This window comes from Halomonas sp. BC1 (genome assembly GCF_002078135.1).
Classification (GTDB): domain Bacteria; phylum Pseudomonadota; class Gammaproteobacteria; order Pseudomonadales; family Halomonadaceae; genus Vreelandella; species Vreelandella stevensii.
Genome location: NZ_LFGS01000012.1, coordinates 34,461 through 75,568 on the forward strand (window position 1 = coordinate 34,461; position 41,108 = coordinate 75,568).

37 protein-coding genes and 1 pseudogene are annotated in these 41,108 nt (G+C 61.3%); 16 read left to right on the plus strand and 22 right to left on the minus strand.

Features of this window, described 5'->3' with window-relative positions:
* Window positions 1–212: zinc ribbon domain-containing protein (locus B7L72_RS09695; protein WP_139788496.1), on the plus strand; the 212-nt coding region annotated here is incomplete at its 5' end.
* 36 nt (window positions 213–248) lie between these two features.
* Here the strand turns inward: B7L72_RS09695 and B7L72_RS09700 are convergent.
* On the minus strand, window positions 249–767 hold the full coding sequence (locus tag B7L72_RS09700; RefSeq protein WP_081137208.1) for an FKBP-type peptidyl-prolyl cis-trans isomerase: 519 nt from the start codon (window positions 765–767) through the stop codon (window positions 249–251).
* A 113-nt stretch (window positions 768–880) separates the two neighbouring features.
* Between B7L72_RS09700 and B7L72_RS09705 the strand changes: the two genes are divergently transcribed.
* Complete coding sequence (locus B7L72_RS09705) at window positions 881–2,248, plus strand: AmpG family muropeptide MFS transporter (RefSeq protein WP_016913646.1); 1,368 nt, start codon at window positions 881–883, stop codon at window positions 2,246–2,248.
* Here B7L72_RS09705 and B7L72_RS09710 read toward each other — a convergent pair.
* Complete coding sequence (locus B7L72_RS09710; RefSeq protein ID WP_081194039.1) at window positions 2,245–4,065, minus strand: SEC-C metal-binding domain-containing protein; 1,821 nt, start codon at window positions 4,063–4,065, stop codon at window positions 2,245–2,247. The two genes, B7L72_RS09705 and B7L72_RS09710, sit on opposite strands and share 4 nt — an antisense overlap.
* Before the next feature lie 99 nt (window positions 4,066–4,164).
* Window positions 4,165–5,412, minus strand: a complete 1,248-nt coding sequence (locus tag B7L72_RS09715; RefSeq protein WP_081194040.1) for an ABC1 kinase family protein — start codon at window positions 5,410–5,412, stop codon at window positions 4,165–4,167.
* A gap of 134 nt (window positions 5,413–5,546) precedes the next feature.
* Between B7L72_RS09715 and B7L72_RS09720 the strand changes: the two genes are divergently transcribed.
* Complete coding sequence (locus B7L72_RS09720; RefSeq protein WP_081194041.1) at window positions 5,547–7,520, plus strand: DNA topoisomerase III; 1,974 nt, start codon at window positions 5,547–5,549, stop codon at window positions 7,518–7,520.
* A gap of 40 nt (window positions 7,521–7,560) precedes the next feature.
* Here the strand turns inward: B7L72_RS09720 and B7L72_RS09725 are convergent, their stop codons facing one another.
* From B7L72_RS09725 to B7L72_RS09760, 8 genes and pseudogenes are all read right to left on the minus strand, one after another.
* Window positions 7,561–7,800 (minus strand): hypothetical protein, encoded by a 240-nt coding sequence (locus B7L72_RS09725; protein WP_081194042.1) that lies wholly within the window; start codon window positions 7,798–7,800, stop codon window positions 7,561–7,563.
* 86 nt (window positions 7,801–7,886) lie between these two features.
* Window positions 7,887–9,134: pseudogene (locus B7L72_RS19110) on the minus strand (S8 family serine peptidase).
* A 173-nt stretch (window positions 9,135–9,307) separates the two neighbouring features.
* Entirely contained in the window at window positions 9,308–9,712 is a 405-nt protein-coding gene (locus B7L72_RS09735) for a DUF2784 domain-containing protein (RefSeq protein WP_016913639.1), read from the minus strand.
* A 6-nt stretch (window positions 9,713–9,718) separates the two neighbouring features.
* Entirely contained in the window at window positions 9,719–11,695 is a 1,977-nt protein-coding gene (locus tag B7L72_RS09740; protein ID WP_081194043.1) for a M48 family metallopeptidase, read from the minus strand.
* A 42-nt stretch (window positions 11,696–11,737) separates the two neighbouring features.
* Window positions 11,738–12,334 (minus strand): LemA family protein, encoded by a 597-nt coding sequence (locus B7L72_RS09745; protein WP_016913637.1) that lies wholly within the window; start codon window positions 12,332–12,334, stop codon window positions 11,738–11,740.
* A 48-nt stretch (window positions 12,335–12,382) separates the two neighbouring features.
* Window positions 12,383–13,690: a DUF945 family protein gene (locus B7L72_RS09750; RefSeq protein WP_081194044.1), complete on the minus strand. Its 1,308-nt coding sequence runs from the start codon at window positions 13,688–13,690 to the stop codon at window positions 12,383–12,385.
* Window positions 13,691–14,028: 338 nt separating this feature from the next.
* Window positions 14,029–14,616 (minus strand): D-sedoheptulose-7-phosphate isomerase, encoded by a 588-nt coding sequence (locus B7L72_RS09755; RefSeq protein ID WP_081194045.1) that lies wholly within the window; start codon window positions 14,614–14,616, stop codon window positions 14,029–14,031.
* A gap of 164 nt (window positions 14,617–14,780) precedes the next feature.
* Window positions 14,781–15,971, minus strand: coding sequence for a GGDEF domain-containing protein (locus tag B7L72_RS09760; protein ID WP_081194262.1), 1,191 nt, complete (start codon window positions 15,969–15,971; stop codon window positions 14,781–14,783).
* A 251-nt stretch (window positions 15,972–16,222) separates the two neighbouring features.
* Here B7L72_RS09760 and B7L72_RS09765 point away from each other — a divergent pair, with 251 nt between their 5' ends.
* Window positions 16,223–17,143 carry a ketopantoate reductase family protein gene (locus tag B7L72_RS09765; RefSeq protein WP_081194046.1) on the plus strand — a complete coding sequence of 307 codons (921 nt, stop codon included), beginning with the start codon at window positions 16,223–16,225 and terminating at the stop codon, window positions 17,141–17,143.
* Between the two features lie 134 nt (window positions 17,144–17,277).
* Here B7L72_RS09765 and B7L72_RS09770 read toward each other — a convergent pair whose 3' ends face one another.
* The 9 genes from B7L72_RS09770 to B7L72_RS09810 form a co-directional block, all read right to left on the minus strand.
* Window positions 17,278–17,904, minus strand: a complete 627-nt coding sequence (locus B7L72_RS09770) for a glutathione S-transferase family protein (protein ID WP_081194047.1) — start codon at window positions 17,902–17,904, stop codon at window positions 17,278–17,280.
* 230 nt (window positions 17,905–18,134) lie between these two features.
* Window positions 18,135–19,031, minus strand: a complete 897-nt coding sequence (gene mmsB, locus B7L72_RS09775) for a 3-hydroxyisobutyrate dehydrogenase (RefSeq protein WP_081194048.1) — start codon at window positions 19,029–19,031, stop codon at window positions 18,135–18,137.
* Window positions 19,032–19,097: 66 nt separating this feature from the next.
* Window positions 19,098–20,213 carry an enoyl-CoA hydratase/isomerase family protein gene (locus tag B7L72_RS09780; RefSeq protein WP_081194049.1) on the minus strand — a complete coding sequence of 372 codons (1,116 nt, stop codon included), beginning with the start codon at window positions 20,211–20,213 and terminating at the stop codon, window positions 19,098–19,100.
* A 31-nt stretch (window positions 20,214–20,244) separates the two neighbouring features.
* Window positions 20,245–21,399 (minus strand): acyl-CoA dehydrogenase family protein, encoded by a 1,155-nt coding sequence (locus tag B7L72_RS09785; protein ID WP_081194050.1) that lies wholly within the window; start codon window positions 21,397–21,399, stop codon window positions 20,245–20,247.
* Window positions 21,400–21,665: 266 nt separating this feature from the next.
* Window positions 21,666–22,667, minus strand: a complete 1,002-nt coding sequence (locus B7L72_RS09790) for a branched-chain amino acid ABC transporter permease (protein WP_081194051.1) — start codon at window positions 22,665–22,667, stop codon at window positions 21,666–21,668.
* A 2-nt stretch (window positions 22,668–22,669) separates the two neighbouring features.
* Window positions 22,670–23,557, minus strand: coding sequence for a branched-chain amino acid ABC transporter permease (locus B7L72_RS09795; protein WP_081194052.1), 888 nt, complete (start codon window positions 23,555–23,557; stop codon window positions 22,670–22,672).
* A gap of 65 nt (window positions 23,558–23,622) precedes the next feature.
* The gene (locus B7L72_RS09800; RefSeq protein ID WP_081194053.1) at window positions 23,623–24,846 is read right to left on the minus strand and encodes an ABC transporter substrate-binding protein; all 1,224 of its coding nucleotides are present in this window, start codon (window positions 24,844–24,846) and stop codon (window positions 23,623–23,625) included.
* A gap of 125 nt (window positions 24,847–24,971) precedes the next feature.
* Window positions 24,972–25,718 carry an ABC transporter ATP-binding protein gene (locus B7L72_RS09805; RefSeq protein WP_016913615.1) on the minus strand — a complete coding sequence of 249 codons (747 nt, stop codon included), beginning with the start codon at window positions 25,716–25,718 and terminating at the stop codon, window positions 24,972–24,974.
* Window positions 25,715–26,503 (minus strand): ABC transporter ATP-binding protein, encoded by a 789-nt coding sequence (locus tag B7L72_RS09810; protein ID WP_081194054.1) that lies wholly within the window; start codon window positions 26,501–26,503, stop codon window positions 25,715–25,717. The genes B7L72_RS09805 and B7L72_RS09810 overlap by 4 nt, the downstream gene beginning before the upstream one ends.
* A 311-nt stretch (window positions 26,504–26,814) precedes the next feature.
* On the opposite strand from B7L72_RS09810, the gene B7L72_RS09815 reads away from it, so the two are divergent.
* The 12 genes from B7L72_RS09815 to B7L72_RS09870 all read left to right on the plus strand — a co-directional run bounded on the left by B7L72_RS09815 (window position 26,815) and on the right by B7L72_RS09870 (window position 39,616).
* The gene (locus B7L72_RS09815; protein WP_081194055.1) at window positions 26,815–27,219 is read left to right on the plus strand and encodes a MerR family transcriptional regulator; all 405 of its coding nucleotides are present in this window, start codon (window positions 26,815–26,817) and stop codon (window positions 27,217–27,219) included.
* Window positions 27,220–27,296: 77 nt separating this feature from the next.
* The gene (locus B7L72_RS09820) at window positions 27,297–28,466 is read left to right on the plus strand and encodes an isovaleryl-CoA dehydrogenase (RefSeq protein WP_081194056.1); all 1,170 of its coding nucleotides are present in this window, start codon (window positions 27,297–27,299) and stop codon (window positions 28,464–28,466) included.
* Window positions 28,467–28,488: 22 nt separating this feature from the next.
* Entirely contained in the window at window positions 28,489–30,096 is a 1,608-nt protein-coding gene (locus B7L72_RS09825; RefSeq protein ID WP_081194057.1) for a carboxyl transferase domain-containing protein, read from the plus strand.
* A 10-nt stretch (window positions 30,097–30,106) separates the two neighbouring features.
* Window positions 30,107–30,931: an enoyl-CoA hydratase/isomerase family protein gene (locus B7L72_RS09830; RefSeq protein WP_081194058.1), complete on the plus strand. Its 825-nt coding sequence runs from the start codon at window positions 30,107–30,109 to the stop codon at window positions 30,929–30,931.
* Window positions 30,928–32,964: an acetyl-CoA carboxylase biotin carboxylase subunit gene (locus B7L72_RS09835; RefSeq protein ID WP_081194059.1), complete on the plus strand. Its 2,037-nt coding sequence runs from the start codon at window positions 30,928–30,930 to the stop codon at window positions 32,962–32,964. Before B7L72_RS09830 ends, B7L72_RS09835 begins: the two co-directional genes overlap by 4 nt.
* Before the next feature lie 10 nt (window positions 32,965–32,974).
* On the plus strand, window positions 32,975–33,892 hold the full coding sequence (locus B7L72_RS09840; RefSeq protein ID WP_081194060.1) for a hydroxymethylglutaryl-CoA lyase: 918 nt from the start codon (window positions 32,975–32,977) through the stop codon (window positions 33,890–33,892).
* A gap of 75 nt (window positions 33,893–33,967) precedes the next feature.
* The gene (locus B7L72_RS09845) at window positions 33,968–35,680 is read left to right on the plus strand and encodes an AMP-binding protein (protein WP_081194061.1); all 1,713 of its coding nucleotides are present in this window, start codon (window positions 33,968–33,970) and stop codon (window positions 35,678–35,680) included.
* A 5-nt stretch (window positions 35,681–35,685) separates the two neighbouring features.
* A complete protein-coding gene (locus B7L72_RS09850; RefSeq protein ID WP_016913606.1) occupies window positions 35,686–36,498 on the plus strand; it encodes a class I SAM-dependent methyltransferase in 813 nt (270 codons plus the stop codon).
* Window positions 36,499–36,575: 77 nt separating this feature from the next.
* Complete coding sequence (locus tag B7L72_RS09855; protein WP_016913605.1) at window positions 36,576–37,142, plus strand: hypothetical protein; 567 nt, start codon at window positions 36,576–36,578, stop codon at window positions 37,140–37,142.
* 115 nt (window positions 37,143–37,257) lie between these two features.
* Window positions 37,258–37,527, plus strand: a complete 270-nt coding sequence (locus tag B7L72_RS09860; RefSeq protein ID WP_016913604.1) for a Trp family transcriptional regulator — start codon at window positions 37,258–37,260, stop codon at window positions 37,525–37,527.
* Window positions 37,524–38,945, plus strand: a complete 1,422-nt coding sequence (locus B7L72_RS09865; protein WP_081194062.1) for an anthranilate synthase component I family protein — start codon at window positions 37,524–37,526, stop codon at window positions 38,943–38,945. Before B7L72_RS09860 ends, B7L72_RS09865 begins: the two co-directional genes overlap by 4 nt.
* Window positions 38,942–39,616, plus strand: a complete 675-nt coding sequence (locus B7L72_RS09870) for an anthranilate synthase component II (protein ID WP_081194063.1) — start codon at window positions 38,942–38,944, stop codon at window positions 39,614–39,616. Before B7L72_RS09865 ends, B7L72_RS09870 begins: the two co-directional genes overlap by 4 nt.
* Here B7L72_RS09870 and B7L72_RS09875 read toward each other — a convergent pair.
* On the minus strand, window positions 39,594–39,887 hold the full coding sequence (locus B7L72_RS09875; protein WP_254893793.1) for a DUF1294 domain-containing protein: 294 nt from the start codon (window positions 39,885–39,887) through the stop codon (window positions 39,594–39,596). The two genes, B7L72_RS09870 and B7L72_RS09875, sit on opposite strands and share 23 nt — an antisense overlap.
* 16 nt (window positions 39,888–39,903) lie before the next feature.
* The gene (rluF, locus tag B7L72_RS09880; RefSeq protein ID WP_081194065.1) at window positions 39,904–40,947 is read right to left on the minus strand and encodes a 23S rRNA pseudouridine(2604) synthase RluF; all 1,044 of its coding nucleotides are present in this window, start codon (window positions 40,945–40,947) and stop codon (window positions 39,904–39,906) included.
* Window positions 40,948–41,108: the final 161 nt, after the last annotated feature.

Genomic DNA, 41,108 nt, shown 5'->3' on the forward strand with positions numbered 1-41,108 from the left:
CCTGTGCAGGCTGCGGCCACAAGGTCGAACAAATGCCGCTAACGGTTCGCACTTGGGATTGCCCCGGCTGCGGCACGCAAGGCATCGACCGCGACATAAACGCCGCGATCAACATTCGCCAGCAAGGCATTTTAACGTTAAAGGCCGAAGGACTGTCGGTCTCTGCCCATCGAGGCCTGTGTAAGCCCGGTCACGCACCGGCAGCGGCCTAAGACGTGGGAAGCCTCGCCCGTCAGGGCGGGGAGCAGTCACAGCACTTTGCGGTCTTCGACTTTGCTGTGCTCGGTACCCGGCGGCAGCGGATGGCCTTTGGCCAATTCGGCGCGGGTCGCCTCGCGCACGTCCAGCAGCGTCACGTGGTAACGCAGTGTGTGCCCGGCCAGCGGGTGATTGGTATCCACCGTGACGGTATCGCCTTCGATGCTCAGCACGGTGACAATCTGCGGACCGGCCTCGCCTTCGGTTTGAAAACGGCTGCCCGGTGCAAGCTCCGCGCTGCCAAACGATGCTCGGCTCACCTCTTGCACCAGCGCTTCATTGCGAACGCCATAAGCGTCTGCCGGGGTCAAGGTGACCCGCAGCTCATCGCCAGCAGAGCGCCCTTCCAGGTCACGCTCCAAGCCAGGCAGAATATTATCGTGGCCATGCAGGTACTCCAGGGGCTGTTCACGCGCGCGGGAGTCGTCCAGCACACGGGTACTGCCATCGCTGAGCACGTCGCTGAGGACATAATGCAAAGTGACGACCTGATGGGCGGTAATCGACATGGAAAACTCCTCTCCGGTAAGCTGTCGGCTTGATAGGATGTCGGGCCCAGTTTACCACCGACCGGTTTTTAGCGGGCCTTGCGGCCTGGTTTTCTTTTGGAGCGAAACACCCCATGCCCACCCCTACCCCCCAGCGTAGCTGGCTGGCGGCACTTGCCATTTATCTCAAGGCGCCGGTCATCACCATGCTGTTTCTTGGTTTTTCCGCTGGCCTGCCCTTTTTGCTGGTATTTTCGACCCTCTCGGCGTGGCTACGCAGCGATGGCGTGGAAGTCGCCGCCATTGGCTTCTTCGCCTGGATCGGCATGCTCTACTCCATCAAGTTCTTCTGGGCGCCGGTGGTCGACCGGCTGGCCCTGCCGCTATTGACCCGCACCTTCGGGCAGCGTAGAGGCTGGATGCTGCTGGCACAGGGGATGATTGCCGCAGGGCTGGTGGGGCTGGCCGGGCTCGACCCAGTAAACAATCTGGGTTGGGTCGCGGCCTTTGCGCTGCTGGTAGCGTTTGGCTCGGCCACCCAGGACATCGCCATCGATGCCTACCGGATCGAATCGGCCAACGACGACCTTCAGGCGGCCATGGCGTCGACCTATATCATTGGCTATCGCGGGGGACTCATCGCGGCGGGGGCTGGCGCGCTTTACGTGGCGTCGGCCTTTTCCTGGAGCGCCGCCTACCTGAGCATGGCGGCGCTGGTGGGTATCGGGGTGCTGACGGTATTGATTCGCCCCGAGCCCCAGCGCGCGTCGCTGAGCGTGCAGTTGATCCATGAGCCCAGGGTGCGCGCCTTCCTCCGCGCCAGCCGCGGTCAACCCAAGGTATTCCGGCGCATCACCGCCTGGGCGATTGGGGCCATTGTCTGCCCATTCACCGATTTCTTTCGCCGCTACGGGGTGAAGGCACTCGGTATTCTGGTATTTATCGGCGTGTTTCGCATCAGTGATTTAGCCATGGGCTCCATGGCCAACCCGCTGTACATCGACCTTGGGTTCTCACTGGGCACCATCGCCAGCGTCACCAACATTTTCGGCATCGCCATGAGCATTACCGGTGGTTTGCTGGGAGGGTTACTGGTGGCCCGCTACGGCATTGGCCCAGTGCTGATTCTCGGCGCGGCGGCCGCCACGCTGACCAACCTGCTGTTTGCCGTGCTGGCGTTGATCGGTAACCAGGTGCCGATGCTGGTCATCACCATTATTGGTGACAACCTGGCCAATGGCCTGGCCAGCGCAGTGTTCATTGCGTTTCTTTCCAGCCTCACCTCACGGGCCTATACCGCCACCCAGTATGCGCTGTTCTCATCCTTGATGACGCTGCCAGGCAAATTCCTGAGCGGCTTTGGCGGCCTGGTGGTCACGGCGCAGGGCTACGCCACCTTCTTCGTGGTCGCCACCCTGCTGGGCCTGCCCGCCATCCTGCTGGCCATCTGGATCAGCCGCGACAAGCAGCTGGTGCCCACGCCCAATATCGCTTCCCGCTAGCGGTGGCGCTCCAGCCAGGCCAGTGCGCCTGGCGTGGTGCGCCACTGGTCACGCATCAGGGTGCGGTACTGCCAGGCTTCCGCACGGGAGCCTGGGTCTACCTGGCCATCCGGATGGGGCATGGAGGGGCGCGGGTTTTCCGCGCAGATCAATTCCAGCGCATAGCGGCTGTGGGCCATCACATCGGCCAGCGCCGCTTCTGCGGCTTCCTGTTGGCCCAGGCGATAAAGCGCCAGTGTGCGTCCCATCAACAGTCCCAGCACCAGCGAGCCGTCGTCCTTTTGCGGCTCGTTGGTCAACGCCAGGGCCTCCTCGTTGCGGTCATCGCGCAGCAACTGGTCCAGCACCAATTCACGTAGCCCCAGGCTATCTTCCTGGTCGATGGCCAGCAGCTCTTCGGCCAGCTCCCGAGAGTGCTGGCGCGCGCCCCGTTCCATGCCCACTACCAGCGCCAAGCCGGTGCGCAGCAGCATGGCATTGTCGGCATCGTCCCAGCACAGGCTGCCTTCACCAGCGGCCCGAGCCTGCTCCAGCCAGCGCGAGAGGCGCAGCGCCAGAGGCTCCAGCAGGCTGGGTGCCATCCACGGCAGGCTGCCAAAGCGGCTGGTCAGCGCCAGCGTCAAATCCTGCACGACCTGAGGGGCATCCAGCCATTCGGGGTGGGCACACAGCTCGGACATCCAGTCGATGGCGTTGACCCAAGGGTCGTCCCGAAAACCCAGCGCCACCTCTTCGTCCACCAGCACCTGGAACTGCTCGTGCCAAGCGGCAAACAGCGTCTCTTCACGGGCGGTGGTGGTATACAGCAAGCGGCCCCGCTCGTCGTCGCGGGTAAGGGTCAACAGCGGCGCAGTGGGCAGCGCAGCCAGCAGCGCCTGCAGGGCCACCAGCGGCGTCGCCATATCCTCTTCGGCGCTCAGCAGCTGGTCGGCCAGCGTGGCCCCAGGGTTATCGGCCAGGGCGGCGAGAAAATCGAGCTGCTCGTCATCGAGCCCGCCCTGGCGTGCCAGGCGACGATACCAGAAATCGGCTCGCTCCTTGGCCTCCTGCTCATGGCCTTCGTGGAGCAGCAGCATGGCTTCGATATAGGCCAGCGTCGGCGAGTCAGGCAGCGCCTGCTGGGCTTTGACAAAGGCCCCGCGAGCGCTGTCGAGATCGTCGTTATCCAGGTGCATCAGGCACAGCCGCTCGAGGGCCACGCCGCGCAAGAACAGCGGCCCCCGCTCCATCACCTCGTCCAGCAGGTCGGCGCGTTTGCGGGTGAACCCGCGCTCCTGGTAGATATCGAGCAGAATTTCGAAGGCGGGCTCGGCCTGTTCGGGCAGCCGCGACCAGTCGCTGCCATCGAACAGCGACTCCAGTATCTGCATGGCGCGGCCGGTCTGGCCACTTTCTGCCGCGATCAGCCCGGCTTCCAGCAGCGCTTGGGGCGGTGCCTGCTGGCTCTCCAGGGCAGCCTTGAGGGTGGCGCCTTTCCACTCGCGCAGCGAGAGCATCCACATCATCTGCTCGGGAATGTCGGTGGGGAAGTTGACGCGGTAGCAGCACTGCTTGTATTTGCGGCCCGAATCGCACCAGCAGGGTTCGTTGCGCCCAGGCGTGGCCAGCGGCTCGCTAGCGAAATTCAGCCGCTCCAGCGGTGTCTGCGACCATAAAATGGGCGCCAGCGCCTGCGCGGTGGCCACGTTATCGTTAAAGGATGCAGCACCTTCGGCACGCACCCAGGTCATGAAATCCGGGTAGTGCTCCTGCCGCCTGATTGCCGAGAGTGCCCCAGAGGCAAACCCCAGCAGTTGATCGACCCATACCGCCAGCATTGCCGTCTCCACTGTCTTCAATACGCGTTTTCAAAGCGCCGTAGTCTAGCATGGCTAACCACGCTGCCGCAGCGACAATCGCTCAGGGAGAAGGCCCCATCAGGGGGTGCGCGCCCAGGCCAACAGCGGCTGCGTGCGCTCGTGCATGTCGAGGCGCGCCCTCAGCCTTACCAGATTCCAGTAATGGCCGTTCAGGGCTCGGGAAAGCAGCAGCGTATCCGCTGGCGGCTGCAGCCGGTCCATGGCTGCCCATACCTTGGGCGTCAGCTCACGCAGTCGGCGGTGTACACGCACATCGCTGAAGTCCTGCTCGCCGGGCGCAAACAGCGGCGTGATGCACTCTGCCGACTCTTTATAGAGCGCCAGCGGAGCGCCCTGACCCTGGCGTCCGCCCATCTTCATCAGCGCATCGTCCATGGCCATGGGGTCCTGTGCCAGGGTGGCATCCAGAAGCTGCATCATGGCTTTCAGGTGCGCTTCCGGCACCGGGATCACGGCGCCCAGATCATAAATCACCAGCCTGCCCTGCTCGTCGCAGGCAAAGTTGCCTGCGTGGGGGTCGGCATGCAGCTCGCGGTAGGTGAACAGCTCTTCGGTGATCCAGTCGGCCAGCGCAACGGCCACCTGCTGGCGAGTGGCATCGTCGGCGCTCTCCAGCTCACGCAGCGGCGTTCCGCCCACATAGCGCATGGCCAGCACATGCTGCCCGGAAAGCTCGAACAGCGGCTCGGGAATCACCAGCGCCGGGTTGCTCAGGTAGCGCTCGCGATAGCGCGCCAGCGCTTGGGCCTCGGCATGGTAATCCAGTTCGTCGCGCAGCCCCGCCGCCAACTCCTCGAACAGCGCATCCAGCCGTGCCTGGGGCACCTTGAACCAGCGGCCCAGCCCCATGATCCGCTTGACCTGCTTCAGGTCGCTTTCCAGCACCTCGGCAAGCCCGGGGTACTGCACTTTGAGGACCACGGTTTCACCGTCATGGGTCACGGCCTTGTGCACCTGGCCCATGGAGGCGCTGGCGAACGGGCGCTCTTCGATGCTGTGAAAGTGCTTGTCGATATCGCCGTACTGCAACACCAACGCCTCGCGAATTTTGGGCCACGGCATCGGCTCTGCCTGACGCTGCAGGCGCGCCAGCTCGTTGGCCAGCTCTGGCGACAACAAATCGTCCCACTGCGACATGATCTGCGCCAGCTTCATGGCCGGGCCTTTCAACTCGGAAAGCCCCTCGAACAGCGCTTCGCCCAGTGCCTGCCAATCTGCCTGGCCGCCCAGCCGAGTCTTCAGCAGTGCACCGCCGGTGCGGGCACCCAGCCCCAGTAAACGTCGTGTTCTGCCGCGTTCGCGCATGGAGATCGCCTTTTCGGATGCTTTACCGCATGTCCACGACACCTGTATACATTTTCATGTATCAGAACTCTAACCCGTTGGCCACTTCTGCTACCATGCCCTTTCGTTCTTCACTGCCTCCAGGATCACACCCCATGCGCTTGATTATCGCCGAGAAACCCAGCCTGGCGCGGGCCATTGCCGATGCCCTGCCCGGCGGCCAACGCCAGGATGGCGCGATTGTATGCGGCGATACCATCGTGACCTGGTGCCTGGGCCACCTGCTGGAGCAAGCCCCACCGGAAGCCTACGACCCGGCCGACAAACAGTGGCGGTTGGACAGGCTGCCCATCGTGCCCCGGCAGTGGCAGCTGGTCCCGCGCCCCAAGGCACGTGGCCAGCTGGCGGTGATTCGCAAACTGATCAAGCAAGCCACCAGCGTGGTGCACGCGGGCGACCCGGACCGCGAAGGCCAACTGCTGGTACAGGAAGTGATCGAGCACCTGAAATACCGTGGCCCGGTACAGCGACTGCTGGTCAGTGACCTCAACCGACCCGCCGTCAGCCGCGCCCTGGCCAGCCTGCGGCCGAACAGCGAGTTCCAGCCGCTGTTCGAAGCGGCCCAGGCACGCGCTCGCGCCGACTGGCTGTACGGCATCAACCTGACCCGTGCCTGGACCCTTACCGGCCGCCAGGCAGGCCACGACGGCGTGCTTTCCGTGGGCCGTGTGCAAACCCCGGTACTTGGGCTCATCGTGCGGCGCGACAACGCCATTCGTGATTTTGTGCCCCACTCATTTTACCCGCTGTGGGTGGACCTTCAGGTGGCCCAGGGCCAGCTGCGCGCCTGGTGGGCACCCAAAGAGCACCAGCCGCTGGATGAACAAGGGCGCTTGATTGACCGCACCCCCGCCGATGCCCTGGCCGCTCAACTGCCCGGCGCCCGCGGCACGCTCACCACATTAGACCAGCAGGAGAAGCGCCAGGCCCCGCCGCTGCCCTACTCGCTCTCTGCACTGCAGGTAGATGCCGCCCGTCGTCATGGCCTCTCTGCACAGATGGTGCTGGATATTTGCCAGCGGTTGTATGAGCAGCACAAGCTGATTACCTACCCCCGCTCCGACTGCCGCTACCTGCCCGAGGAGCATTTGCCGCTGGCCCGACAAACCCTGGCCAGCGCCTGCCAGCACGACGACACCCTGCGCGGGTGGCTCCACGGGGCTGACTTTACCCTGCGTTCAAAAGCATGGAACGACAAACAGGTAGGCGCGCACCACGCCCTGGCCCCCACCGGCAAACCCGCCGATTTCAGCCAGCTTTCCGCCACCGAAGGGCATGTGTTTCGACTGATCGTGCGCAACGTCATGGCACAGTTCTATCGCCCGCTGCGCACTTTCGAAGTCAAAGCCGAGTTCACCCTGTTGGATGAAGCCTTCCGCACGCGGGGCCAGAGCATTCTCGACCCCGGCTGGAAGCCGCTGTTCACCACCCGAGAAGAGGCCCCGCCGCTGCCGCCACTGACCCAGGGCGAAGCCTGCCAGGCCCTCGGTGCAGGCGTGGAAGAGAAAGAGACCCGACCGCCAGAACCCTTCACCGACGCCAGCCTGATCAAGGCGATGATGAACATTGGCCGCTATGTGGACGACCCGCAAGTGCGCCGCACCCTGCGCGACACCGACGGCTTGGGCACCGAAGCCACCCGAGCAGGCATCATCGAAACCCTGGTGCAGCGCGGCTACCTGGTACGCCAGCAAAAAGCCCTGCGCGCCACTCAGCTTGGCGTCGCCCTCATCGCCGCGCTGCCCAGCGCCGTCAGCACTCCCGAACGCACCGCTCTCTGGGAGCAGCGCCTGCGCGCGATCTCCGAACGCCAGGACGACCCCAACGCCTTCCAACACGCCCTGCTGGAAGACTTGCACACCCTGCTGCGCCAAAGCGATGCCAGCAAACTGCGCCACAGCCTGCAAACCGCTCAGGGCGAAGCCGCAGGCCCCGCCAAACGCAGCGGAACCAGCAAAAAGAGCTACGCACGGCGCAAGAGTACCGGCAGCAAGACGGGCAGCAAGAAAAGTACGGGAAGCCGCAGTAGCACGGCGGGGAAGCGAGTGCGCTCAAGGCGAACTGACTAAATCGGCCACATTCGATTGATGAGCCCGCAAAAAGCCATGATCACCACGTCTCATCCGTACCTGGTGGCCCCACATCCATCGGCGTATCCGGGGCGATGTCTAGCACTCCTTGCACGCGCTTGAGCCGCTGGACGGTAGCGTCATCGGCGGCGCCGGTAATGCAGCCGATCTCCTCCAGCACCTCGCGGACGGTGAGCCCTTCGGCGCTGAGACGCGTGGCGATGTCATGGATGGGCTGATCGCTGGAGATCGTGATCAGCCAGAGCGTTACCGTTGCCATTGCAGGTATCTCCCGAAAATCAATGCCACACGTGTTGATGGGCATGCGCTGGACGGCCGGAGAAGACCGCCAGCGCACCACGCAACCTAAGGGGCTTGTACCAGCCCCGCGCCTACCTGCTCTTGCGATAGCGGCAAAGGCCGAGCAGAGGCTATTAACTGATCCCACAGTTTTCGGCCTCGCAATGAAGCATCCGACTGGGCCCAAAGGGCCGCACAGCCCGCCACGTGCGGAGTCGCCATGCTGGTACCGCTGATGGCCTTGTGACAGGTCGGCCGAGGCCAGGCAGACAACACGTCGCGCCCTGGAGCGGCCAGCTCGATCTTGCCATGATTGGAGAAGCTGGACACCGACAGGTTGGGGTCCAGGGAAGCCACCGACATCACCGTGGGCGAGTTCGCCGGGGCGCCGGTTGGCAGGGTTGAATTGCCCGCCGCTGCTATCACCAGGCAGTCGTTGCGTAGCGCTGCCGCACCGGCATGGGTGTAGGCGGCCTGTACCGGGCTCTGGCTGCCCAGTGACATGGAGATCACTTCACAGCGATTGGCAATCGCCCAGTTCAACCCCGCCAACACGCCTGCGCCCGAGTTGGTCAACACTTTGCCCACCAGCACCTGGGCATCGAAGGCAACCCCGTAACGGGGGGTATCACCGCGGGGAGACTTCGGGCCGCAGGCGGTTCCAATACAGTGTGTACCATGCCCATTGAGGTCCTGCACCGGCTCGCCGACGAAGCTGCGCGAGACAAATTCACGGCCCGCAAACTCCGGGTGGCCCAGGTCCATCCCGGTATCCAGCACGGCGACCTTGATACCTGCCCCACCCCCAGGTGGTGGTGCGGCCCTCTTGTTCTGGCTTTTCGACGGCGTTTTCCATCTCCAGCTCCACCCCCATGTCACGGGCAATGGTGGTCGCGGCACGCAGAAAACCGCGCAAGTACTCCGAGTTTTCCGAAAAGGCAAAATATTCGGGCTCGATGATCTCGATGGGGCTATTCACCGCGAGCTTATCCAGTACGTCCATACCATGGTGCTGCAAGGCATCGCCCCCCACCAAGGCTACGCCCAGCTCTGGAAATACCAGCGCCTCGGCGTCACCGGTTTCGTCCAGGCTGACCGCTTGCTCGCTGAAATCGCGCGCGTCGGCAATACGGAAGTTAAGGGCTGCAGTGCCTTGATGCCCTCTTCCACCTGGCCGTCTCGATAGCTGATCAAGTAACGCCCTGTTTCCAGGCAGCTGCCACCCCGCTCCAACGCTGCCAGCAGCAGCTGCTCGGTCTTGCACGAAACGGTCGCTATCGAAGCGTCACCCTGTCCATTTGGTCGTTTGGTCATCCTGCACCTCTTTACGCTTGGCACTCTGCATGATCGCCCTTTCTCCAGCAGACACCTGCCCTGGCAGGCCCTTTGGCGAAACGGCGTACGTACCCCTCAGCCTAACGCACCTCGCGTTCCCTGCCAGCACGACTCTGCAACGCATTACGGACTACGGCAGGCCCCTGCAAACCTCACCCCCGCTGGCGGGCAACGGGCCGCACCACCCACCAGCTGGCCAGCACCAAGCTACCGAACAGGGTATATACCGCCACGAACACCCACTCCGGTGCCGTGTAGTAGAGCAGCCGCTGGAGCCAGTGTTGAATGAAGGAACCAGCGTAAGTGGCTGAACCGGCTTCGGCACGCAGCGCCATTTCCAGGGTGGTGAGCGGGCAGACGGCTCCTAGCCACGCTTGCACGACCACATAACCAATGGCGCCTAGATGAACAAGCCGAAACCGGCGGTGGCGCACCCAGTACCAGCCCAGAATACCGCCCAGGTAGATAGCCATTAGCCCCAGCACCACGAAGGCTACGAACAGCACATGCAACAGCAACACGGCATCGGCCAGTAACAGTAGGAGCGATGAAGGCATGGGCGTTCACCCCATGGAGTGAGTATCGCTGTCGTGCTCTTCCAACAGCGGCGGCACTGGGCAGCCGAGCATATCGGCCACCGCGCGGAACAGCTCTGCCTCGGCGGCGCGAATCACGCCACTGTGTTCTACACAGCGGGTCATGGCGTTCAGCAAGCGGGCTTTATGCAGCGGTTTCAAGCGGCGCAAGCGCTCTACGGCCAGGCTGAGCGCCTGCATGTCATCGGCGTCTTGCAGGGAAGACAACGTGAAAGGCAGCGAGGCCTGGGCAGCCCGCAGCGCGGCAGCCACGGCCTCGTCACCCGCCTGCCCTGGTGCCACTCCCGCCTCAGCCAACACGCCCAACAACCGCTGACATTCGGCCTGGGTCTGTTCCAACGTCAGGGTTTCAGCACCGCCGTGACGCTCGCTCAGATGGCTCAGCAGCAGCTGGTAGAGCGTCCACTCGAACAGGCTGACCTTGCCGTCGCTATGGATCAAACGCTCCATACAGAGCCTGAAGTGCTGGGCCTGCTGTGTGGAAAGCGAGGTGAGCGCAGGCAGGGCAAGTTCGATCAGCGGCAGGCGCAGCTGTACGTCGAGCCGGGCCACCTGCTCCTTGAGGGTATGCAATGCTGCGAACACATCCGGCAGCGCCACGGCCTCCAGCGCCGCCAACTGCTGTGTGCGTTCGGCATCATCGTCGCTCAGCAGCATGGCGTAGATCAGCGCCCTGGCACTGTAGGGTTCATGGGCGGCCTCTACCAGGGTGGCGGGCAAGGCATCGATCACGTCGCGGGCCTTTTGCAAATGGCGTGGATCGGGCTGCCCCATGGCCCCCAGCGCCACCTGCATGGCCGCCATACTGAACAGCGCCTCGGGAGACGTGGACACACCTCCCATCCGGCGGCCATGGGAGCGTTGGTCTGCCTCGGCACCAGGGGTGTCGGGCTCTTGCTGCGAAGGCGCTGGCTGCAAGGCTTCGAAACGACCGTGCCAGTCGGGCAGAACGCGCTGAATGCGCGACTTGAGCGGCGGATGCGTCGCCATGAGCTGGCTTAGCCCCGACGACACTCCTTGACTGAAAAACAGGTGGCTGAATTCGGCCGCCTGAGGTGCCGAGAGGTGCGAGCCCTTGGCATGGGCACCCACTTTCACCAGCGCACCGCCTATCCCCTGTGGGTTGCGGGTGTACTGCACGGCTGCCGCGTCGGCCAGATACTCCCGTTGACGGCTCACCGCCGATTTGATCAGCCCGCCAAAGAAAGTGCCCGCGTAGCCGATCAAGGTGAGCGCCAGCCCAAGGCCCAGCACTACCGCCGCCGAGTTGTCGCGCTTGTTGTTGCTGACTCTTCGAAAGCGCAAGCTGCGCAACATCATGCCGCCTGCCAGACCAATCAGCAGCACGCCATGCAGCAGGCTCACCAGCCGGATGTTCAGGCGCATGTCGCCGTGCAGAATATGACTGAACTCATGGGCGACCACCCCCTGCAGCTCATCGCGGGTGAGCTGCCGAATGGCGCCTCGGGTAATGCCCACCACTGCATCGGCAGGCTGATAACCGGCCGCAAAGGCATTGATCCCCTCCTCTTCCAGCACGTATACCGCAGGCACCGGCGTTCCGGAGGCAATGGCCATCTCCTCGACTACATTCAGGATCCGCCGCTCGTCGTGATCGCGCGTGTCGAGGTTGATCAGACGGCCACCCAGCGCTTCCGCCACCACACGGCCACCTCGACGCAGCTGGCGCTGCTTGTACAGCCCCCCGAACCCCACCAGCGCCAGCACGCCGACGGCCACCGCCGCCAGCAGCTGCCAGGAGAGCATGGTCAACACCCCCTGCTCGACCGGCTGAGCCTGACTGCCGCTGGCGCCCATCATGTACAGCGCAATGGCCACCACCAGCGTGGTCACGCCGATCAACGAGACGATGGCGAGGAGCAACAGCACCACCCAGCGGCCCGTGCTGCGCCTGGCGTTGTCTTGTGCGGTAAAGAAATCCATGGCATTGGCCTCCCTGTGGTCACCCGGGCCTGGGCATCACGTCTAGAACGAGACGCTCGGCGCCGTTTGCAGTTGGGCGCTGTCTTCGAAGGTCAGCAGCGTGGCATCCTGCCCATGTCCCAGCATGCCCGCCACGGCAATCGGTGGGAAACTCTGGCGATAGGTGTTGTAGTGCATCACCGCGTCGTTGAACGCCTGACGGGCAAACGCCACCTTGTTTTCGGTGCTGGTCAGCTCTTCCGATAGCTGCTGCATGTTCTGCGAGGCTTTCAGGTCCGGGTAGGCTTCCATGACCACGTTCAGCCGCCCCATGGCCTGAGTCAACGCGCCCTCTGCGCCTCCTAGCTGCGCAATGGCCTCGGCACTGCCAGGATTGGCCGCGGCGGCTTTCAGGCCAGCGGCGGCGGTGTTACGCGCTTCGATCACCGCCTGCAGCGTTTCCCGCTCATGACTGAGGTAGCCCTTGGCGGTTTCCACCAGGTTGGGAATCAAGTCGTGACGCCGCTTCAGCTGCACCTCGATTTGCGCAAAGCTGTTTTGAAAGCGGTTGCGCAGCGACACCAGTCGGTTGTACACCGACACCATATAGACGGCGATCAGAGCTATCACCACCAGCACGATAACCACAGTGAGCATCATGATATTTCCTTCCGTAGACCCAGATTCATGGAGAGCGGGTGTGCCCCATTACATGATCGGCTGACCATTGATCATCAGGCTTCCTTCTTGCCAAAGCACTTCCTGCTCTTCCGCCTCGCTGTCCAGCATGGCGGCAAATGGCATCGGAATAAAGCCCAATACCAGATCGGGAGGTGTGGTTACGGTCAACGCCAGGCTCAGGCGACGGCTGAGATACTCCTGAGCCTCGAAGGGGCTCATCATCTGCTCTTCGCTCATCAGGCCCTGGGGTAACGGCTGCCCAACCGGCCAGAAGGCACCGTAGAGCGCGCCTTTGGCGAGGTCCTGACCGTCGAAGGCCATGTGCGTAGTGAGCCGAGGCTTGAAGTCGATGCCCAGGTCGGGCAGTACGATATGGGCCTGCAGGGGGTCGATGGCCATGGTGGGGCTGGCAACCAGCATGGCGTAGCTGCTTTCCAGAGCCTCGGCCATCAGCACACGCTCTTGCTCGGCATCCACCGGCACGCCGCGCTCTTCGGCATCCAGGTGCATGGCCATGAGGGGGGCATAGGCTTCCTGAAAGGCTTGCAGCGCCTCCAGGTCCCAGTTGTCGGCACTCACCTCGAAGGCCAGGCTACCAAAGGACGTATCATCCACGCCCATCTCGGCAATCCGGAAATGGCCGCTCTGGTGGACAATGGTCTCCCCTCGTGACTCGCTCTCCGACTCCATGCCCTCCAGGTAGACCCGCACGCCTTCCACGAATATTTCCGTGCGCGGTATGTCGAGACTCTGCAGCAGCACGGGTTCGCCTTCGTGATGACGAGTGTTCAGGATCAGCCGTGGCGTCACCATGCGCACGGTTTCATTGTCGCCATGGTAGGTGATTTCCTGAGCCCGGGTATCCAGGTGCCAATGCCCGTCGGCACCGCGATCGAGCCCCACCACCAGCTGGTCGACCAGCACATCCAGCGCCACGCCATCCAGCTCGGTGGCGCTCAGTTGCCCTGCGATGGCGGAACGTGTTGCCTTGAGGTCGATATCGATGATGCCCTGCACCAGTGCCTGATTGGGCACGAGTTCGCCGGTAATATCGGCGCTCAGCGCCCCGTGCTTGACGAACAGATTGACGTCCGCCGTAGCGTCTTCGAACCCGCGCATGGCGATCGTGGCCGTGGCTCGAGTATCGAAGAGGCCCTTGTCGATCTGCACATCATGCACCTCGTAGGAGACCGACTGATCCAGCTCGGCGAAGCTATCGACCAGCGCCTGCTCCACCTGATTGCCCACCATCGCCTGAGCTGCGACATACCCACCAGCGCCAACCACCACCACGCCTGCTGCCGCCACGCCCCATCCCTTTGTGCTTAACGCCATGCCTAGCCCTCTCGATAGAATATGTTGCCAACATCAACATAAGAATAATTATCAATGATGCCAGATTCGTTTCAAAAAGAAACGCCGATTCAGCGCCTTTCAGGGGTTCGCGTCGTTACAGACCCTGCAAGACATCTCCCGTATTAATTCGATGCCGCAACGCACAGCATATGCATACCTGAAGTAACATCCAGTTGCAGACGGTGAGCGCTTGGAACACCTTCCATTTTCTACAAACACGCTAGCGCACGTTAGGCCATTCGCCTGTATTCTAAACGAATCTTCGAATTCAGCATTGCTGGCTTGTTCATAACAACTTATGTAACTGAAATACGGCTTTACAGATAATTCTCTGGAAAAAGCTCTCGCTCCACCTGCTCTATCAATATATGAATAACTTTAATGTGCAGTTCTTGCACTCTATCCGCATATGAACCTGCAGGTGTACAAATAGTCACATCCGAAACACGTTCCAAAGGGGAGCCTTCTTTACCGCACAACGCAATCACATTTACGCCATTTTCTTTCGCATAACGGGCGGCCTTTATGACATTTTGACTGGTCCCACTGGTGCTTATTGCCAACAGACAATCCCCTGCTTTGGCATGGCCTTCCAGGTAACGTGAAAAAATATACTCATAGCCATAATCATTTCCAACGCAGCTAATATGGGCAACATCGCTAATACTGCTAGCAGCAAGAGCACGGCGGTCAAGCCGATAACGCCCTGAAAGCTCTTCGGCAAAGTGCATGGCATCACACATTGAGCCCCCATTGCCACAACTAAACACCTGCCCACTTTCTTTCAACGTTTTTACCAGCAAGCAGGCAGCCTGCTCAATGGAAGATAGGGCAACAGCATTTTCTAATAGCGCAGTTAGCCCTAGTTGCGCTTCATGAAGACTCTCAACTATTAAATTGCTCATTTATTATCACTCACCAAAACTTAGGAAATCTAATCAGCCAAAAACTTGACCATCAGACAATATTACTAGAGCCATCCTATGCTTTTAATATGACATTTTAAGTTCAACAAGCCACTCACCGCCTCGACGTTGTTTAAGCATCAAATATATTTTACCTTATCACCTCAGCCATCCGTACATACCACTACCCGATCACGCCCTGCTCGCTTGCCCACATATAACAACTCATCGGCGCGCTGGATCAGGTCGTCAAGTTCACTATGGCCATCCTGGGCAGTGGCTACACCAATAGTCACGCTCGGGCGCAGCGATGCCATGTCGCCCGTACTGGCCAGTTCCGCTACCCGCTGCTTCAAGCGTTCGGCTACCTGCTGCGCATCGCTGGCAGTCGTATTGGGCAAAGCGACGATGAACTCTTCCCCACCAAAGCGGCCGATGACATCACCCGGCCACAGCAACTGCTCGCATACCTCGGCAATACGCGTCAGCACCCAGTCACCATAGAGATGTCCCCAGGTATCGTTGATGCGCTTGAAATGGTCCACATCGATCATGAACAAGCTAAAAGGCGCTTTCTCGACGCCACAGCGCTGCAACGATTTGTTGGCCAGCATCATGAAGTGCGCACGGTTATTGAGTAGCGTCAGCGCATCGTGCTCGGCCACGTGGCGCAACTGTTCTTCCAATGCTTTTCGGCGAGCTATTTCCTGATGCAGTAGCTGGTTCTGACCACGCTCTTCACAAAGCAGGGCATACTGCTTGCGCTGTAGGCTCTCCAGGCGCAACAGGGCGCAGAACCCCACCACGACGCCCATGATCAATAGCAGCGCAATACGCAATGCAACAATGGCATCGATACCCGTAAATTGCAGTGCCGCCAAAAGAAATCCAATATTCAAGAACAGGCTAGCGGGCAGCGCCACGGTGAGCAGATTAGGGATCAACAGAAAAAACGCCATGGTAGCGACCACCACCGCCGTGATTTGAGTAGGCAGGCTTTCAGGGCGCAGCGGAACGATCAGGATGACGCCAGTGGCCAGCACCCATAATGGCAGCGCATGCAGCCAGTGGCGGTAGACATTCCCACCCCAATGCCTCACAAAAAATGCCACCCACAAACAGCTCCCGACCACCACCGCACGCATGGCCATTATTCTTTGGAACCGCTCACCGGGTCCCAACAAAAAGTAATCAGAAATAGCGAACATGGCGAATACCAGCGCCGCCACACTGACAGCGAGGCTAAACGTATGCCGTGCCCCCTCCATCATGGTGCGACGATAATCCTGCTCCAGCATGGCGTCGCAGAATTGCCCCGTCCATTCATGTACGCGATATTGTTGTTTTAATGCCAACTCCGCCACTCCCTTCAGTATCGCGGCCATATTATTGTGGGCCGATACGTGCATGTATCGGCCAAAATGGCTCACGAAATCACGATGCAGGCTCCCCTACTGCGCCTGCGGTTTGGGCTTACGATACACTGCTTGCCGCGCATAAGGTTAGACGAGGTTTCCACGTTTCCAGCGTTCGTCCATCCACTATGCGAGCTACCTGACTCTCAACACGATAAGCTTGACGCACACCCTCGATGACGGCTTGTACCATGACCACCCACTGGATTCTTGGCCCCGGGGCCATTGGCCGCTTGTTGGCACATTCACTGGCACCGCTTGCTGAGGTGGCCGTCATTGGCCGCCGCCCACTGCCTGGGCAGCAAATACTGACCACGCCGGAAGGCGAAACACGTGTGCAACACTTGCCTTCGTTCACTGCTGAACGATTGGCGGCTGGTGCGGCGGCACCGCCAGCTTTCGTGCACATCACCACCAAAGCGATGGTTGCCGAGGCGGCGCTGGCGAGTGTCGCCTGCGTACTGCCCTCCTCGACTCCCCTGGTGCTATGGCAAAACGGTTTTTATGCCCAGCCGCGCATCAGCCAAACATGGCACGGCCCGGTACTGTGCGCGACGACCACGCAAGGCGCTTATGTAACCGGCGATGATAGTGTCGTCCACGCTGGTCGCGGGCCTACGTTTGTCGGGGATTTGGACAATCAGCACACAGCATTAGCGACCACCCTGGCTGCACTGCTGAGTAACGCCGGATTTACCGCCACGGCGGTAGGTGATATTCGCAGCCGCCTATGGCAGAAATTAGCGGTAAACGCAGCAATCAACCCGTTGGTAGCGCTGCATGGCGTACGTAATGGAGCGCTGCGCAGCGATGCCTACTCAGGGCGTGTGATAGCTGTGGTAGAGGAAGTGGCGACGATTCTAGAAAAAGAAGGTATTGCACCGCCAAACGGTGGTGAAGGGAAAGCCGCTTGGCTGGCGTTGGTGTGGCAGGTGGTAGAAAACACCGCAAATAACAAGGCTTCGATGTTGCAGGATGTGGAGGCGAAGCGGCTTACCGAACGCGGCGCTATTTTGGGGCCGTTGATTGAGAGCGCGGAGCGGCATGGGCTGGGGTGTGAGGTGTTGAAGGGGTTGGATCAGGAGCTGGTGTTGCTGGAGGCGGGGTTTTAATTGGGTTTGGGTGGTTTGATCGTCGCGCGCTAAAGCGTCCTCCCACAAACGCACCCAATGTGAGTGCTGTACCAACGGCCAATAGATTGATTGAGCATTGCGACAGCGGCCCCGGCAGTTGCGCCCCCCTTCCTTCACGTCACAGGAATCATCACGACCTTACGGTACGCGGGGCGTTCGGCGAGCTGCTCTGTCCAGCGCTGTAGATGGGGGTAGGATGACCAGGAGAGGCCGCTGTTGAAGAGGTTATAGGTGAACGGGGCGATGGCGATATCGGCCAGGCCGAAGTCTTCGCCGGAGAACCAGGGCTGCTGGCTCAACGTGGTGTCCAGTTGAGCGAAAAGTTTTTCACAAGTGGCGATGGCGGGATCGAGTACCTGACTGTCGCGCTGCTCGGGTGGAGTGCGTACATAGCCCATCAGAATGGTGCGATGGGCAGGCGTGAGCAGGCTGGTCGACCAGTCCATCCACTTTTCCATGCGTGCCCGCTGGGCGGGTGCCTCGATCCATAACGGATTGGGGCCGTACTGCGCCGCCAGGTAGCGAAGAATGGTGTTGGACTCCCACAGCAGGCTTTGAGTGACGTCATCCTTGAGCAGGGGTACCAGGCCACTGGGGTTCATGGCGAGGTATTCCGGCGTATCGTTTACCCCGTGTTGCAGGCCTGCCATGATTTGCTCGTACGGCAGTTGCAGCTCTTCCAGTGCCCAGAGCACTTTCTTGACGTTGGTGGAGTTGTTGCGGCCCCAAAGTGTAATCATGGCAGTCCTTGTGTTTGGCTCAATCGGTTGTTGAGTATGCCTTGGGTGGGTGGGTGTGAGTGGTGAGTGGTGAGTGGTGAATGGCACACTTACGGGTCAAGGGGCTTAGTCAAGGACTTAGTCGAGAGGCTTAGCCAACAGGTCGCGAGCTAAAACTGCCTCCCACACCACCCATATGCCCACACTCACGACTCACTTTTTACGACTCACTCCTCACTCTTTACCACTCACTACTCGCTTTTATCCTGATACAGCTTGAGCAGGCTGGAGAAATCGAGTTTGCCGTTGCCACCCGCCTTGTGCAAGGTGAACAGCGCTCGGGCAGCGGAGCCCATGGGAATGGCAGCGGCGCTTTGCTGGCTGACATCCATGGCCAGGCCCAGGTCCTTGATCATCAGGTCCACCTGGAAGCCGCCCTGATAACCTTTGGAGGCGGGAGCGTTTTCCATGACCCCGGGGTAGGGGTTGTAGACGTTGAGCGCCCAGTTGCCGCCGGAACTCTGCTTCATGATTTCCGACAGCACGGCGGGGTCCAGGCCGTTCTTGACGCCCATGTTGATGGCTTCACAGGTGCCCGCCATGAGGATCGAGAGCAGCATGTTGTTGCACACCTTGGCCACCTGCCCTGCCCCGTGGTCTCCGGCGTGGAAGATGTTCTTGCCCATGGCCTGCAACACGGGCTGCGCCTGAGTGAACTGGGCACCCGAACCGCCCACAATGAAGGTCAGCGTGCCCGCCTGGGCACCGCCCACGCCACCGGAGACTGGCGCATCCACGAAGCCGATGCCCTTTTCAGCGCCAGCGGCGGCGACGTGACGCGCGGTGTCGGCGTCGATGGTCGAGCAGTCGATGACCAGGGCGCCCGCCTTGATGACGTCGAACAGCGGCGCGTCGCCCTCCATGTACAGCCCCCGCACATGCTTGCCCGCCGGCAGCATGGAGATCACGAAATCGGCATCGGCTGCCGCGGCCTGGGCGGTGGCGGCGGTGTCGCAGCCCTGAGCACGGGCGGTTTCCAAGGCCTCGGCGGCCAGGTCGAAGGCCCGCACTTGAAAACCGGCTTTCACGAGATTGGCTGCCATGGGGCCGCCCATATTACCCAGGCCGATGAAGGCTACGCTGGTCATGTTGTTATCCTTGTTGAGATTGGTCAGCAGTCGATTGGATAGCGCTCTCGGAAGAGACAGCACACATTATTGAAGATCCGCCAGAGGGCTGGTCTCCCAGGGGGATGACAGCAACTCTTCCATGAAGCTGGGCGGCACCGAGGCCACGTCCGGGAAACGCCAGCGCGGCTGGCCATCCTTGTCGACCAGTAGTGCACGCACGCCTTCGGGGAACTCCTCATGGCGGCAGCACTGCACGGAAAGCGCCAGCTCGAACTGGAACACTTCGGCCAGCGACATGTGCCGGGCGCGCTTGAGCTGCTCATCGATCAGCCGCAAAGAGACCGGGCTGCCATGGGCCAGGGTGCGCTGGGCTTTACTGAACCACTGGTCGTCGCTGTCGACTCCCAGCACCGCCGCCACCTGCTGCTCGACGGTGTCGTGGTCCATCAGCTCGCGTATCAGTGAAGACGTCTTGTAGACAGGCGCTTCCAGCTCGGCAAACGCCGCCTGAGAAGCCTGCTCCAACTCGCGCAATACGCGGTTGACCACGCCATGGGCGTCGGTTTGCTCCCCTTCTCCCCAGCGGGCTTCCAGCAGCGCCTGGGCCAACGCCTCGCGGTGGTGGCTGGCAATTGCTCGATCTGCCAGACCCAGATGCAGCGCATCGGGGGCATTGATCTGGCCACCGGTCATGGCCAGAAAACGCCCGGTACCATTGGGCAGGCGATTGAGAAACCAGCTGGCCCCCACATCGGGGTACAGGCCAATGGTCACTTCCGGCATGGCCAGTCGCGACGTTTCGGTAACGATACGGTGGCTGCTGGCACTGAGCAGCCCCATGCCACCGCCCATCACGATGCCATGCCCCCAGCAGATAATCGGCTTGGCGAAGGTGTGCATCAGGTAGTCGAGCCGATATTCGCGCTCGAAGAAACGCTCGGGGAAGTCCGGCTCACCATCGCCGGTGATGGCCTTGTAGAGATTGACCACGTCGCCCCCTGCACAGAAGGCTTTTTCGCCTGTGCTGTCCAGTAGAATGGCCACCACACGCTCATCCTCCTGCCACTGGGTCAAGCGGGGCAGCAGCGCGTCGATCATCTCCAGGGTCAGCGCATTCAGCGAACGCTCGGCGTTGAGCGTGATCTCGCCGATCACATGGCCGTCCTGGGTCGTGTGCTCTTCAAACAGTACGCAACTCATTGCCTCTTCCTTATCTGCTCGGGTGCCAAGGCTACAGTTCGGCGGCGCCATCGGCCAACACACGGCGGGATATGATCAGCCGCATGATCTCGTTGGTGCCTTCCAGAATGCGGTGCACGCGGGTGTCACGCACGTAGCGCTCCATGGGGTACTCCTTGATGTAGCCATTGCCACCGTAAAGCTGCAAGGCTTCATCGCACACCTTGAACCCTACATCCGTGGCAAACCGCTTGGCCATGGCGCAGTAGGCGGTGGCATCCGGGTGGCCAGCGTCCAGCCTGGCCGCGGCCATGCGCACCAGTTGGCGGGCAGCCACCAGCTCGGTCACCATGTCGGCCAAACGGAACTGCAGAGCCTGGAAATCGGCCAGCCGCTTGCCGAACTGCTTGCGCTCCAGCAGGTATTCACGGGCTTTGTTGAGCGCTTGCTGGGCGGTGCCGATCGAGCAGGTGGCAATATTGATGCGTCCACCGTCCAACCCCTTCATGGCGATCTTGAAGCCGTCGCCTTCCTTACCCAGCAGCTGGCTGGCAGGCACGCGCACGTCTTCGAAGGTAATCATCCGAGTGGGCTGGCTATTCCAGCCCATCTTGTCTTCCTTGCGGCCGTAGCTGATCCCGTCACTCTGGGCATCCACGGCAAAGGCAGACACACCGCCCGCCCCTTCGCCGCCGGTGCGGGCCATCACCACCAGAAAATCGGTGCTGCCTGCCCCGGAAATGAACATCTTGCTGCCATTCAGCACGTAGTGCTCACCGTCGCGCCGGGCGGTGGTCTTGAGCGATGCGGCGTCGGAGCCCGCGTTGGGCTCGGTCAAACAGTAGGAGCCCAGCAGCTCACCGGTCGCCAAACGCTCTCCCCACTGCTCCACGGCTTCAGGCGTACCAAAATCCGCCAGCATCCAGGTCACCATGTTGTGGATGGTGAGGTATGCCGTAGTAGAGGTACAGCCCATGGAGAGCTGCTCGAAAATGATGCTGGCATCCAGCCGCGAAAGCCCCAGCCCGCCCACACGCTCCGGAGCATACAGGGAGCAGAACCCCAGTTCGCCTGCCTTGCGAATCACGTCCACCGGGAAAAAAGCCTCGGCATCCCATTTGGCGGCGTGGGGCTCCAGCTCGTTCTGGGCAAACCCCCGCGCCATATCGGCAAAGGCAACCTGGTCTTCACTCAGCTCAAAATTCATGGCGGTCTCCGCTGCGGTGAGTCCCTGAACCCAGTCAGAAGCCTCACCCACTATTATCGTTATCGGTCACGTTGACGTTTACGTTAACTTATATTTTTGGGCAGATTTGCGCAACCAAATCCCCCACGACCTTTGGCGTAGAAAGACAACGCTCCCCCTCGCCAAAGGCCCACGCAACTCAGGCCAGCGCCCGCACCCACAAAAAAGGGTGCCGCGAAGGCACCCAAATCCACAGACAGACGCAGTTTCCCGACCCTTTCCGGGCGCTACTTGAAGTTCTTGCGGTATATCTTGGCCAGCTCGCCCACGATACCGCTGCGAAAACTCAGTACACACACCACGAAAATGATGCCCAGGATGACGCTTACCCAGTTGCCCAGCGGCGACTGGGCCAGAACATGCTGCAGGCTGACCACCAGACCCGCCCCCATCACCGGCCCGAGCAGCGTGCCCACACCGCCCAGCAGGGTCATCAGGATCACCTCGCCAGACATGTGCCAGTGAGCATCGGTAAGCGACGCCAGCTGGAACACCACGGTCTTGGTCGCTCCGGCCAGCCCGGCCAGCGCCGCCGACAGGACGAACGCCAACAGTTTATAGGCATCGACGTTGTAACCCAGCGAAATCGCCCTAGGCTCGTTCTCGCGGATGGCCTTGAGTACCTGCCCATAAGGGGAGTGCACGGTGCGCTGCACCAGGGCAAAGCCCAACAGGAACACGGCAAACACGAAGTAGTACATGCTCAGGTTGTTACGCAGGCTGATGAAGCCGAACAGATGCCCACGCGGCACGCCATGCAGGCCATCTTCTCCCCCGGTAAAGGGCGCCTGCACGAACACGAAGTACACCAGCTGGGCCAGCGCCAACGTGACCATGGCAAAGTAGATCCCCTGGCGGCGAATGGCCAGCAGCCCGAAGCCCGCACCGACCAGGGTGGCGGTCAGGGTCCCTGCCAATATGCCCAGCTCCGGGGTCAGGCCCGGATAGCTGGCCAGCAGATACCCGGTCACGTAGCCCCCCGTCGCCAGAAAGGCCGCGTGGCCAAACGAGAGCAGCCCGGCATACCCCAGCAGTAGATTGAAGGCGCAAGCAAACAGGGCAAAGCAGAGGATTTTCATCAAGAACACAGGGTAAGCGACAAAGGGTGCCACCAACCCCACGACGATGAGTACCAGATAGAACATGTTGCGGCGCAGCCTGGCCCGACGCTGGCGCTCCTGCACGGCGGAGGGCAGCGCGACGGCTGATGAAGTATGCGGCGTTGCCATGGTTAAGCCTCCTTACCGAACAGCCCAGCGGGGCGTAACATGAGCACCAGGATCATGACCAGAAAAATGACCGTATTGGAGGCTTCCGGGTAATACACCTTGGTCAGCCCCTCAATGATTCCCATGCCCAATCCCGTCACGATAGCCCCCAGAATCGACCCCATGCCGCCAATGACCACCACCGCAAACACCACGATCAAAAGATTGGAGCCCATGGTGGGTGAGACAGGGTAAAGCGGTGCAGCCAATACCCCGGCAAAGGCCGCCAGGCCCACGCCAAACCCGTAGGTCAAGGTGATCAACAGCGGTACGTTGACACCAAACGCCTGCATCAATTGCGAGTTTTCGGTACCTGCCCGCAGGTAGGCACCCAGCCGCGTACGCTCGATCATGAACCAGGTGAACAGACACATGGCCAGCGCCGCCACCAGCACCCAGGCACGGTAGGTGGGCAGGAACATGAAGCCGAGATTGAGACCACCCTGCAGCGCCTCAGGGGTGGCGTAACGCGCCCCGGAAACCCCGAAAAAGTTCACCAGAGTGCCTTCAAAAATCAGTGCCAACCCGAACGTCAGCAACAACCCGTACAGGTGGTCCAGGTGGGCAATGCGACGCAGCAGAAAACGCTCCATCAGCATGCCGACCCCCCCCACCACTACGGGCACCAGCACTAGCGCCAACCAGTAATTGATGCCCAGATAGCGAAAGCCCAGCAGCGCCGCAAAGGCGCCCAGCATGTACTGCGCCCCATGGGCAAAGTTGACGATCTTCAGTAGCCCGAAGATAACCGCCAGGCCCAAGCTAAGCAGCGCATAAAAGGCTCCATTCACAAGCCCAAGCGTTAGCTGGCCCATGAAGACGGCCAATGGCACGCCGAATATCATCGTCATGGTGTGATTCTCCTTGTCACCAGGCGGGGTCCGCCCGCCTGGTGCTGTTCAGCGTGACGTGCCAATCAGTTGTTCACCAGCGAACACTGGCTTTCAGAGAGCGGGCGGTAGGCTTCTTCGGCGGGAATGGTGCTGAGGATGTTGTACAAGTCCCACTCACCGGTAGACTCTTCCGGCGTTTTCATCTGGGCCAGGTACATGTCGTGAACCATGCGGCCATCTTCACGAATACGGCCATTGCGGGCAAAGAAGTCCTCTACCGGCATCTCGGCCATTTGCGCACGAACGGTCTCCGGGTCATCGGTACCAGCGGCTTCTACGGCCTTGAGGTAATGCATGGTGCTAGAGTAGATACCGGCCTGAACCATGGTCGGCATGCGACCCACTTGATCGTAGTAACGCTCGGCCCACTCACGCGACTCGTCGTCCATGTCCCAGTACCAGCCAGTGGTCAGCAGCAGCCCTTGGGTGACTTCCAGACCCAGCGCGTGCACGTCGTTGAGGAAGATCAACAGGCCCGCCAGTTGCTGGCCGCTTTGGGTCAGGCCGAACTGGCTCGCCGTGGTGATGGCATTCACGGTGTCTGCCCCGGCGTTCGCCAGGCCCACGATCTTGGCACCGGAGCCCTGGGCCTGAAGAATGTAGGAGGAGAAGTCGCTGGTGGGGAACGGATGGCGGACACCGCCCACCACTTCACCGCCATTGACGGCTACCACTCGGGTCACGTCGCCTTCCAGAGCATGACCAAAAGCGTAGTCAGCGGTCAGCATGAACCAGGTATCGCCGCCCTGCTCGACGACCGCCTTGGCGGTACCGTTGGCCAGAGGATAAGTGTCGTAGACCCAATGAATATGGTTGGGGGTACAGTGCTCGTTGGTAATACTGGAGGCTGCCGACCCAGACACGATCCCCAGGCCGTTGTTCTCTTCCAATACCTTGGTGACCGCAATGGTCACCGACGAAGCCACCAGACCGCCCACCATGTCCACGTTGCGCTGGTCGATCCACTCGCGCACGGTGTTGGCGCCAACGTCCGCACTATTGCGGTCGTCGGCGCTGAAAATCACGATGGGGGCACCGTTGACGCTACCGCCGAAGTCGGCCACGGCCATTTCCATGGCCGTTTGGCCGCCCGGGCCCGCCAGGTCTCGGTAGGTGCCCGACATATCGGCCAGATAGCCAATGCGCACTTCGCCGTCGCTGATCTCGGCCTGGGCGGCAGACGCCATCATGCTGGCAGTGGCAGCCACGGCAATGCTGGCGGCCAACGTTTTTCTGGTAAAGATCATGTTCGTCTCCTGGCCCTGGGGGCCTTTGTTGTTGTGATGCGGACGCTGTTGTAATGCGGACATTCAATAGTGGTGTTCGAGTGGAGCCTGAGTAGTGCGGTTAAAGGATATGTTGTGTGCGGTGTCTATACCCCCAGCATGCTGTTCAAATGCTCGCGGCGCGAAGGCAGCTGCGCCGCCGTGATCTCTTCGACGATCTGGCCGTGATCCATGACGAAATGGCGGTCGGCCAGCGGCGCGGCAAAACGGAAGTTCTGCTCGACCAGTACGATGGTCATGCCCCGCTCTTTCAGCTGCACCAGCACTTCGCCCAGCTTCTGCACGATGACCGGGGCCAGGCCTTCGGTAATTTCATCGAGCAGCAGCAGCCGCGCACCGGTACGCAGAATGCGCGCCATGGCCAGCATCTGCTGTTCACCGCCAGAGAGTCGAGTTCCCTGACTCTTGCGCCGCTCGTACAGGTTGGGGAACATGGCATAGATCTCATCCAGGCTCATTCCACCGGAGCGCACCGTGGGCGGCAGCAGCAGGTTTTCGTGCACGTCCAGGCTGGCGAAGATGCCGCGCTCTTCAGGGCAGTAGCCAATACCCAGACGAGGAATATGGTGAGGCTTCATGCGCAGGGTTTCGCTGCCATTGATGACGATGGAGCCGGTGCGGCGCCCCACCATGTTCATGATGGACTTTAGCGTGGTGCTACGCCCTGCACCGTTGCGACCCAGCAGCGTCACCAGCTCGCCCCGCTTGACGTTGAAATTGACCCCATGAAGGATATGCGACTCGCCATAGAAGGCATGCAGGTCCTGCACGCGGAGCATTTCCAGGCTTTGAGTCTCTGCGGCCGGATGTTCGAGGGCTTCTGCGGTCTTCATACGGCGGCCTCCTCACTGGCAGCTTCGCTGCCCATATAGGCTTCACGTACCAGCGGGTTGCGGGAAACGCTGTCGTAGTCGCCTTCCGCCAATACCGCGCCTCGGGCCAATACCGTAATGCGGTCACACAAGCGGCTTACCACGCTCAGGTTGTGCTCCACCATCAGCACGGTACGCCCCTGGGAAACGCGCTTGATCAACGCCACGATGCGGTCCACGTCTTCGGCACCCATGCCCTGGGTGGGCTCGTCCAGCAGCATCATGCTGGGGTCCAGCGCCAGAGTGGTCGCTACCTCCAGGGCGCGCTTGCGGCCATAGGGCATTTCAACCGTCAATGTATCGGCATACTCGCGCAGCCCCACTTCATCCAGCAAGGCCAGCGCACGATCATTGAGGTGATCCAGGGTTTTTTCGGACTTCCAGAAATGAAACGACGTGCCCAACTGGCGCTGCAGCGCAACGCGTACGTTTTCCAGCGCTGTCATGTGCGCAAACACCGCCGAAATCTGAAACGAGCGCACCAGGCCCAGCTGGGCAATGTCATTGGATTTCTTGCTGGTAATCGGCTGGCCACGGTAGAGAATCTCACCGCGCGTTGGAGGGAGGAACTTGGTGAGCAGGTTGAACACCGTGGTTTTGCCGGCACCGTTGGGGCCGATCAGGGCGTGGATATGCCCTTCCTGCACTTGTAGGTTGACGTTATCCACGGCCGTAAAGCCGCGAAATTCTTTGGTCAGCCCTCGCGTTTCGAGCACTGGCCTCTGGGTCACTTCATCTGCACGCATGAGGTAGGACGCCTCTTGTTGTTCTTGTTGAGTGGGAAGCGCGGCGGAGTAACCGACAACGCATCCTTACCTGAACGTAAGCTGTAGGTGCAAACTAGCAACCCAGCACCGGGTATTACAATTACAACTTTGGTCTATGCACCACGATAGCACAGCGCTTGAAAACGCTGAAATCACTAAATTTCAACAGCTTGTAAATTTTAAATGCTTGCCAACGATAGCCATTCGCTGCTTTACGTTAACGTAAACTTGTTTTAGCCTCATGGTCAGTGTTCCATAGGGACATTCCCCTATCGACGAGAATAACGATCATGAGCAAAACCTACACGATCAGCGAGTTGGCCAGCGAGTTCGATGTCACCACGCGCAGCATCCGTTTTTATGAAGATCAGGAGCTGCTGCACCCTTCTCGCCGTGGGCAAACACGCATTTACAGCAGTAAGGACCGCGTACGCCTGAAGCTGACCCTGCGCGGCAAACGGCTGGGCTTTTCACTGGCCGAGATTCGCGAACTGTTCGAGCTGTGGGACGAAACCCGCAGCGGTAGCGAAAAGCAGTTGCACCTGATGCTCAGCAAGATCGGCGAACGCAGGGCCGCGCTGGAGCAGCAGATGAAAGACATCACCATGGTGCAACTGGAGTTGGAGAGTGCCGAAATCCGCTGCCGCCAGGCGCTGGAAGAGTTGAACGAGAAGCACCCGACCACTTCCAAATAAGCCGCTCGAATACCGCCAGCAGACACGGCCCATTAACAATTAACAATCAATAAGCAACGACGACAAGGTGATTGAGCATGTTTTCCCACTACACAGAACTGAATTTTGGCCTCGATGACGAGCTGAACATGCTGCGCGAACAGGTCAATGCGTTTGCCGCCAGCGAAATCGCGCCCAGAGCCGCCGAGATCGACCGTAACAACGAGTTCCCCAACGACCTGTGGCAGAAGTTTGGTGACATGGGGCTGCTGGGCATTACCGTCCCGGAAGAGGATGGCGGTAGCGGCATGGGCTATCTGGCGCACTGCATTGCCATGGAAGAGATCTCTCGTGCCAGTGCGTCGGTGGCCCTCTCTTATGGCGCGCACTCCAACCTGTGCGTCAACCAGTTGAAGATCAACGCCTCCGCCGAGCAGAAAGCCAAATACCTGCCCAAACTGATCAGCGGTGAGCACGTGGGCGCGCTGGCCATGTCGGAGCCAGGTGCCGGTTCCGATGTAGTGTCGATGCAGCTGCGCGCCAAGGAAGATGGCGACCACTACGTGCTCAACGGCAACAAGATGTGGATCACCAACGGCCCCGATGCCGACGTGCTGGTGGTCTACGCCAAGACCGACCCGGAGGCAGGCTCCAAGGGCATCACCGCATTCATCATCGAGAAAGGCATGCCCGGCTTCACCACCGCTCAGAAGCTCGACAAGCTGGGTATGCGCGGCTCCAACACCTGCGAGCTGGTGTTTCAGGACTGCCGCGTGCCCGCCGAGAACGTGCTGGGCGAGGTAGGCAAGGGCGTGCGGGTATTGATGAGCGGGCTGGATTACGAGCGCACCGTGCTGGCCGCCGGCCCCATCGGCATCATGCAGGCCGCCATGGACGTGGTCATTCCCTATATCCACGAGCGCAAGCAGTTCAACCAATCCATCGGCGAGTTCCAGCTGGTACAGGGCAAAGTGGCCGACATGTACACCACGCTGAATGCTTGCCGCGCTTACCTGTATGCCGTGGCCAGCGCCTGCGACCGGGGCCAGACCTCGCGCAAGGATGCCGCCGGGGTGATTCTGTATTGTGCTGAAAAGGCCACCCAGGTCGCGCTGGACGCCATTCAACTGCTGGGCGGCAATGGCTACATCAACGAATACCCCACCGGCCGCCTGCTGCGCGATGCGAAGCTCTATGAAATTGGCGCCGGTACCAGCGAAATTCGCCGCATGCTGATTGGTCGCGAACTCTTCACCGAAAGCCATTAATCGACTCAGGAAGGTTTGCGCCATGAGCACACTATCGACACAGATCAACCCGCGCAGCGATGTGTTTCAGGCCAACGAGGCCGCCATGCTGGGGGAGGTGAACAAGCTGCGTGAGCTGACCGCGGCCATCGCCCAGGGCGGCGGCGCCAACGCCCGCAGCCGCCACGAAAGCCGTGGCAAGCTGTTCGTACGTGACCGTATCGACCACTTGATCGATGAAGGCTCGCCGTTTCTGGAATTTTCTGCGCTGGCAGCCCATCACGTTTACGACAGCGATGTGCCCGCCGCCGGGGTGGTCACCGGGATTGGCCGGGTATCGGGGGTGGAGTGCGTGATCGTGGCCAACGATGCCACGGTCAAGGGCGGCACCTACTTCCCGCTGACGGTGAAAAAGCACCTGCGCGCCCAGGAAGTGGCTCGCAAGCACCGCCTGCCATGCATCTACCTGGTCGATTCCGGCGGGGCTTTCCTGCCCCGCCAGGACGAGGTCTTCCCCGACCGGGACCACTTCGGCCGCATTTTCTACAACCAGGCCACGCTCTCTGCCGAGGGTATCCCGCAAATCGCGGTGGTCATGGGCTCCTGCACCGCAGGCGGTGCTTATGTGCCCGCCATGGCGGACGAGTCCATCATCGTCAAGGAGCAGGGAACGATCTTTTTGGGCGGCCCACCGCTGGTCAAAGCAGCAACCGGGGAAAACATCAGCGCCGAAGACCTGGGCGGCGCCGATGTGCACACCCGCATCAGCGGCGTGGCTGACCACTACGCCGAAAACGACGCCCATGCGCTGCAGCTGGCACGGGCCTGCGTGTCCCGGCTCAACTGGCAAAAGCGTGGCCAGCTCGCCATGCAACCCCCCAGGCCGCCAAGACTCGACCCCGCAGAGCTGTACGGCATCGTCGGCACCGATCTGAAAAAACCTTACGATGTGCGCGAAGTGATCGGCCGTATTGTCGATGGCTCTGATTTCGATGAGTTCAAGCGCTACTACGGCGACACCCTGGTGACCGGCTTTGCACATATCCACGGCTACCCGGTGGGTATCGTCGCCAACAACGGCGTGCTGTTTTCGGAAAGCGCCGTGAAAGGCGCGCACTTCATCGAACTGTGTGCCCAGCGCAAGATTCCGCTGGTCTTCCTGCAGAACATCACCGGCTTCATGGTGGGCTCCAAATACGAGCACGAAGGCATCGCCAAGCACGGCGCCAAGCTGGTCACCGCCGTGGCCTGCGCCAACGTACCGAAGTACACCGTGCTGATTGGCGGCAGCTTCGGTGCTGGCAACTACGGCATGTGTGGCCGAGCCTACGACCCCAATCTGCTGTTCATGTGGCCCAATGCGCGTATTTCCGTAATGGGCGGCGAGCAGGCGGCAGGCGTACTTTCCCAGGTGAAGCGCGAGCAGTACGAACGAGAAGGCCGGGAATGGAGCAAGGCAGACGAAGAGGCCTTCAAACAGCCCACCCGCGACCAGTACGAGCACCAGGGCCACCCCTACTACGCCAGCGCGCGCCTGTGGGATGACGGAGTCATCGACCCGCTGCAAACCCGCGACGTGCTGGGTCTCTCGTTGGCCGCCGCCATGAACGCAGAAATCAAAGAGACGCGCTTCGGCGTGTTCCGGATGTAAGGGGCATCACATGGCTTACTCAACCCTGGTTATCGAATCGGGTGTCGCCCGGCTGACCTTGAACCGCCCAGAGGTGCACAACGCCTTTGACGATCGCTTGATCGCCGAACTGAACGGTCATCTGGAAACCCTGCACGATCTGGCCAGCGCAGGCGACGTGCGCGTGGTGGTCCTCGGCTCCGAGGGCAAGAGCTTTTCGGCCGGTGCGGACCTGAACTGGATGAAGCGCATAGTCGATTACGACCTGGCCGACAACCTGGCCGATTCACACAAGCTGGCGGCGCTGATGCACGGCCTGGACACGCTGCCCTGCCCCACCCTGTGCCGTGTACAGGGCGCCGCGTTCGGTGGCGCGGTCGGGCTTGCCGCCTGCTGCGACATCGTCATCGCTTCCGAGAAGGCTCGGTTTTGTTTGTCGGAGGTCAATATCGGCCTGTCACCGGCCGTGATCAGCCCTTACGTCCAGCGCGCCCTTGGCCAACGGCAGATGCGCCGCTACGCGCTAAGCGCCGAAATCATGGATGCCCCCACCGCGCTGCAGCTGGGGCTCGCCCACCAGGTGGTCGAACACGATGCGCTGGATCACGCCATCGATACCATGATCGACACCCTGGCCAAGGGCTCTCCTCAGGCGCAGCGGGCAACCAAAGCCCTGCTGGCCAGCGTGGCCCAGGCCCCGGACTCGGATGCCACCCGCGAGCACACCTGCCAGGTCATCGCCCAGCTGCGGGTCAGTGAAGAAGGCCAGGAGGGCCTGGCCAGCTTTTTCGACAAGCGCCGCCCCGCCTGGACATCCCCCGAAGAACACCAACACGCCGCGGAGCCACGCTCATGACGCCTACCCCGACCCCCTTCGATACCCTACTGGTAGCCAACCGGGGTGAAATTGCCTGCCGCGTGATGCGCACCGCCCGCCGTCTGGGGCTGAAAACCGTGGCGGTCTACTCGGATGCCGATGCCACCGCCCGCCATGTGCGGGAAGCCGACGAGGCCGTGCGTCTTGGCCCGGCGGCCGCTCGGGAAAGCTACCTGAACATCGAGGCAGTGATCGACGCCGCCCAACGCACCGGCACCGGCGCCATTCACCCCGGTTACGGCTTTCTGTCCGAAAACGGCACCTTCGTCAAAGCGCTGGAACAGGCCGGTATTACCTTCGTTGGCCCGCCCGCTTCCGCCATTGCCGCCATGGGCGACAAATCGGCGGCCAAGGCACGCATGGCCAACGCGGGGGTGCCGCTGGTACCGGGCTATCATGGCGACGACCAGAATGACGCCCTGCTGCGCGCCGAAGCCGACAAGATTGGCTACCCGGTGATGCTGAAAGCCAGCGCAGGCGGTGGCGGCAAGGGCATGCGCGTGGTCGAAAGCGGCGAAGGCTTCAAGGCAGCGCTGGACGGCTGCCGCCGAGAATCGAAAGCCGCCTTTGGCGACGACCGCATGCTGATCGAAAAGTATCTGGTGCAGCCCCGCCATGTGGAGGTACAGGTCTTTTGCGACCGCTACGGCCAAGGCGTGTACCTCTTCGAGCGCGACTGCAGCGTGCAGCGTCGCCACCAGAAAGTCATCGAAGAAGCCCCCGCCCCCGGCATGACGCCCGAGCTGCGCACCGCCATGGGCGACGCCGCCGTTCGCGCTGCCAAGGAGATCGGCTACGTGGGCGCGGGCACGGTGGAGTTCCTTCTGGACGCCGATGGCTCGTTCTACTTCATGGAGATGAACACCCGCCTGCAGGTGGAGCACCCCGTCACCGAGATGATCACCGGCCAGGATCTGGTGGAGTGGCAATTGCGAGTCGCCATGGGCGAGCCGCTGCCCTGTCGTCAGGACGAGCTGACCATCACCGGCCACAGCTTCGAGGCGAGGCTCTACGCCGAGGACCCGGAGCAGGACTTCTTGCCTGCCACCGGCCTGCTGGCCCGCTTCGAACTGGACACCGAAGGTGCGGGCCTGGCCGCCGACCAGGTGCGCCTGGACAGCGGCGTGGAGAGCGGCGATCGCGTGTCGATGCACTACGACCCCATGCTGGCCAAGCTGATCGTGCACGGTGTCGACCGCGACGCCGCGCTGGCTACCTTGAACCGGGCGCTGGCCGCGCTGGATGTGCAGGGGGTGGTGACCAACCGCGCCTTCCTGCAGCGGCTGGCCAATCACCCCGGCTTCAAGAACGTCGAGCTGGACACGCGCTTCATCGAACGCAACGAAGCGACGCTATTCGCGCCACGCCGCTACACCACGCAGGACTATGCCAGCGCTGCGCTGATCGGGCTGCACCAGCTGGCTCAGGAGTGCGAAAGCGACTCGCCCTGGGACCGCCACGACGGCTTCCGGCTCAATGCCCCGCACACCATCCGCATCACGCTGTGCGACCCCAGCGCGGCGCAAGGCTCGGAGAGGGACAGCCTGGTCGTGGTGGAGGGCAAACGCACGAGCCTGGACGCCCAGTGGCAGCTGACCATCGGCGAGCACACGCTCAGCGCCAGCCTGCAACCGCTGGCAGGCGATGCAGTGGCGGTGACCCTCGACGGCCATCGCCGTCGCCTGCAGGCCTACCGGGATGGCAATGTCGTCGTGATGGCCGAGCCCAGCGGTGAAACCCGCCTGCTCTGGCAGCGTATCGACGCCATCGACCACGGCCATCAGGAAACCGAGGCGACCCTTACCGCCCCCATGCACGGCACCGTCGTGGCGCTGCTGGTCGAACCCGGCACCACGGTAGAAAGAGGCATGCCCTTGATGGTCATGGAGGCCATGAAAATGGAGCACACCATGACGGCACCGACCCACGGCAGCGTGGCCACGTTCCACTTCCAGGCAGGCGACACGGTCAGCCAGGGTGACGTGCTGCTCGACTTTGCCCCCAGCGAATAGGAGCTTTTCCATGGCACTGCCTACGGCTATCAAGCTGTTTGAAATGGCCCCTCGAGACGGGCTGCAGAACGAACCGGGCACCCTGGTGCCCACTGCCACCAAAATCGCGCTGATCGAGCGCCTGGCAGCGGCCGGCCTGCGGCATATCGAAGCCGCCAGCTTCGTTTCTCCCAAGTGGGTACCGCAGATGGGCGATGCCGCCGAGGTGATGCGCGGCCTCAAGCGCCAGCCCGGCGTGGTGTATTCCGCCCTCACGCCAAACCTGAAGGGGCTGGAAGGCGCTCTGGACGTGGGCGTCGAGGAGGTCGCCGTGTTTGGCGCCGCCTCGGAAGCGTTCTCGCAGAAGAACATCAACTGCTCTATCACCGAGTCGCTGGCACGCTTTGAGCCGGTGCTCGCACGGGCCAACGAGGCAGGCGTGCGAGTGCGTGGCTACGTCTCCTGCGTGCTGGGGTGCCCCTACGAAGGGGACATCGCCCCGCAGAAAGTCGCCGAGGTGGCGAAAGCGCTCTACGACATGGGCTGTTACGAGATTTCCCTCGGGGACACCATCGGTACCGGCACGCCGCTGGCCGCCAAACGCATGATCGAAGCCACCGCCCAACACGTGCCCATCGAACGGCTGGCCGCGCACTTCCATGACACTTACGGCATGGCCATCGCCAATCTGTACGCCGTGCTGGAAGAGGGCGTCGGCGTCATCGACGCCGCCACGGCAGGCCTCGGTGGCTGCCCCTATGCCAAGGGCGCCTCCGGCAACGTGGCCATGGAAGACGTGCTGTACCTGCTGCAAGGACTCGGCATCGAGACCGGCATCGACCTGCAAGCGGTGATCGACACCGGCGACTGGATCACGCGGCAGTTGGGCCGCCAGCCCAGCGCCAAAGTGGCGCTGGCCAGAGGGTGCACACAGCGCACTCCCGGCTAGTACGGCCCGGCGCTCATAATTAAAAACGCTTCACTTCCCGTTCAGACAACAATAAAGATTTCGGAGAGACTCACCATGGCATCATCTGCACCGCTTTCCAGCGCCCTGCCCAGCTACACCAGCAGCACCGCCGACAAACCCTTGCTGGGCATGACCATTGGCGACAAGTTCGACCAGATTGCCGCCCAATACCCGGACAACGACGCGTTGATCGCACTTCACCAGAACATTCACTGGAGCTACCGAGAACTGCAGCGGGAGGTGAATCGCTGCGCTCGGGCCCTGCTTGCCATCGGGGTCAAGAAAGGCGACCGGGTCGGCATCTGGGCACCCAACTGCAGCGAGTGGACGCTGAGCCAGTTTGCCACCGCCAAGATCGGTGCCATTCTGGTCAACATCAACCCCTCTTACCGGACCCACGAGCTGGAGTACGCGCTCAACCAATCCGGCGCACGCTTTTTGATCACCGCCCACCAGTTCAAGAGCTCCCACTACACCGCCATGCTGTACGAGCTGGCTCCCGAGCTGAACCACTGCGCCGAAGGAGCGCTGAACGCCCATAAGTTGCCGCAGCTGCAGTGCATCATCAATCTCAGCGACGAGAAGCACAGCGGCATGTGGCGCTGGGCCGACTTCATTGGCCAGGCCGACACCGTCAGCCAGACCGAAGTGGACGACCTGCAGGCCACCCTGCAGTTCGACGACCCGATCAACATTCAATACACCTCCGGCACCACGGGGTTTCCCAAGGGGGCCACGCTCTCCCACCACAACATCCTCAACAACGGCTTTTTCGTGGCAGAGAGCATGGGCTTTACCAGCGCCGACCGGCTGGTGATCCCCGTGCCGCTCTACCACTGCTTCGGCATGGTCATGGGCAACCTGGGCTGCATGACCCATGGGGCCGCCATGATCTACCCGGACGAAGGCTTCGACCCCGGTAAAGTCCTGAAAGCCGTCCATGAGCAGAAAGCCACCGCCCTCTACGGCGTGCCCACCATGTTCATTGCCGAGCTCGAACACCCCGACTTCGCGTCGACCGACTTTTCGTCGCTGCGAACCGGGATCATGGCTGGCTCCATCTGCCCTGCCGAAATCATGAAGCAGGTCATCGACAAGATGAACATGAAGGGCGTGCAGATTGCCTACGGCATGACCGAGACCAGCCCGGTGTCGACACAGACCGGCGCCAACGACACCATCGACAAGCGCGTTTCCACCGTGGGCCGTACCCAGCCCCACCTGGAAAGCAAGATCGTCGACCCAGGCAATGGCGGCATTCTGCCCCGTGGAGAAATCGGCGAGCTGTGCACCCGTGGCTATAGCGTGATGCTCAAGTACTGGAACAACGACAAAGCCACCGCCGAAGCCATCGACGAGGCAGGCTGGATGCATACCGGCGACCTGGCCACCATGGATGACGAGGGCTACATCCAGATCGTGGGGCGTATCAAGGACATGGTGATTCGCGGCGGTGAAAACGTCTACCCGAAAGAGATCGAAGAGTTTCTGTACGCCCACCCGGCCATTTCCGAAGTCCAGGTCACCGGTGTACCCGACAAGAAGTATGGCGAAGAGCTGATCGCCTGGGTGAAGCTCAACGCCACCGCGGGCGAGATCACCGGTGAAGACCTGCGCGAATACTGCAAGGGCAAAATCACTCACTTCAAGATCCCACGCTACTTCAAGTTCGTGGATGAGTTCCCCATGACCGTCACCGGCAAGATCCAGAAGTTCAAGATGCGCGAAATCTCGATAGAAGAGCTGGGCCTGGACGAGCAGAAGTAGCCGCCATGGCAAAGCCCCTGGCGCATCACTACGATCAGGGGCTGCGCGACCAGGAGATTCTCCAGCAGTTGCGCAGCCATTATCCTGAGGGTCCGACGCTGCACCAGCTCGCCCCACTGGACCAACTGCATATCGGTGGCCTGGCCGCCTCGGCCAGGCTGTTGGCCCTGATTGAGCCGCAAAGCCAGGTGCTGGACATCGGTGCCGGGCTGGGCGGGCTGATGCGCCAGGGCGCGGCCATGGGCCTGCACATGACCGGGCTGGATATCACCCACCGCTTCAGCGCGCTCAACCGGGCCATCAGCCAACTCACGCCCACCCCCATGGGCGGCAAATTGCGCTGGGTGACGGGAAATGCCAGCGCTCTGCCGTTTACCGACGCGAGCTTCGATGCGGTGGTGTTTCAGCACAGCCTGATGAACATGCCTGACCCGGAAAGCGTGCTGGCCCAGTGCCGCCGAGTGCTGCGCCCCGGCGGGCAGCTGGTGATGCACGAAGTGGTGGGCGGCTCGAACCAGGCAGCGCTGCGCTTCCCGGTGCCCTGGGCGGAAGGGCCCGAACATTCGCACCTGCTCAGCCTGGAGGCATTGACTACCCTGCTGCAACGGCAAGGCTTCACCTTGCAACACCACGAGGATTGGAGCCAGACCGCCCTGGCGTGGCGCCAGCGTCAACGCCAAAAGGAGCAGACCGCCCAGCCTGCGGTCGTCTCGCCCCAGTGGGTATTTGGCGAGCGCTTTCTGACCATGGGCAAGCACCTGCTGGAAAATCTCGCTCAACAGGCAATTAACGTGGTGGAAATCAGCGCCCGTTGCTAACCTGTAACGGTTGACTCGATAAACTGCGACCCGCCTGCATAACGATAAGGTCACGATCAAGGACAAGAGGAACGCCAATGAACCGCCTGGCAAGCACCCTGCTCCTGACGCTGGTGAGCGCTGCGCCCTTCGCCACCGCCCTGGCGAGTGACGACACGGTATTGCTGGCGTATGCAGCGCCCGACGGTGAGTGGATTCGGCTGGATAACGGCGTGGTGCTGGAAGGCAGCGACCTGAGCAGCCTCGACACCAACACCACCGGCTTTCGGCTGACCGCAGGCTTCAGCCCCGAACGGCTGCCACGGCTGGATATCGGTGCCGAGATCGCCTATCGCGAAAGTGAAGAAGTCCCCATTACGTCCCAGGTGAGCCCGCTGCTCATGGATACCCTGAGCCTGGGTGGCGCCCTGGTGGCAGGCGTGCGCATGGGCGCCGTCAGCGTTTATGCCAAATCCGGCTTCACCGAGTGGCGGGGTGAAGCGTACCAGCCCCATGCCGATGATGGCGGCACGGCGCTGCTGCAAGGCTTCGGCGCCACCATGACCGTCAACCGGTTAATCAGCCGTTTCGAGTACGAGCGTATCGACACGCCCACGCTCAGCCACCTCAATATGCTCAGCGCTTCGCTACACCTGCCGTTTTAATCCCGGTTTTCGATGCTGCCAGCCGCGATGTCTCTTGACCCTGCGCTTATTCGTGTTAATGTACTAGCGTACTAGTACATTAACACGATTTTCATCGACCGCTGGTGACTCACTCATGACCCTCTCTCCGTCACACTATCAGGCTGAGCTGGTACGCCATCTGGTGGCCATCGAGACCCCCGAGGCCATGGACGCTGCGCTGGCCAGCCTGCTGACACCAGCGGAGTACCAGGAAATCAGCAAGCGTCTGCAGATTTTCAAGCTGCTCAACGAAGGGGTGCCCCACCGCAAGATTGCCGATACCCTCGGGGTCGGTATTGCCACGGTATCCAGGGGCTCTCGCGCACTGAACCAGTCATCTTCATCACGGAACGACCCTTTATGAGCACTCACACTCAGGCCAACACCACTGGCCCAACGCCGTTTACACTGCCCCGTAAACCGCACTACGTGACGCTGGCGGCAGACTGCGACTTCTTCGCCCTGTTTCAGAAAATCGAGCGCCGCTTCGACACCTGCTACATGCTGGAGTCGCTGGGCGAAGATAGCCATATGGCGCGCCACTCGATCATTGGCTTCGACCCCGAATATACGCTGTACGCCAATGGCCACACGCTGACCATTGAAAACCGCGACGGTCAGGCCGAGCAGTACACCAGCGAGAACCCCTACGAGCTGCTGCGCAGCCTGATTCCGCAGAACATCATTTCCCGCAAGTACGCCGGCGGCCTCAGCGGCTATCTGGGCTACGACGCCATGCAATACTTCGAGCCTTCGCTGACGCTGAAAGCCAGCGACGACTTCGATACGTTCCGCTTCGGGCTTTACAAGGATGGCTTGATCCTCGACAAGATGACCGGGGAAGTCACCTACTTCTACTACGACAACAGCCGCTATGATTTTCTGCAGACACTGATCGAAGCAGCAGACGAGCCTGCCGGGGCGCTCAGCATTACCGCGCTGGGCGACACCATGAGCAAGGCCCAGCATGCCGAAGCCGTGGCCAAGGTGAAGCAGGACATCATCGACGGCAAGGTGTTCCAGTGTGAAGTGGGATTCAAGAAGCGCTTTCGCATCCAGGGCGATACCCTGGCGCTCTATGACCAGTTGCGCACCATCAACCCGTCACCGCAGATGTATTACGTCAAATTCGGTGAACAGAAGCTGATCGGCGCCAGCCCCGAACTGCTGTTTCGTCTGCGCCAGGGCGAAATGGAAACCTTCCCGCTGGCGGGCACCACGCTCCGTGGCCAGACCCCCCAGGAAGACACGCAGCTGGCCCGCGCACTGCTCAACGACCCGAAGGAGATCGCCGAGCACAACATGATCGTGGACCTGCACCGCAACGACATCGGCCGCGTGGCCCAGTTTGGAACGGTGAAGGTACGCAGCCTGATGGACATCAAGCGGTTCAGCCACGTACAGCACATCTCCAGCGAGATCGTCGGCATCATCGCCGAAGGCGAAGACATGTTCTCCGCCCTGGCCAGCAACTTCCCTGCCGGAACGCTGACCGGTGCTCCCAAGATCGAGGCCATGAAGATCATCGACGACCTGGAAACCGACGGTCGCGGCCCCTATGGCGGCGCAGTGGGCCAGTTTTCCTTCAATGGCGACTGCACCTTCGCCATTCCGATTCGTACGGTGTTCGTCAACGGTGAACGTGCCTACGTGCAAACCTGCGGCGGCAACGTCTACGACAGCAATGCCGAGGATGAGTACGAGGAGATTCGTCGCAAGTTCGCTGGTACCCGCAAGGCGCTAGCCCCCTTTATGAGCACGGAAACGGAGAGTCCCGCATGAAGGTGCTGATCATCGACAACTACGACTCGTTCACCTACAACCTCTACCAATTCATCGGTGAAATTCTCACCACCGAAAAGAATCGCGGGGAGCTGCCGCATTTCGAGATCGTGGTGAAGCGGAACAACCAGATCGACTTCAAGGCCATCGAGGCCATGGCCCCGGAGCGCATCATCATTTCGCCGGGGCCAGGCTCGCCGGACGACCCGCGCTACTTCGGGGTGTGTGCCGAGGTCATCGAAAAACTCGGCAAGACGACGCCACTGCTGGGAGTGTGCCTGGGCATGCAGGGCATCGTGCATGTCTTTGGTGGCAAGGTGGTCAAGGCACCGCTGCCCATGCACGGCAAGATCAGCCCCATTCACCACGATGACCGTTCGGTGTTCCAGGGCGTCCCCGACCAATTGGAAGTGATGCGCTACCACTCCTTGATTGCCGACGCCACCACCCTACCCGAGTGCCTGGAAGTGACCGCCACGGTCGGCGCGCTGACCGCCGAGCATTTTGCCGAGCGCAGCGCCTGGCAGGCCGCCGGCGAGTTCGAGCTGATGGGCGTGAAGCACCGCGACTACCCCATCCACGGCATTCAGTTCCACCCGGAGTCGTTTGCCACCGAAGGCGGCAAGGAACTGATCGCCAACTTCCTGTTCAACTCGGCCAGGGTTGCGTAAGCACCAGAACAGCTGCCAGACAGGCCAGGTTGAGCACCACCGTGACCCAGAAAACTCGCCGAAAAGCGGTTTTCTGGGTCTTGTGGCGTAGCTGCTGCTGAGCGCACCACGCGCCAGGCCAGCCCCCCAACAGTGCCAGCCAGTGCAGCGTTTTTTCGCTCACCCGCCGGCGCTTCTTGATCGCCGCCCGCTTGTCCCATGCATAGGTGGCATAGGTCACGACGCTAGCCGCTGCATAGAGCACCAGCCCGAAAAGCATCCATGAGTTCATGATGGGCCCTGGCTGACTATTTGCGCCGGGAAGACGGCTTACCGGCGGCTATTCTGCCCCCACCAGGTCGACCACCCTTGATGGCACTCTTGCCCGCGCCCGGCCTGCCACCGGGTTTACTGCCGGGCCTGCCCTTGCCTTTGGCAGCCGGTTTTCCCATTGGCTTTGCTTTGGCGCCTGACTTACCCGACGCGGCTACTCTCCCCTTGGAGTCCTGACGGCTCTTGCCACCCGCACGAGCACCCGGTGAGGCCTTTTTCGCTGCCGGTGGTTTACCTTTCACGCCATGTCTGTTGCTGCTGTAGTCAGGCCTGTCGCTTTTTTTCTTCTCCGGTGCGGCTGGCGAGGTTTCGGTCAGGGCAATGATGGTCTCGATCTCACGGGGCGTCAGATCGCGCCAGTCGCCCAGCGCCAGGCCTTTCAGGGAGACGTTCATGATGCGTGTACGCACCAGTTGCGTCACTTCGTAACCGAAGTATGCGCACATACGGCGAATTTGACGATTCAGCCCCTGCACCAGCGTAATATTGAAAACGAAAGTGGACTCCTTGACCACGCGACACTTTTTGGTCACCTGGCCAAGAATGGGCACCCCGCCCTGCATACCGGCAATGAACTCATCGGTGATCGGCTTATCCACCGTCACCACGTACTCTTTCTCGTGATGATTGTTGGCGCGCAGAATCTTGTTGACCAGATCGCCATTGTTGGTGAGAAAGATCAGGCCCTGGGAGTCCTTGTCCAGCCGTCCGATGGGAAAGATACGCGTGCCGTGCTTGACGAACTCGACGATGTTGTCCTTTTCGGCAGACTCCGTGGTGCTGACGATACCCACCGGCTTGTTCAGCGCGATCAATACCAGGTCTTCTTCTTCCTGCGGTTCGATCTCCTGGCCGTTCACCTTGACCCGATCTCCCGCCACCACCTGATCCCCCGTGGTGGCCCGGCGACCGTTGATATAGACATTGCCCTGCTCCACGAAGCGGTCGGCTTCGCGGCGGGAGCACAGGCCGCTTTCACTGATGTACTTGTTGATACGGGTAGAGGTTCTTAACGGCATAAAGCGCTACGTCATCCCATTGGGTTAAAAAGAGGAGCCCGGCTGCTGGAGGAAGGCGACTTCTTCCGGCGTGGAGAGAACAGGCTCCAGCGTTTGAAACCAGAAGACCATCACGGCCTGCGCATCTGCGCGCATGGTGCACCTCCCCTGGAGTGCGTCGT

Excerpts from the sequence above, each read along its gene's own strand:
- B7L72_RS09700 (WP_081137208.1), bottom strand. The coding sequence starts at position 767 with ATGTCGATTACCGCCCATCAGGTCGTCACTTTGCATTATGTCCTCAGC.
- B7L72_RS09705 (WP_016913646.1), top strand. The coding sequence starts at position 881 with ATGCCCACCCCTACCCCCCAGCGTAGCTGGCTGGCGGCACTTGCCATT.
- B7L72_RS09710 (WP_081194039.1), bottom strand. The coding sequence starts at position 4,065 with ATGCTGGCGGTATGGGTCGATCAACTGCTGGGGTTTGCCTCTGGGGCA.
- B7L72_RS09715 (WP_081194040.1), bottom strand. The coding sequence starts at position 5,412 with ATGCGCGAACGCGGCAGAACACGACGTTTACTGGGGCTGGGTGCCCGC.
- B7L72_RS09720 (WP_081194041.1), top strand. The coding sequence starts at position 5,547 with ATGCGCTTGATTATCGCCGAGAAACCCAGCCTGGCGCGGGCCATTGCC.
- B7L72_RS09725 (WP_081194042.1), bottom strand. The coding sequence starts at position 7,800 with ATGGCAACGGTAACGCTCTGGCTGATCACGATCTCCAGCGATCAGCCC.
- B7L72_RS09735 (WP_016913639.1), bottom strand. The coding sequence starts at position 9,712 with ATGCCTTCATCGCTCCTACTGTTACTGGCCGATGCCGTGTTGCTGTTG.
- B7L72_RS09740 (WP_081194043.1), bottom strand. The coding sequence starts at position 11,695 with ATGGATTTCTTTACCGCACAAGACAACGCCAGGCGCAGCACGGGCCGC.
- B7L72_RS09745 (WP_016913637.1), bottom strand. The coding sequence starts at position 12,334 with ATGATGCTCACTGTGGTTATCGTGCTGGTGGTGATAGCTCTGATCGCC.
- B7L72_RS09750 (WP_081194044.1), bottom strand. The coding sequence starts at position 13,690 with ATGGCGTTAAGCACAAAGGGATGGGGCGTGGCGGCAGCAGGCGTGGTG.
- B7L72_RS09755 (WP_081194045.1), bottom strand. The coding sequence starts at position 14,616 with ATGAGCAATTTAATAGTTGAGAGTCTTCATGAAGCGCAACTAGGGCTA.
- B7L72_RS09765 (WP_081194046.1), top strand. The coding sequence starts at position 16,223 with ATGACCACCCACTGGATTCTTGGCCCCGGGGCCATTGGCCGCTTGTTG.
- B7L72_RS09770 (WP_081194047.1), bottom strand. The coding sequence starts at position 17,904 with ATGATTACACTTTGGGGCCGCAACAACTCCACCAACGTCAAGAAAGTG.
- mmsB (WP_081194048.1), bottom strand. The coding sequence starts at position 19,031 with ATGACCAGCGTAGCCTTCATCGGCCTGGGTAATATGGGCGGCCCCATG.
- B7L72_RS09780 (WP_081194049.1), bottom strand. The coding sequence starts at position 20,213 with ATGAGTTGCGTACTGTTTGAAGAGCACACGACCCAGGACGGCCATGTG.
- B7L72_RS09785 (WP_081194050.1), bottom strand. The coding sequence starts at position 21,399 with ATGAATTTTGAGCTGAGTGAAGACCAGGTTGCCTTTGCCGATATGGCG.
- B7L72_RS09790 (WP_081194051.1), bottom strand. The coding sequence starts at position 22,667 with ATGGCAACGCCGCATACTTCATCAGCCGTCGCGCTGCCCTCCGCCGTG.
- B7L72_RS09795 (WP_081194052.1), bottom strand. The coding sequence starts at position 23,557 with ATGACGATGATATTCGGCGTGCCATTGGCCGTCTTCATGGGCCAGCTA.
- B7L72_RS09800 (WP_081194053.1), bottom strand. The coding sequence starts at position 24,846 with ATGATCTTTACCAGAAAAACGTTGGCCGCCAGCATTGCCGTGGCTGCC.
- B7L72_RS09805 (WP_016913615.1), bottom strand. The coding sequence starts at position 25,718 with ATGAAGACCGCAGAAGCCCTCGAACATCCGGCCGCAGAGACTCAAAGC.
- B7L72_RS09810 (WP_081194054.1), bottom strand. The coding sequence starts at position 26,503 with ATGCGTGCAGATGAAGTGACCCAGAGGCCAGTGCTCGAAACGCGAGGG.
- B7L72_RS09815 (WP_081194055.1), top strand. The coding sequence starts at position 26,815 with ATGAGCAAAACCTACACGATCAGCGAGTTGGCCAGCGAGTTCGATGTC.
- B7L72_RS09820 (WP_081194056.1), top strand. The coding sequence starts at position 27,297 with ATGTTTTCCCACTACACAGAACTGAATTTTGGCCTCGATGACGAGCTG.
- B7L72_RS09825 (WP_081194057.1), top strand. The coding sequence starts at position 28,489 with ATGAGCACACTATCGACACAGATCAACCCGCGCAGCGATGTGTTTCAG.
- B7L72_RS09830 (WP_081194058.1), top strand. The coding sequence starts at position 30,107 with ATGGCTTACTCAACCCTGGTTATCGAATCGGGTGTCGCCCGGCTGACC.
- B7L72_RS09835 (WP_081194059.1), top strand. The coding sequence starts at position 30,928 with ATGACGCCTACCCCGACCCCCTTCGATACCCTACTGGTAGCCAACCGG.
- B7L72_RS09840 (WP_081194060.1), top strand. The coding sequence starts at position 32,975 with ATGGCACTGCCTACGGCTATCAAGCTGTTTGAAATGGCCCCTCGAGAC.
- B7L72_RS09845 (WP_081194061.1), top strand. The coding sequence starts at position 33,968 with ATGGCATCATCTGCACCGCTTTCCAGCGCCCTGCCCAGCTACACCAGC.
- B7L72_RS09850 (WP_016913606.1), top strand. The coding sequence starts at position 35,686 with ATGGCAAAGCCCCTGGCGCATCACTACGATCAGGGGCTGCGCGACCAG.
- B7L72_RS09855 (WP_016913605.1), top strand. The coding sequence starts at position 36,576 with ATGAACCGCCTGGCAAGCACCCTGCTCCTGACGCTGGTGAGCGCTGCG.
- B7L72_RS09860 (WP_016913604.1), top strand. The coding sequence starts at position 37,258 with ATGACCCTCTCTCCGTCACACTATCAGGCTGAGCTGGTACGCCATCTG.
- B7L72_RS09865 (WP_081194062.1), top strand. The coding sequence starts at position 37,524 with ATGAGCACTCACACTCAGGCCAACACCACTGGCCCAACGCCGTTTACA.
- B7L72_RS09870 (WP_081194063.1), top strand. The coding sequence starts at position 38,942 with ATGAAGGTGCTGATCATCGACAACTACGACTCGTTCACCTACAACCTC.
- B7L72_RS09875 (WP_254893793.1), bottom strand. The coding sequence starts at position 39,887 with ATGAACTCATGGATGCTTTTCGGGCTGGTGCTCTATGCAGCGGCTAGC.
- rluF (WP_081194065.1), bottom strand. The coding sequence starts at position 40,947 with ATGCCGTTAAGAACCTCTACCCGTATCAACAAGTACATCAGTGAAAGC.